Genomic DNA, 57,671 nt, shown 5'->3' with positions numbered 1-57,671 from the left:
GAATACGACTTGGTTATGGATCCTTATCTGAGGAATTGATCGAGGAAGGAATCATCATTTTAGCTGAACTTTTGGAACAGGCGAAACGCTCCTTCCGATGATTTGAAACACAAAAAGCAACTAGACTATTTTGCGAATTGGACGAACATAGTTAGATTAATATTTCGTAAAAACAGGCACATTCAATATTTAATTCCGCATCATAAAGACCGATTAAAAGATTAGTATAGACAATATGTAAAAAACAGTTAAAAGTGTTGGAAAAACGTAATTTTTTGCCATAAATCATTTTTTTCACTTATTAATCGCATAAATTAACCGTAGTTTTACGGCGCAAAAAACACACGAGTCATTCCTAATAGGATAGCTATAATAAGAGAGAGAATAGAGTACATTAATTTATGACTGAGAGAATACCCAGCAGGCCGTATGCAGCAATTACTGGTATTGGCGGATATATTCCACCGAATAAGAGATCAAATACAGATTTGGAGCAGTTTTGCGATACATCCGATGAATGGATTATCAAACGTACAGGTATTAAGGAGCGGAGAATTTTAGAAGAAAATCTTGCCACATCAGACATGGCTGTAAAAGCTATACAAGATTTGGCAACACAATATCATAAAAATCTGAACGATGTAGATGCGCTAATTGTAGCGACTTCTACACCCGATATGCCAATGCCGGCAACAGCAAATATCATTTTAGAAAAATTAGGTCTTACCAATGTTTGGGCTTTTGATGTCAATGCTGCTTGCTCTGGGTTTTTATATGCCTTAGACATGGCTTCAGCTCTCGTTGAGACAGGCCGTTATAAAAATGTACTCGTAGTCGGTGCTGACAACATCAGTACTTATGTCGATTTAAAAGATCGTTCGACCAATATTCTTTTTGGTGATGGCGCTGGTGTGATATGGCTTGAGCCATGTTTGGAAGGTGGAATTATGGATGCCTATCTATGTAGCAATGGCGCGGGAAAAGAATTCTTAAAAATCGAAGCCGGCGGTTCTTTGTATCCAATCGACAGTAATCTTCCTGTCAACGACAACAGATTCCTGAAACAAGATGGCAAAACTGTATTTAGACATGCTGTTCAGTCTATGAGCGACGCCTGTAATACGGTTTTACAACGCAACAACCTACAGATTGAAGATATCAACTGGTTAATTCCACATCAGGCTAATCAGCGCATCATTGATGCCGTTGGGCGTAGTCTGAATATACCAGAAGACAGAGCATTAAGTAATATCGAATACCTAGGAAATACCATTGCTGCCACGATCCCGTTGTGTATCTGGCAGAATATTAAAAAATTAAATACCGGTGATTTAGTCATGTTAACCGCCTTTGGTGCAGGTTTCTCTTGGGGAGCCAGCATATTTAAATGGATGATTTAAGCGATCAAAAACTTTAGTCGTCATAAAATTCACACTAGTATAAAACGCCAGGAATAAACCTTTTCTGGCGTTTTTCTTTCTTTCCATCTACCAAAACCAGATTCGCCATCCCCCAATAAGAATTGATCTATCTTCCTTTTATAGGCAGAGTAGCGGAGAAAGGAATACGCTAGCGGGGAAAGCACTAAGCTAGCGATAACCCGAAGGGCAAAACATGAAAATACATTGTAGACAAGGCTTACATAACAAGTTATTTTTATATTCAATAATAGGGAGTTTATAGGGACCTTATTCGGACCTTATAGGGACCTCATTCGGATGAACGCGGCTAAAGTCCGATTTATCTCCCAATAATCTACCAATAAAATCAGGATTATTTTATAAACAGTACGCCACTTATCCACTCTTTTTATAGCACAAGAAAAAGGAGGCTTTGCGATGCAAAGCCTCCTTTAAAAATCCAATATTAAATCTATTCTTTTAATAATTTAATGACAAGCCCACACCAAAGCCCATATCGCTATCATAATGTGTTCTAAAAGCCATATTTTTGGTGATGACATAATTTAGTCCAGCCATATATTCAAGGTCTGAGTTGACCATAAAATCGCCACGGATCCTTCTAGCGATCGGGATATCCTCACGCATAAGCTGCAATCGCACAATTCCGTCGTGATACACCTCTGCCTGAAAATTGACCAACATAGGTAAAGTATACATAAAACCCAGACTTAAAGCTTTGCGACTATCTTTTTTATTGGCCTGTCCAAAAATATTTTTCTCATGTTCATCCTCCCCCATTCGACGATAACGATAATCAAAACCTACAAATGGCATAAACCATTGCATCTTCCCAAAGTATCTACCCAAGTGGGTTTCCACTTCATAACCGTGCATATCATTATACCCCAAACGCCATTCTGAACCAAGCTGCCAGCGTGCATTCTGAAACATTGCCTGACCGTCATTTCCATTGGTAGCGAAATCATTTTGCGCCATGAAATGAGTCATATTACTTTCCATCTGCAACTCCTTATAGGCTTTAGCTTTATCTGGAAGATAGGGATTTTTATAATCGTCCACAGCAAAAACGCGGTTCATCCCCGCCATCATATGATACAGGATATGGCAATGAAAAAACCAGTCTCCTTCTTCATTCGCTAAGAATTCGATCGTATCCGTCTCCATGGGCATGATATCCACCACATTTTTCAACGGCGCTTTTGATCCTTTTCCATTTAACAATCTAAAGTCAAAGCCATGCAGATGTATTGGATGACGCATCATTGAGTTATTATAGATGGTAATGCGCAATACCTCGCCCTTTTTTACAGGTATCTTATCCGTTTCAGAAAGAATTTTATTGTCCATGCTCCATACATAACGGCTCATATTTCCCGTCAGGGTAAATTTGAGATCTCGTATCGGCGCTTCTTTAGGTAGTTCAGTCGCCTGGGGAGACTCCAGCATCGCATAGTTGAGCGTGACAATATCGCCCAATGCATTGGCATTATAACGATTGGGATCTTCGTCCATGTTCATTTGTCCATGATTCATACCGCTATGTTTACTGTGATCTTCTTTTTTCTTTCCATCACCTGTAATTTCGGGATACATTACCACATTCATATCCATCTGGTTCAGGCTCATCTTCATGCCCATATCATTGAGATCACCATTCATCTTCATCATATCGTTCATCATCTTCATGCCCTCAAAATATTTAAGGCGGGGAAGCGGGGAAATCAATTGTTTAATACCATTTCCGACAAAATAACTGGCAGATTGTGTTCGATCTTCTGTTGTTGCCATGAATTCGTAAGCTGTACCTTCATTTGGTATGGTTACAACGACATCATAAGTCTCCGATACCGCAATCATTAATCGATCGACCTCCACCGGAACCACATCATTCCCATCATTGGCAACAACGGTAATTTTGCCACCTGCATAGCGCAGCCAAAAATAAGACGAAGCACCGCCATTGGAAATTCGTAAACGCACTTTATCTCCTGCTTTCAAAGCTTTACCATTCACCGACTTTAAATCCGTGGAATGAGCCCCGTTCATCAACACCTTATCATAATAGACATCACTGACATCCATCGCCAGCTGACGTTTCCATTCATTCGTGACTTTCGTCTTAAACTTCCCTTCTTTAATTGCTTCGACGTACGATTGTGTAGACCCTTTTTTTATCGCGGCCCAATCGTTGGCCGTGTGTAGCATTCGCTGAATGTTATCGGGGTTATAATTTGTCCATTCACTTAATATGACCGGAATCGTGGGTAAATCATCAATTCCTTTTCGGAAAGTCTTATCATCTGCACGCTTGTTGAGAATAAGGCTACCATACATACCGATCTGTTCCTGGAGGCCCGAATGCGAGTGATACCAATGTGTACCGTGTTGAATTATCGGAAAACGATAGGTATAAGTCGAATTCGGCTTTATAGGTTCCTGCGTCAGGTGTGGCACACCGTCTTCTTTATTCGGCAGAAAAATACCGTGCCAGTGCAGCGAAGTACTTTCCTTTAACTCATTGTGAACAACGATTTCCGCCGTATCTCCTTCAGTAAAAGTCAGGGTCGGCATTGGAATCTGTCCGTTTACAGCGATTGCCCGTTTTGATTTGCCGGCATAATTGACAATGGTATCCCGTACATAAAGGTCATGACGAACCACCTTCTGGGCCAGCACTGTCAGTTGTGTCATCAATAGTAAGACAACCGTTAATATATTACTCTTTTTATACATGTTCATTCATTTAATTCATTAGTATTCCATTTCCCATCGGTCCTACGCCATATTGGTAGACCAGTCTAGCACCGTGATGCCCTGTGATAAATAGTGTCACCGATAAACTGATCAACAAAATCAATATCAAATAGTTTATCCAAGCACCTGTATCTTTTCGCAATCCAACAAAATGCAGGACTGTAGTGCTACTTGCAATCCAAAAGCTGATCCAGGCAAAACGTTGATGGATCTCAAAAAGCGCGAAGGCCTTTTCATCTGCATCGCCTGAAATATGGGTTGCGGTCTGAATTGCAGCAAGAGCTCCAAGTGTTCCCAGTAATAACAATCCGAAAGTCAGCACAGTGAAAGTACGTCGATGTTTTTTTAACAATAAGGCACCTATATGACTAATCAAGGCCATCAGCAAGAGCACAATCGGAAAATGTACCAATAGCGGGTGTAAGCTGGGCAGTCCGTCGAATAAGCTTTTCATTGTATTAATGTATTGTTTCTACGATAGATCCACAGGTGGTCATTGATTGACCTAAATAAGGATTTTCAATTTTCTTTTGTGTACTCAACCAATTGGCTCCTTTTCCATCACGATACATCGGACAATGCTGATAATAGACTGGAGCTTCAGGTTTGACAGATTTCATCAACACATACATATTTTTGGAAAGGGTCACAAAGTGCTCTCGCTGATGTTCATTTTCCGTAATTCCAGCAATATGCTCTGTATCGAAAGCCAATTTCCGTTGGTATTCCTTCCAAAGTTTTCCTTGAACAGCATCTAATTGCTCGTTATTAAGTTTTGCAATGGCAGCCTGTATTCCTTTCGCTGCTGTCTGTGCAGCCGCGCCATTATCCTTAACCAATGCATCTTTCAGCGCGAAATAGGCGCTGTATAAGCCTGCAAAAGGATTGCTAGCTGCTGTTACATCAACTTTCCCCGCCGATGGTTCTATTTTTGCAGCTGTATTATTTACTCTGGCAGCCTCTTTAGTCAAAGCGCTATCGCCTTTGCTTTTGTCGACATTCGTCGTTGCGGTATCCGCAGCAACAGGGACCGTATGATCTGCATGTGTATTTTTCGATGTTGAATTGTTGCATGCAACGAATATCAATGCGATCGCCACAATTAGCATAAACTTTTTCATAATTACGTGAATTTATAGGTTTAGATTTTTAATATAATTTCGATAGTTTGTTTCGTTTTCAAAATAGGAAACTTCCCCTTGATCGCCGGTAATTGCAATGGAAGCCGTCGCCTTATCCACTTCTTTTTTTGAAAAAGGATCGATGGCTACACGTACCGCAGCTTCTTGCGGTATGCGCTTTTTACACATTTCACAGCAACCATAATAATCCTTACCCTCGTATCTGACCAGCAATTGTTTTTTCCCCATAAAAGCATCATTCACCATGCAAACTTGTGCTGTAGGGACGAGATCACCCACTTTATATTGAACTGACTGTACAGGCAAACTGATCGCCGGATCAGTCGAAGCTATTTGATCTTCAGCTTTGGTATTTGTTTGTGAACCGCTACAGGCCGTTAAAGACAATACAACAACCGATAGGATCGCTAGGAAATAATTCATAACACAGGCGATTAGTTTAACGTTTCTACTGTACTTCCACAACTAATCATTTGCGCTCCAAAGAATGGGTTTTTCACGGCATTCTCCTTACTTAGCCAATGCGCTCCCTTGCCTTCACTAAACATAGGGCAATGCTGATAATAAATAGGTCCGTCCACTTTACTCACCTTCAGCAGCTCATACAACGCATTTGAAAGAGATGCAAAAGCCACACGTTGCTTAGCAACATCTTTATTTTTAGTTATACCAGTCGCATCGCTTGCCAGCTTATTCATCACCTTCATCCATACCGTATGTTCATCGTGGCTAAGTTTATTCATATCGACAGCTTTGACTGCTGCTTGAAATGCCTCGGCATGAGCTGCTGCCGCCACCGCATCTGTCTTCACCAATGCATCCTTTAGCGCAAAGTAAGAACTTGCCAAGAGTGCAAATGCGGTCTTTTCATCCGCTGCTTTTGAGTTCACCGAAGGCTGAATTGTTGTTTGTACGCCCTGACGATGGTTCGTATGATCGACCTGCTGTTCAGTATCATTTTTTAATGCTGGTTTTAGGACTCGTTCATATTGTTCAGCTTTTGCCAATTGAACATAAGCATCATCTGGAGCCAGAAATTTTTCATTGTCGAACCCTGCCAATGCAATGCGCTTAAGAACCTCATCCGCGCTTGTTTTTGACGAGTCGTAGGTAACAACCGCCAGTTTGGTTGCCTGATTCCAGTCAACTTTCGCAAATTGTCCGTCCCGACCTTCTTTTTCAATGATCGTTTTAACAGCCGGTGTATTTCCAAAAATCTTTACAGTCGCGGTCTTTGCATTTTTAATTTGTGCATGTGTATGTTGGGTGGATAGTAATACAGGGATTACCAAACCAAGTAATGACATTAATCTCATGATTATCATATGTAGTATATAAAAGAATACCGACGAAAAACCCTTCTACAGCGATTTACTGTATTTGCGTATTGAATCCGATAGATCCAATGGGATTTTCATAAGCTAAAATAAAACGGGGCTTTGGATAGAGAAACCGATCCAAAAAGACATAGCATGGGCTATCAGTCTAACACTAGGCGATCTGAGGAGGTTGCCAAATGGAAAAATAGGCATCAGCGTAATAAGGCTGTTTATAGCGCGCATAAGCGCTTGATGCATCAGCATATAAGGGTAAAATAAGCTGAGCTTCGATCACTGAAACAATAGGATTACATTGCAGAGAGGTACGGCATGATTTTTCGCCACAATGTTTACCACAGTCATCCGCATGATGATCTGATTTTGGTGATTCAGCTCTTTCATCTTTACAACAATCTGCTGTTTCGACGTCCTTTACCTGTTGTCTTTCATCAAGGCAACATGATTTTTCTTCCTGTTTTGGCTTTTCGGACGGTTCGTGGCAGGCAAATAACCTATACGGTGCTAAGAAAAGCCCCAGCATACAGATTATAAATACGATATTACGTTTTGCCCACATAACGGATTAATTTGAAAAGTAGAGATGTGTTACTTTGGAGATAAATTTCGGTAGAATTTTCGAATGTACAATTGTAATATTTTTTATTTTATTTATAATATTTTGATTTGCTGTATTTCCGATTCTCGGCCTGGCCGCATAAAAACTACTTTTCGAGTCCTTTGATCCAGTTCAGTATCAACAGGCAACCAGGCGCATACACTCCCCCATGATCAAACCCCTGTAGCTGATACAACGAGGTTCTGGTATGCCCTACCTGTTTTAAGACCGCTGCCAAATGGGCGTTTTCTTCAAACCGTGCCGCCATTTCCAATTGTTGATCCCCAGTGATCAGGAGAATTGGCGGTGCATCTTTCCGTGCGAACGAAAGCGGTGCAAAATGATCAATCTGGGGGATCACCATGGATTGCCCACGTTCCTTTTTAATCGTATAATGCGTATTTGTTTGCCCACTAATCGGTGCCAGCCCTTTTATATTATTTGCATCAACACCAAATTTTTGCAGGTAATGCTTATCCAAACCAACCATTAAAGCCAAATATCCGCCTGCTGAATGTCCCGACACATAAATTTTTGAGGGATCTCCGCCATAGTTTGCAATATGTGAAAATGTCCATGCAACAGCCTCAGCAGCATCTTCGATATAGCTCGGCGCTTTCGCTCTGGGGCTTAGCCGATAATTGACTGCTATAACCGCTACACCTTTTTCTTTAAGTTCAAGTGGAATAAATTTATTTCCCTCCTCTAGTCCGCCGCCATGAAACCATACGATGGTAGCAAAATTTTTACGATCAGTCGGTATATAAATATCCAATTTACAACGTTCTTTCTTATAAGAATCTGGTTCATCTGGTCTACAATAGGCAACGTCGGTTGTCGTTTTATAGTGCTGCGCAAACATCAAACTCGGTGAAAGCAGAAAAAAGAAGATAACAAGCAATTTGGAAGACATATAAATCGGATTTAAGTATTAAATAGCTTAAAGTTAACAAAACTCCATCAAAACCATTTGGTTGCGTTAAAATAAGTTTCAACTTCACACTTTTTATTATATATTGATAATTATCTGGCAATAGATATAACAAAACACAAATTTTCCTGTTATTAACTTAGAAAACATCATAACATTATATGGAACGGATAAAGATTGAAACCCATATCAACGTACGCGTAGAAACGATCTGGAATGCCTATAACTCGGCCGAGGATATCATGCAATGGAATCATGCTTCAGATGACTGGCACTGTACAAGTTCGATCAATGACTTACGTATTGGCGGAAAGTTCAAAAACCGAATGGAGGCAAAAGATGGATCTATGGGCTTTGATTTTGAAGGCAGCTATACCGCGCTTGAACCCTTTAAAAAAATAGCCTATGTTATGCCTGATGGTCGTCATGTTGAAATCAACTTCAATGCAAAAAAGTCTGCTACGGATATCACGATAATTTTTGATGCAGAAACGGAAAATCCTATTGATATGCAACGTAATGGATGGCAGGCCATACTCGAAAATTTCAGATCTTACGTTGAAAATACCTATGCAACGACACAGCTCGGACAATCGCATTAACGACGGACGAGCTTAGCTTGTCTTTCCTTGCGATCATCTTTTAAATAAAGGATATGCTTAGGATTCTTAAAAGTATAGTTATATTTAGCCACTAATTCGTCTCCCCCTTCTTCATAGAAAGCGGAGAACGATACCAACAAAACGCGATAAAAAGATTACATATGACAATAATTAACAATTATGAAGAGTACAAAGCCTTTGAAGGAAAATCATTAGGCGAATCCCAATGGCATGTTATTGATCAAAAACAAATTAATCAATTTGCGGATGCAACCCTTGACCACCAATGGATTCATTTAGATAGTGAAAAGGCCAAAACTGATAGTCCTTTCAAATCGACTATTGCTCATGGCTATCTGACCTTGTCCCTCATTCCTTATTTATGGAAACAAATTGCTGAAGTAAGAAATGTCAAAATGGAAATCAATTATGGGATTGAAAACCTACGTTTTGCACAACCCGTTTTGGTTGACAATGCTGTACAGCTCCATACACAAGTAAAATCGGTTGTCAATTTGAGAGGGGTTGTCAAAGTTACCATCGAAGCTACATTGAAAATCAAAGATAGTGCAAAACCGGCGTACGTGGGTGATGTGATCTTCTTATATCATTTCAATTAATTCCAACCTTAGACTATAGGCCATTAGCGAATTCTTATACATGCGCAATAGCTTTCAAATAAAACTTGTTACAAATCATAAGGAATATCCTTATGATTTGTTGCTTTTAGCAGACGAAACCATTCATGCAATTGACAAATACCTCTATGAATCGCTAGTTTATGTTGTCTATGAAACGGTAAAACCGATCGCTGTTTTCTGTTTATATCCCGTCAATACGGATACATTAGAGATTAAAAACATTGCCGTATCACCAGCGTATCAAGGCATGGGGCTCGGAAGTCAACTACTTGATTTTATCAAGGAAAACTACCGGCAATACCCGAACCTGATTGTAGGTACTGCAGATTGTGGCCTGGCCCAAATTCGCTTTTATGAACGAAATGGCTTTGTTAAATACGCCATCCGTAAAGATTTTTTCATTGAAAATTATGAGCTGCCTATTTATGAAAATGGCCAGTTGTTGAAAGATATGATTATGCTGCGGTATACGTTAAATCCCTAGAGACAAAAATAGATATAGATGAGTACTGGTATTGATAATCCCAACCACAGCACTACCCCCTGTAGTATTGCTTTAAAACCTACTGCCAACAAGACCTCCCTCGACAAACTTGCTCCAATTAAAAACAACGTTAAGGTAAGCCCCATCTTTGAAATAGAAACGACATAGCCTCCTATATACTGAAAAAAAGGGATATAACTTGTTAAGATAACCGCCAATACAAAGAGACCAATAAAATACGGTATTTTAATTCTTGTCCCTTTGGTTTTGAATGCTACAGCACTTAAACAGGCAATTGGAATGATCCATAACGCTCTGGTCAATTTTACGGTTGTCGCAACCTGTAGTGCTTCATTACCGTACTTACTTGCCGCACCAACGACAGAACTGGTATCCTGTATGGCAACTGCACACCATAAACCAAATTGCGTCTGGCTGAGATCAAGCAAATGACCGACGACAGGAAATACAAATAAAGCAATGGCATTTAGTACAAATATGGCCCCTAACGCCACACTTACTTGCTTTTCATTGGCTTTTATCGTCGGTGAAACCGCAGCAATGGCACTTCCTCCACAAATGGCAGTGCCGACAGAAATCAAATAAGCGGTCACCTTTTCCAACTTGAGTAACCTACCCAATAGATAGCCCAATGATAATGTTCCGAGAATAGAAATAACGGTTAACACAAACCCCTGCTTACCCGTTTGGATAGCTGTATCGATATTCATTCCAAATCCAAGTCCAACCACAGATATCTGTAACAAAATCTGTGTTGCCCTGTGATTGACTGCCAGAAAGGGGTGACCAATCCATTGCGCCACAATAATACCCAAAAGTAAGGCAAGAGGGGCCGATACAAATGGGGTAAGACATAATACAAATAGGAGTATAAAAATGATTTCCCGAACGGAGACCTTATGATTGAGCAGCTGCTTATAACGAATTGCCGTATTTATTTTTTTGTCCATGACAATGATGCTTTGATTTGGCACAAAATTGAATAACTCTCAATTATTTTAAAAGACACAATTACAAATGAGTCATAACAATTGGTTATAACAGACAACTGCATTTTAACCAAAATAATTAAAGGATACGCTATTAAAATGAAAGAATCCTTCCCATTAGAACATTAAAATATTACGATTAATGATTATATTTCAACGAGGTTATTCATAGGAATTAAACTTGACTTAATAATTATATACTGATGACACTGACAGCCATTCATTCCAAACTGCCCATGCGCAACAAAACCATCACAAAAGATTTTTATCTACATAAACTTGGATTTTCATTATGTGGAGCAGTCGATTACGAAGGTTACCTGATGCTAAAAAAAGACCATATTGAAATTCATTTTTTTGAATTCCAAGAACTTCCACCAGAAGAAAATTATGGTATGGTTTATATACGCACAGACGACATTGATTGTCTGTATCAGTCTTTTCAAGAAAATCACGTTGAGATTCACCCCAATGGCAAACTTGAGATTAAGCCCTGGGGTCAGCGGGAGTTTTCGATTTTAGATCCCGACAGCAATCTACTCACCTTTGGCGCCGATGCTTAAATAGCGAAAAGCCCACTAAAGATTGCTAAAAATCAGCAAAGATCCATAGTGGGCTTGGTATTGTTCGTATGGGTTCTTAGCCAAAAAGGTCTGAACTCAAATAGCGGTCACCTCGGTCACAGGCAATAAATACAATAAGGCCTTCGTCGATTTCATTTGCAATTTTAAGTGCTCCTGCAAAAGCTCCGCCGGTGCTCATTCCTGCAAAAACCCCTTCACGCTTAACAAGTTCCCGGGCAAGCGCTGTTGCCTCCTGTTGGGATATATCGATAACGCGATCTACCCTGCTTGGATCAAAAATCTTAGGCAGATAGGCTTCGGGCCAACGCCGTATGCCTGGTATGGAAGATTCAGGAGTGGGCTGACAGCCTACGATCTGAATGGCTGCATTTTTTTCCTTCAAATAGATGGAATTTCCCATAATTGTCCCCGTAGTCCCCATGGCGCTTACAAAATGTGTAATCTTCCCCGCAGTATCACGCCAGATTTCAGGTCCCGTTGTTTTGATATGTGCTTCGTAGTTATCTGGATTTGCAAATTGATTCAATATAAAATAGCCTTCTTTTTCGGCCTTTTCTTCTGCATAATCGCGACATATTTCCATGGATTCCAATAAAGTAACTTTCGCCCCGTAAGCCTCCATCGTAAGCGTTCGCTCCCGCGTTGAAGAAGCTGGCATCACAAGCTCGAGGTTAAGTCCATATATACCGGCGATCATAGCAAGTGCGATCCCCGTATTACCGCTCGTTGCCTCGATCAATTTACTATCTTTTGTAATATCGCGCCGCTCCATCGCCGAACGGATCATATTGAGTGCTGCACGATCTTTCACCGAGCCCGCAGGATTATTACCCTCCATTTTTGCAAAGATCCGCACCTTGGGATTTGTATGAAATTGTGTAATCTCGACTAAGGGTGTATTTCCTATGGTATCTATGATATTTCCCATGGTATCTATATTATTGGTTTTGAATCTATAAATTTTGATGTAGCCTGATGGTATACGGTGGTGTAAGGCTCGACAGAACTTGTCAACCAGACATTCCCGCCAATGACCGAATGATGGCCGATGTGTGTTTCGCCGCCCAGGATTGTGGCTCCAGAGTAGATAATAACATGATCGCCAATTGTCGGGTGGCGTTTTACATTGGAAAACACCTTATCCACACTCAGGGCCCCCAGGGTTACACCCTGATAAAGTTTCACATAATTACCGATGGTGCAGGTTTCACCGATAACCAATCCGGTGCCATGGTCAATATGCAGATGATGGCCTATTGTTGCTCCAGGATGGATATCAATTCCCGTTTTGGAATGCGCATGTTCTGTCAATATGCGCGGTATCAAAGGAACACCCAGGCGATGTAGTTCGTTCGCCATCCGGAAAATACAGATCGCAAAGAAACCGGGATAAGTACGTACAACCTCTCTTTTATTCTGTGCTGCAGGATCGCCATCCATCAATGCATCTGCATCCCAGCACATCAATTCATAAAGTTGTGGAATCCGTTCAAAAAACTGGTGCGCTACTTCCGAGTGATTGCAGCTTTGACAAGCTTTGGATTTGCTCAGGAGCTGCTCAAGCTCCAATTCAAATTGTTCAAAAGCGAGCTTCACATCATCGACCGATTTCATCTCGCTAGAATTTCGTTCGGGGAAGAGCACATCCACAATTCGGATAGCCCAGCCGCAGATCTTCTTGTTAGAAGGCATTTCTAGAACAGCCAATTGCTGTTCATAGATATGTTGATAAAAATCATGCATCTTCACTAGTTTATTAAAACAAATATACTATACAATATTGATAGATTAAGCCTTATTATCAAAACTTAGCCCCATTGCCGATCATTGAGCTCATTTGATGAGCAGAGCATATCTTTTAGCTTAGCGAACCAAGCGTTCAAACAGCTCGTTCAATGTTGCTTCGGGATCCTCACATAATCCGGGGTGTGATGCCGAGCATTGAATCAGGGTACTCCGCTTCGCTGTGAGCCAACGAAACCGTTCAGTGATATCTAACTCGGCAAGTTTACCGGCATCTTTTTCGCCGTGGCAGATTCGCTGGAAGGAAGACAGATGATTTTCGATCAACTCCAACTCGATATTCGGGCAAAGAGCACGCACTTTTTGTTCATTGACCAGATAAACCATCTTCGCAAAACGATACTTACGACAATAAAGAGCTACGCCTACATTGATAAATTCCTCTCGCTCCACTCGTGGTATCAAACGTACCACAGCATACTCATATACGGTCTTTTCTGGCATCTTCTATTTGTTTTACAAAAATGGATGAATTGGCTACACGCTGTTTCAGGAAAGAAACATACACTTCGCGCGCATCGGCTGCGGAGAGCTCACGTTCGGCATCTTCCAGCCATTCATCGGGTACCACCGCCAATATTCCACGAAATACCGCTTCCGTAAAAACGGAACGATATTCCTGATCTATTTTCTCCACCATACTCGCATTTTTGAGCAGTACGTGATCTTTAATCTGAACAAATGGTTTTAGGGATTGTTCTTCCCAGTTATCCCAACTGTGATGAAAATATAAGGAAGCGCCGTGATCTATCAACCAAAGTTCTTTATGCCATATCAGCATATTTGTATTCCGAACCGTACGGTCTACATTCATCAAGAGAGAATCCAACCAGACAATTTTCGAAGCTTCCTCCGCGCCGATGGCATCAACATTCGCATCAAATGTGATGGCTCCACTCAGAAAATGAAGTCCCAGGTTTTTGCCTACACTAAATTTGAGCAGATCCTGAATTTCTTCATCGGGTTCTGTACGGCCAAAGGATTCGTCCAGCTCCGCAAATACAATTTCGGGAACCCTCAATTTTAGCAATCTTGCTAGCTCTCCACCGATCAGTTCTGCGATCAATGCTTTTCGTCCCTGACCTGCCCCTCTAAATTTTATAACATAACTAAAGCCGTCATCGGCATCGACTAATGCGGGCAAAGACCCTCCTTCCCGAAATGGCTGAACATATCGGATGATCTCTACATCTCTAATAACAGGTTGTTTAAAATCCATGAATTATATTTTTACGATCTTCAAAGTTGGCAATACCATGCAAACTGATCAAACTTATCTAAAGTTACCTATATTTAAACGTTTGCAGCTATAGGAAACGAGAAATTCACGTCATGTACTTGCACAATGCCGCTACTCTTTGTCCCTGCGAACTATTAAGTGTGGTAATATCCAAAATTATTGCTTATATTTTAGCAATAAAGCACAAATTGTACATTCATTTGACCGTTGGAAGTATTATTTTCTAATTATATTTGTAGTGTAATCACAACTTGTCTCATCAAGTTTCTTCAATCAACAATATGGATACCATTCAGGAATATAACAATGTTATCAAACATTGTCAGGATTTATTTATTAAAAAAACAAAAGATTATGGAACGGCCTGGCGGATTATGCGCCTATCTTCCATTACAGACCAGATTTACATTAAAGCACAACGTATACGCACGCTAGAAATCAAAAAGGTTTCCAAAGTTGGCGAAGGCATTGTCGACGAATATATCGGTATTATCAATTACTGTGTCATGGCCATGATTCAGATTGATTTGGGTGAAGATGGTGAAGAAAATCTGGATCCAACTTTTGTGAATCAGAAATATACCGAAAAGGTTACCGAGACCAGAGATCTCATGCTTGCCAAAAACCACGATTATGGTGAAGCATGGCGCGATATGCGTGTTTCTTCCATGACAGATCTGATCTTGATGAAAATTCACCGCGTTAAACAAATTGAAGATAATGATGGGCAAACCCTTGTTTCTGAAGGCATCCATGCCAACTATCAAGATATGCTCAACTACGCAGTTTTTGCATTAATTAAATTAGGAATTGCACAACAATAATCGGATTATGACAGCCACACAGCAGCGTACCAAAACAAATTATCTTTTAGGATTTTGCCGGATTTTTACGGGACTTTTGTTCATATTCTCCGGTTTTATTAAAGCAAATGACCCGACAGGGTTTGGCTATAAGCTTCAGGAATACTTTGAGGTCTTTCATCTCACAGCTTTTAATGAATACGCCACTGCCATGGCCGTGGTGATATGTGGTTTTGAAATTTTGTTAGGCGCACTTTTATTACTTGGGGTTTATGCAAATACCGTTGCCTGGGGCCTGCTGCTGCTGATCCTGTTTTTCACCTTTCTAACCTTCTATTCGGCATTTTTTGAGGTCGTGACCTCATGTGGTTGTTTTGGCGATGCCATCCCACTCACACCTTGGCAATCATTTTCTAAAGATCTGGTGCTCTTGGCCTTGATCCTTATTATATTTTTTAACCGAAAACAATTACGATCAATTATCAAAGGATCAGGCAATCAATTCGTTGCTACTTTGATTACAGCGATCATCTCCTTAGGTATTGGTGTTTACACCGTAAACTACCTTCCCTTTATTGATTTCTTACCCTACAAAGTTGGCAACAACTTACCTTCATTAATGGTATTACCTGAAGGCAAACAAGGCGATGTCTTTGAGCAAATCTATACCATGAAAAACAAAAAGACGGGCGAAACCAAAAAGGTCAATGACAAAGTCTATATGGCTGACAAGCTATGGGAAGATGAATCATGGGAAATTATAGGTGAGCCTGAGAGTAGATTAGTAAAAAAAGGATATGACATCCCTATTCCTGATCTCTTAATTACAGACGCTGATGGTGCAGATCATACACAGGAAATCATTGCCAACCCGTATTATAACCTTGTGATCGTTGCAAAAGATCTTTCTTCGACCAATATTGATGCTATCCAAAAGATCAATCAGACAGCCATTCAGTTAACAAAAGATTATAATGGACTGCGCGTTGTTCTATTGACTGCTTCTGCATCCAAAGACGCGCAATATCTGAGTGATAAAATGCAATTAATTGCGGAGATATTCTATGCCGATCTCATTCCTCTGAAAAGCATGGTGAGAGCAAATCCTGGTGTACTGCTCCTAAAAGGAGGCAACGTCGTCGGAAAATGGCACTATAATAATTTTCCGGATGCCAAAACCATTGAAGATAAATTTCTAAGTAAAGACAAATAGTACCTATGCCTAAACCTATATTTTTGATTGGTTATATGGGAAGTGGAAAAACTACCCTGGGTAAGAAACTTGCCACCAAACTCGAGCTCCCTTTCATCGACACTGATGAGGAAATCGTCAAACAAATTGGCATGAGCATTACCGAATATTTTAGTCAGCATGGTGAAGACGCCTTCCGGACATTAGAACGCGAGCAATTGCGTAAATTTGCGGAGAATGCTGCCGTAATATCTACGGGTGGTGGCGCCCCCTGTTTCTTTGATAACATGGAATGGATCAAGGCGAATGGTTATGCCGTCTACTTACAGATGTCGCCCAAAGCACTTTTTGACCGTCTTTCTCAATCTAAATTACACAAACGGCCCATTCTGATCGGAAAATCACCGGAGGAACTACGGCTATTTATTGAAGAAAAGTTGATCGAAAGAGAACCTTATTATACACAGGCACATTTGACGATTGACCAATTAAACACGAGTGTCGAGACACTGGCCGATTTGATTAATCAGTACAATAGATAGACAATGAATATACGTACCCCCCACTACTTCCTTTTATTGATCTGCTTTATCGTAAGCAGTTGCTTTCGTAATGGAGCCAATACGGATGGCTTGCCGGTGGGTAAACGTATACAGCTCCAAAATGTGGAGGAATTATATCAGTTTTTGACCTATGATGATAATCGTTATCCATTGGTCAGTTTGCATCGTGGGGGCCCCGCATCCGGATACCCGGAGAATGCAATCGAAACTTTTTCCTATAATGCGAGCTTGCAGCCAGTCCTTGTTGAATGTGATGTTCGTATCAGTAAAGACTCAGCATTAATATTAATGCATGATAATACGCTAAACCGAACAACCACAGGTAGAGGGACTGTGAACGCCAGCACATTGGCTGAGCTCAAAAGTCTTCGTCTATTGGACAATAACAAAAAGATAACGCCCTATAGGATCCCTACGCTGGAAGAAGCACTTGCTTGGGGAAAAGGAAAGGTAATCTTCACCTTAGACATTAAAAATGATGTCCCTTATGAAGCCGTTATCAACGCTATTCGCAAACAAAGGGCAGAATCCAGCGTAGTCATCATCACGTATAGTGCCAACCAAGCAGCCAAAGTGCACAGTCTGGCGAGCGACATCATGATTTCGGCTTCGGTCAATAACATTGAGGACCTTGCTCGTCTAAATGAAAAAGATATACCCGACAATCGCTTGTTAGCTTTCGTCGGAACACGTGAAGCAGATCCAGTATTAACCAAAATACTACATGACCATGGCATCATGTGCATATTGGGTACACTGGGGAACTTGGACAAACAGGCCGACAAAAAAGGCTTTCAAGTTTATGCTGGGTTTATTGATCGCGGCGCAGACATATTAAGTACAGATCGACCTACGGAAGCAGGGCGAGCGCTGAATTTCTACATTAAGAAAAGAGGAATTACTTCGAAATTTATTCAGTAAGACTGATAACATCATTTCTCCACCTCAAATCACTACAGAAATCATTTCGCCATCAAATATCGCACTTGACACTACATCGCATCATGAGCTTAGGCTGCCTTTCAGCTAATCACTGTTAGTGTAAATTTCAAATCCTAATCTTATATTAAGATTTATCAGATTTTCTTTGAACTGAAATTCTCCGGATCAATTTATAAACCTCAAACCATAACACGGATACTGCAGCCACGGACAGCGCTATTCCCAATTCATATCCACTTAGGGCTGTTACAGCAAAAAATTGGGCAACCGGAGCAACATATAATATCACCGCTAAAAATAGAAGCACAGCGATCGAAATCCCAACGAGCAGCAAGTTTCGGTTTTTAAAACTCTCCAGGATACTATAATGGAAAGATCGATTGGCATAACTCAGTAAAATATTGGCAAAGATTAAAGTAGCAAAAACCATAGCCCTTGTTTTTTCCTCGGTTCCCCCCTGCTGAACAGCAAATTGATAAACAAAAAGAATTCCTATGGTGATTATCAGGCCTTGAACAATGCTGATTCCAAGCTCATTTATACTCAAAAAAGTGTCGCTCATAGCTCTAGGAGGCCGCTTCATGGTATCCTTTTCAATAGGTTCATTTTCATATACGATCGAGCAAGTAGGTCCCATGACCAATTCGAGGAAAATCACATGCACAGGGCTAAAAATCTGTGGAAATACCCAGCCTAAAAACAAAGGGAGTGATACGGTCAAAATAATGGGGATATGAATAGAAATAATGTATTGAACCGCCTTCTTGATGTTTGCGTAAATCCTTCTTCCGGCGGCTATACCGATTATTAACTTTTGTAAATCGTCGTTTGTGATAATCAATGCCGCGGCTGATTTTGCAATTTCAGTACCTTTATTGCCCATTGCCACGCCGATATGGGCTGCTTTTAATGCTGGGCCATCGTTCACCCCATCGCCAAGCATCGCCACGACCTCGCCTTTCTTTTTCAGGGCATTTACAATGGCCAGTTTAGCATCCGGAAACATTCTGGTAAATAGCGTTGTTTGCTCTGCTATCGCCATAATTTCAGCTTCGGACTTGTTTACGATTTCACTGCCATTGACCGGCGCAGACAAAATACGAATTCCGGCCTGAGCTGCTATTGCTTGAGTCGTATCGGCATTGTCGCCGGTAATCACATTGACTTTAATCCCCGCATCATAAATATCTTGAAACACGTCCTGAATACCCTTTTTGGGCGGATCATAAAATACCGTCAACCCTAAAAATTGGAACTCAAATTCCTGTTGATTCGCAGGGAAATTATTGCCTTCGAATGTCGCTTTCCCCACACCTAATAAGCGAAAACCCTGCGCTCCATAGGATTTAACAATAGCCCTAATTTTATTTTTCTCCTTATCGGACAGCTTGGATACGCTAAGTATAGCCTCCGGCGCCCCTTTGGCAGCAATAATCCGATCTTTTCCTGTATTTTCGAAAAGATGGGTCATCATCGGCGGTTTACCCTCTAAAGGATATTCATGAAATAGTGCATATTCCTTTCTGAGGTCCCGCTTTTGCGTTTTTTCATATATTTTATGTAACGTAATTTCCATGGGGTCGAAGGGCACAGGCTCACTGCTCCACATCGCATAATCGATAAGCTCTCTTAAATCGGATTCATCAAACCTTTCCTGATCATAAGATGAATCCGTAGCATAATTATAGAGGTATTTCAATTGCATGGAATTCTCTGTAATAGTCCCGGTCTTATCGGTACAAATCACCGTCGTACTGCCCAAAGTCTCAACAATACTGCTTCTTTTGATGATAATCCCCTCACGCATGAGCTTCCATGCGCCAAGCGCCATAAAAGTCGTAAATGCAACAGGAATCTCTTCTGGCAACACAGACATCGCCAACGTAAGTCCATTGAGCAAGCTCGCCACCAAATTACCACTATCAATAAAACTGTATATACATACGAATAAAAAAATGAGTATACCGACAATGGCCATTGCTTTTACAAACTTTTGGATTTGCACCTGCAATGGCGAAATTTCTTCTTTGATATTCTTTATCGATTCACCGATTTTCCCAACACGTGTCTCTTTACCGATTTCAGTAACTTCAAACACGGCCAGGCCCGAGACCGTAACTGTCCCACTGTAGACCAGATTATCCTCGGACTTACTGTCCTTAAAGACCGAAAAACTTTCCCCTGTCAGCGAAGATTCATTGACAGAAAAATCGTTACTATGTAAAATACGACCATCAGCGTTTATAATTCGACCTTCCTCTGTAATACAGAGATCGCCCACAACAATCTCATGTGTTGGAATTTCACTAACCTTCCCATTTCGAATCACAGTGCTTAATGGTTCATTCAGCTTTTCAAGTTCCTCCAGGGCTTTTTTGCTACGATTGTCCTGATAAAAGGAAATTGCCGTAACGGCAACAATAGCGACAAACATAAATACGGCCTCTCCGTAATTCCCCACAAAAACATAAATCATCGAGATGATAATCAATAGAATCAGCATAGGCTCCTTCAAAATATCCACAAGCAGTTCAAACCATGTATTCTTGTGGCTATCGCTCAATTGATTCCAACCATATTTAGCTCGGGAGGCATGCACCTCAGTTGCGGAAAGACCTTTCAGATTCTCGGGAATATTATATGACATATCGAATGAACTAGGTTGATTAAATATAATGAATAATTCTGGTATACAGGGATTAAAACATCTGTCAGCTATCGTCTCCCTTATCCGTAACATCATGTTACAATCTTTAATTTTCAGCCTTTACTTTTTGTAAAAAAGGAAGGATACAAAACTCATCAACAACAGATTAGCATAAAATTCACCTTCTACTGCTTTTCTTTTATTGAATATTTCTATTACAATCCTATATTTGCGCAGAAATTCACTTGGGGACATTGAATTTCATATTAGCCGAAAGCAATTTTGCGATCATTTTCCAATAATACCAGGACAGCTTCTTGCTATTGAAGTCCTTCTTTGCTACCTATGTTTTCAGACCATGTAAAACACAAACAGAAGCTGAAAACTAAACATATATTGTAAAATATTCTGTACCTATCGTCAGGATATGGAATAGGATCTAAACTTGTTATGGCCTCCATAGTAGTATATTAATAATAAAAATAAGATGGTCATCTTAATTGCAGAAGATAATGAGTTGATATTACGGACAGTTCAATACAAACTGATCAAGGCAGGTCATGAGGTTATCACTACCACCAATGGAAAAGATGCAATTGAAAAGCTCAATACAATGGATCTCGATTTGATCATTACCGACATTATGATGCCGTTTGCTTCAGGAATAGAAGTACTTTCTTCCATAAAAAAGCTCGAGAAAAAAATCCCCGTCATTGTACTGTCCAACATGGGACAAGAAGAAGTCGTCATTGAAGCTTTTGATCTTGGCGCTTCAGATTTTATGGTGAAGCCGTTTAGCCCGGAAGAACTCCTATTGCGGGTCAATCGAGTGACAAGCTACAATCGCAACTAAATCCTTCCCGGATAGCTGGCTCTAACGGGCAGGGTAGCTGTCTTTATTGAAACACCGTTTCAAGTGACTAAATCCATTTCTTCAATAATTTAAAAACCTTGTTCTTTTTAGCATAGGGTGGATAAATCAACGTAGAAACTGAAAATTTAAACTGAAACATGACAGCTCTTTCATGTGAAAATGCCTTAAAGCCAAACTGCCCATGACAGCTGCCCAAGCCACTGCCATTGACACCACCAAAAGGCAAATGAGGGTTGGAAACATGAATCAAAACGTCATTCACACAAGCACCTCCAGAGGACACCTGTTGGAGGATATATTGAATATTGGACTTGTTATTGCTAAATATATACAAAGCCAAAGGCTTTTCAGCACGATTAATCAGTGCTAGAGCCTCTTCTTGGTCTTCATAGGTTATTATGGGAAGTATGGGGCCAAATATTTCTTCCTGCATAATGCTGTTGTCGGCCCTCACATCGATCAACAATGCAGGGCTTAATGTCAGATCATCGGCTAATTGTCCGCCTTCGCGCAGTTTTGCCCCACATGCTATTGCATTGGTGATTAATGAAACAAGACGACTAGCGTGCCTTTGATTAATGATCTTCGCGTAAACTGTTCGATCCAGCTGCCCATCACCGGTGAAAAACATACTTTTAACCGCCTTTAGATAATAGTTTACAAACTCATCCTGCTTATCTTTAGGCAAAAGAACATAATCTGGCGCAATGCAGGTCTGCCCCGCATTGATCAATTTCCCCCAAGCAACTTTGTGGGCAGTCATTTCCAAATCTGCAGTCTCATCTAGTATAACGGGAGATTTTCCACCAAGTTCCAGGGTCACGGAACTGAGATTGCGGGAGGCAGCCTGCATAACCAGTTTGCCTACCGCCGGACTCCCGGTGAAGAAAATATGATCAAAAGGAAGCGCTAATAGTGCTTCGGAAACATGCTGTTCACCTTCAATACAGGCCAATTCCCGTTGGTCAAATCCTTTGGTCAAGATCTCCCCAATAACTGCCGATGTGAATGGGCTATGTTCTGAGGGCTTTAAAATCACACAATTACCCGCTGCAATAGCTGAAATCAAGGGGCTCATGGTGAGCTGAAATGGGTAGTTCCAAGGCGATATAATAAGCGCTGTACCCTTAGGCTGGTAGGTAATTGTGCTTTTAGCAAGAAAATTGGTCATTGAGCGACCAACCTTTCTAGGCTTCATCCATTTTCGTAAATGTCGTATTGCAAATGCTATTTCACCGTAAATAAACAATACTTCGCTTATGGCGGCTTCACTTCGTGACTTCCGTAAATCTTTTTCGAGCGCCGCATAGATTAAATCCTCATGACTTTCAATAAGCGCCCTTAGCTTGTAGAGTTTCTTTATCCGTTCCTCTGCACTGCTAGACCGTAATTCATATTTAAAAAGCTGCTGCTGTTCAAATATTAAACCGATCTGATCGGTTGATGTCTCTTTGTTCATACCAATTGAAGATCAATATTATTATTTTTTTGACGGCATATTATCGATCCATTGACGAATCAGATCCACACCTTCTTGATGTATTATACTTCTGGCCAACTCCGGCATAGCTGTACCCGGTTCCACACTATTCATCCGATAAAGCAGGATAGAATGCTTGGCATCTCCTGGAACCACATCAAAATCCAAGCCACCTGCTCCACCTCCAGCTGAAACAGGAGCTTTACCAATACCAAGGTGTGAAGGAATTTTCACATCATAATCCAGGAAAAGCCCTGTATTATAAGCGTCTCCCCCTTTGGTGTGGCAATGCGCACAGTTCACATCTAAATAGGCTCTTGCCCGTTGTTCCAAACTGAATTTGTTTTCATCAGTCCATATGGGCAATTGCGGTACACTCTTTAGATTGGGCATATTGACCATCCGACCAAGAGAAACCCATTTGGCGAGTTGATTGATCGAATCGCCTAATCGCACAAAATTGAGGTTTCGGGCTTTTGGACCTATGGGCATCAGCTTGGAACTATTGTTATGGCAGCGTTTGCAATCGTTGGTATTGGGTACCATGTAGTTTGTCGTATGCTTGTTGCCAGCATGATCGATCAATGTAATCGGTAGTTTAGCACCACGAATGTGTTTCATCGCATCAGTCTGCGCATCATTCCACAGATAATTCATCACTTTCCAGGCATGATCAGCTGGATCCTTCACCAGTAAGCGCGTCTCTATCAATACTTTTTGCTTTTGTTCATTGATGTAGGAGAAATTCTTTATAATAATTGTTGAGTCGGGAAAATCTAACGGACCATGTTCTGTATAGCCCATTTTCCCCCCTTTTGGCAATACAATAAAGCGGTCTTTAACGGCATAATCAGAAAATAGAGGTGTACTCAGATCGTAGCCCAAGATATCGGCTCTTGCGATTAATTGATTTAGTTTTCCAGTAAAAAAGCCGTATTCGGACAGTCGTTCTTTAAATTCAAAAGAAACAACCCCATGGTCTGATGATTTCTTTTGTCCCTGCCGACAGCTCTGTTGCAGCACTAGCAGGATCACGCTCAATATTCCGGTACAGACGAGGGCAAATTTTGTTGGTTTCACGGTTAATTGCATTGAAAAGGTTGTACATTACTTGAGGGTTTCCACTTCGCTGGTTGACCTGCGTGACTAAAATCTGCGGCTACAAACATATTCTCACCCGGCTGATTGATACAGATGGAATCTGGGTTTTGAGTGCGACCATTCGTGATCACATTACTGGTGATACCATCATACAATATGGCTGGAATTCGCTTATTTTTTCGATCCGGCTCAACGCTATTTAACTGGGCTTCGGTAGCAATAATCAATTGACCGATACGATGCTCATATGCTGCTTGCGGGAATTTATCCCCCATCTTAATGGTGTTTCTATAAATTTTAACATGTGTGGGTATTGGAGAGTAATTTGCATTGATTCGTTCTCCAGCTTTTTCATCGACTGCAAAGCCTGAAGCGATCGTAATCGCAGAGGTATTGTTTTGTTCGATAACGTTATCGTAAATTTCGATATTTGATGTCGAGAGAATAATGATACCACTTCCCGGTGATGCATTCCCTACCCCCCAGAAAGTTCCGAAGCTCCCACCTTTGGCAAAATTTTTAAAATTATTAGCATAGATTTTATTGTGATACGCCTTTACTCTTCCACCCCGCTGTGAAAGTTCAGGCAGATCAAAAATCAGAAATCCGGCTGTATTTCCATAGAATTCATTATCATAAACTTCAGCATCTGTTGTATTTTCAATTTCACATCCAGCCACATTTTTCGTTGCCTTGCATTTACGCACAATAACACCTTTTGTCTGTCCCACATAAATACCGGCATCTGAAGCCCCTTCGGCATAACAATTCTCGACAAGCACATTCTTACAGAGCACAGGATAAATCCCATATCCACCACTCGTAGAATCGGCCGAGCTCCATATACTATGAAGGTTTGAAATGACAACGTCTTGACTATTGTTTATCTTCAACAGATCTCCTTTTGAATCACGAATGGTCATATTCCCAATCGTTAAACCTTTCACATCGGTAACCCGTATTCCCTCTCCCCCCTGTGTTTGACTGGAAAAATCAATAATTGTCTTATCATAGCCCTCACCTTCAATTTTAATATGATTTACTTGTGCGATACTCAAATTATCGAAGGAGTATTTCCCGGCTTTTAGCACGATGTTGGTGCTATCTTTAATGGAGAGGAAAGCTTCCTCAATAGCCTCTTCCTGTCCAGGAGTAAACGTTAGGACTTTGTAACTGTCTTTCGATTGGTCGGCACAACTGTACATCAAGAGAGCTGTGACCGCAATACCGATCAATTGTTTTAAATATCTTTTCATGGTCTGATTTATTTAATTTTGATTAGAAAATATTATAAGCATAAGTGACATAATATACTGCACCTATACGTGGATTAGCAATACCTGTAGAATAGTATTTGTTTGTAATATTGGTTCCGCCAATGCGAATTCCGGAACGAGCCTTAACAAACTTATAGCTCACTTGTGCATCGATCACCGCCGAGCTTGGCACTTGGCCTGCGGCAAGCCCCCCAGACACGACATAATAGTAGCCCGGTTTATAACGTAAGGAAGTACTAAACGACCAAACTTGTTTTTTTCCAAAGCCACTATTCGCGAATTCAAAATTAAAGTGATAGTGTGGTGTATTGAAGTTGTTAATTTGACTATTGTTTTTATTTTTTAGGTAGTCAGAATAATAATTGGCCTTGGTTACAAAATTCCGACCTAGATCCAAACTAAGACTAGCGGCGTATCCATAGGTATTTACGGTCTCTCCGCCATTAAAGGCGATATTATACTGCACATAGGTTGCATGATCTTTAAACGCATTGTAATCATTGCTTCCAGGAGTATTAGCAACATTGGCATAGCCAATAAAATTCTTCCAAGTTGAAAAATAGCCTAACACATCGATCATCACCCGCTTACCCAACATAGCTGCATAACCCAGTTCGAAAGCATTAACCGACTGCGGTTTAATATCATCAAATTTAAATTTCTGAAGTACGGTTGGATCGTTCGATTGCTGAAACTTCTGCACGCTTTCCAAGGTATAAGGAGGATAGCGGTCAAACTGATAATTATCGATCAACAGCAGCGATGAACCACCGGAGGAATAGCTATTATAACCATTTAAGGTATTTTGTAAAGCTTGTATATTGGAGGGGAAACTATACGCATTCTGATAAGAAAGGCGTAAATAATTCTGATGAAACAGATCAAACACCAGTGATGCCCGTGAAGTTAATTTTGGTTGAGCAAACAACGTATTCTTATCGTAACGGAATGAGGTAGCAATATTCAAGCGATCGTCCAATACTTTTTTGGCGAGTTGCAGGTATGCACTGTACTCTTTTACATGAATTGGCTTATCCTTATCTGGGAATAATGTATTTTTTGAATTTAGATTGTACAAACGCCAATTGACACCTGCAATCACCTGCATAAATTTCACGAGATCGGAGAAATTATATTGTGCTTCGGCATTGTATAATTTGCTGCGGTCCAAGAACAGCGTTCCGCCCTGCGATATTGGTGTATTGCTGATACTGTCTTTCAGTCTATTGAACAGTGGTGTTCCGAGTTCTGCACGTCCTTGGTCGGCTAGCGTGCGCGCTGCTAAATGAGCGTCTGTGAGTGAAGTACCCGAAGCAAGTGCATTTAAGAGACCAGCAGTATATTCAGGATACCAGCCACCTGTTCCTCCATCGTAACTTGTTTTCCACGATTCATTAATATATTGTGCTGTCGGCCCTGCAACCAGTGTTCTCCCTGAATTTTCCTGGGTTGTGTACGTTCTGAAAAACCATTTATCTCCACGAAGTTCCAATCGATATTGCCCTACCTTAAATCCTTTCAGCTGATAACGCGTATCGTTGGTATACACAATATTGCCTGTACCAAAAGTGGCTGAAGCTATGGCTTCAATATTTGTGGAAACCTTGTAACGGAATTCACCATTGATTTTAAAGAGCTTGGCTCTATTATCGAGATAGCCATATTCAGGATATCCAGTCCGGGCAACATAATTCGGATTTTTCAGTAAGGGTTCGATTAAGGGGGCCAATTCCGGATTTCCCTGCAGTGCACCTTCCAAAAAGGGATTGATATCGGTCGAAGTCGCTCCGCCATACAGGTTAACTCCATTATAGTTTGGATCTGTCAGCGCTGTCCCCGGACCATTTTTGTTGGTTTCATCGTTGGCTACCCAATCTTTTGCCTGTGTATACTGGCCATTGAGCTTGAAAGCAATTTTATTCCCCATTTGTTTTGCGTAGCGGATAGCCCAATCATAGTAAGGTGACGTAGGCACCGGATCATTGTTTTTTTTAGGATTAATATGGTTTACACCTTGAGTTACCAGTACACTTAATCCTTGATATTTAAACGGATTTTTGCCTGTGGCCACCATCGTACCATTCAATCCTCTTGAACCATACAGGGCCGAAGATGCTCCAGACAGCACCTCTATATTATCGACATCAAGCTGGGTTAGCCCGATGACTGACCCGAGCGGAAAATTCAGACCGGGCGCCTGATTATCCATCCCGTCTACGATCTGCGTAAAGTTGGTATTCCCACTGGTATTAAATCCCCGCGTTGTAACACTGGTAAAACCAATACTGGATACGGTAACATCGACTCCCCTCAAACCTTGAAGCATATCCATGTAATTTAATTGTGCAGCATTACGAATGTCTTTGCTGCTCATTTGCTCAATTGTTACTGGAGCGGATAGTTTACTCTGTACGGTTCTACTTGCAGAAACAACAACCTCCTGCCCCAAAATGGGGGACAAATTCAACGAAATACGCAAAGGCGATGACAGGTTATTCACCAAAACTTCTTTCGATTCATATCCAATAGCGGAAATATAGAGCGTAATGGGTAGTGGTTTGTTTGTTTTCAGCTGAAAACGCCCTCGATCATCTGTAAAAGTACCTTCCTTTCCGTCTTTTACGTGGATCGAAACGGCATAGGCCGGCTCGGATGTCGAGCTATTACTGACCTGCCCATTGATGATCTGTTGTGCAGACAAGCTAAATGGCACACAGATACAGAGAATCTGGATTAATAAGGCAATTTTTTTCATGTTTATATTGGTTAGCGTATTATTATCGCTTCAATGCTTCACCTTACCCACCATGATTCTCCTAAATGGACAATCGAGAATTAGATTCTAAGTCCCCTAAAAATTAGGCCGACTAGAAATTTGGTATCCCGAAGACTTTGTGCATAGTCAATTTCGACCTGCCGCTTCAGTATTGCCTGTTGTTCTGTACTATGTTTTAATGCATTAGCAAAATTTATAAGTACAGAAGCTATATTTTCAGGATCTGTTAGATCCAATTTTTCATGTGCAATGGCTTGCGTAAGAAGCTTCGTAAGAAAAGCTTTCTCTTGCACCATCATGGCATCATATAGTTCAAAAAAACGAGGTAAAATCTTATCAAGTGATTCGACAGACACCCTGTTCATATTGAGCACATTGGTATAATAGTTCAATCTCGATTCTAAATAAAAAGAAATCTGATTCTCCACGCCCTTCTTTTTCAATGTACTTTTTTGTAATGTATCGATAAAAGATTGTCCCTCTCGTATGGCTACTTCAATAAAAATATCCTCTTTGTTCTTGTAATAATAATAAAGAGACGTTTTGTTCAATCCCACAGTTTTAGCAATGTCTTCCAAGGTTGTTTTTTCCAATCCATAACGCTCGAAACATTCCATGGCCGCCTGTCCAATTCTTTCTTTGACCTGTTCCTTTTTGTTCATCTAAAATAAAGTTAGTAATATATTTTTCAATTTTCANNTGAAAATTGAAAAATATATTATGATGCAAAACCAACACTGTTAAAAGTCAGCCACATACAGACTTAACATGTTACTCCAAACATAGATAAATTGATTTTTAAATAAAAGAAGTATGCGATCTTATTCAGATAATTCGCTATAAAACTGTCTTTACTGTCAATTTTTAAAGGTTCAGTTTTCTTTTCATCAACATATCTCTCGTTTTTAGGTTTCGAGAGCATAAGATGGTAATCAAATTAACCCAACTGTTAATTCAGCTAATGTACGCTGTAAGAGTCCGATTAGACTGAGAAATTATCCTATTATATTCAACTAACCGACTCTTTCCAATGTATATTGGAAGATTCTGCTATAAATACAAAATATTACCACACATCACGATTTGATGCCTTAAGGCTTTCCCGAGCGTAATTCGCTACTTCATCATTTTCGTCTCCGGTTTTTAAACGTACCTGCAGATTTTCTAGCCAGTCGGCTAATGCATCTAAAGCCGTTTCACCGTTTCCGAAAATGCCTTGATGCGGATCGGGCCCCAGTAAACACCAATACGATGTTTCTTCTTTAAAAACAACAGGACGTAGCTCACGAATTTCAAAAGGTAATTCTTCTGAATCAAAATCCAGTGGCACAATTTTATCTTCAGGTATTTTCATCTGTTCCATAACCCATTTCTATTTTTTTTAAATCTTCCTCTGGCCAGGTAAGCAGCTCCTTCAACAAATATATTTTTGGTCCTCCATCTGCTGTATCATCAGCAAACTGTTGTAGAAATCCCTGTAGATCACCTTCAACTTTAATTAATTTTCCATCCTGAAGAACATCATATCCCGCTGCAATCCATTCTTCAATCTTTTCGGTATTGATTTGTAGTTTCTCCATTTTCCGTATTTTGTAGCATCTTACATGCTGTCTTATAACATCTAATAATAGTTCATCGATAAAAAATAGTCCAGCGCACTAATTATACCTTAAAAAAACAGACTTTCTGTGATTAGAACACACGCTAGCAAAAACGGTTGGCTTTATTTTTAGATTATGCACAAAAAAAGACATTAAAAAAGAAGCAGTTACAGATCATTTATTGTTTATCAAAATATTAAAAAAATCTTTGGCAAACTATTTGTTTGAACAGCGAAAGTTTTCTAATCGAAAACGCACAACTAATATTTTTTTAAATTATCATGAAAAAAGTAATTCTACCTTTTCTAACACTTTTTACGCTACTATTTGCTGCTCATCAGCAAGCAAACGCACAAACTCCCTATCGGACAGCCATTGGTCTTGGAATAGACGTCGGCGATGGTCAAACGCTATTCGGTCCACAGATAAAACACAATTTTGGTGGAAATGACGCCGGAAATGCACAAGTATTATTTGGAGACAATATTACTGTTATCGGTGTGGATTATTCATACAATAAACGTATTCCTGGATCTCGAGGTCTTTCATGGTACATTGGTGTTGGTCCACAAGTTTCATTTATTGATTATGGTAAATGGCACGACGACTGGTATGACGACTACCATTGGAAAGATGGAAAAACACATACTGACTTTGCGATCCGTCCAGCCTTGGGTCTAGAGTTCAAAATACCTTCGGCACCATTAGCCATGCATTTCGACTGGAAACCTTGGTGGAATCTTTCTCATGGTTCTAATTTCGAACCGTCGCGTTTTTCTTTAGGATTTAAATTCGTTTTGAAATAGTATAACGCGGATACAAATAACAAAAATCCTGCTCATCGTTCGTATGGCAGGATTTTTTGTTTCACAACTGCAATTTCACCATTTCATGAATGATTAGATTAGCCTAGAAATCAGTATAACACTATCCCTCAACCTGATATTCGATCGGTTGTCCGGTAGCGATCTCCCGTTCCAATATTTGTTCCGGAGAAAGATGTTCCAAAAACATAATCAGTGCCCTAAGGCTATTGCCATGCGCAACAACAAGTACATTTTTGCCTTCTTTCAGTTTAGGTGCTATAAAATGTTCATAATATGGAATAACACGTTCGTATGTATCTTTAAGACTTTCCCCTCCTGGTGGCGGAACATCAAAAGACCTACGCCAGATATGCACTTGTTCGGCACCATATTTTTTGGCCGTTTCAGCCTTATTCAAGCCCTCAAGTTGTCCGTAACCACGTTCATTCAAAGCAGCATTTATAACAATGGGGACGGAAGGATTGCCCATTTCATGTAAAATAATCTTTAATGTATGCTGTGCTCTCATAAGCGCTGAAGTATAAGCTATATCAATTCGTTCATTTGCCAAAGCCTTTCCCGCCTGCCGAGCTTCCTGTTGTCCCAATTCGGTAATATCAATATCTTGCCAACCCGTAAAGCGATTTTCCAAATTCCATTGCGATTGTCCATGCCGTACTAAAAAAAGTTTTGCCATTATTTATCCTAAGTTTTTTTAAAACTGTCGCCCACCACAGGGCCAACGCCATATATAATAACGATACATTCCATTTTGTTTTATTTATACTTTGAATGCTTTTCTAACCGTCTAAACTAAGTATCAAACTACTGCTATAGGCTACCACAGATTCCTTAGCTGAAAAAATACAAGCACATATTCGCCCTCATATTTGTATATACTTACCGTTTGTATATGCGAATTGACAACTAATTGTACGGCAAAATCATCCTCACCCTTAAAACAAATAATTTAAACAACTATAAATCAACAAAATAAATTAATATAAATTATTTAACACTTTTTAATTCTACACAATGTAGAATATATTCTATATTTGTAGTATGAATAAATTATCAGCTACGGAAGAACAATTGATGGGCTACATTTGGGACATGAAAAAAGCTTTTATGAAAGATCTTATGGAAGCGTATTCTGAACCTAAACCGGCGCCAACAACTGTTGCTACATTATTGAAGAGAATGACTGAAAAGGGGGCGATATCTTATGTGCTTTATGGAAATTCGAGGGAGTATTATCCACTAATCGATAAAGACAACTATTACTTAGCACATGTAAATGATATTGTAGAAACCTACTTCGACAATTCAGCATTAAAATTTGCTTCTTTTTTCACTAAACAATCTCAGCTGAGCAAAGAGCAATTGGAGGAACTGAAAAATATAATTGATTCCGAAATTAAAAATAAAGAGACATGATGCTATATATTGGAAAACTGATAGCCTGTTCGGGTTTACTGTATCTCATTTATTGGTCAGTACTACGCAACCAGAAGTCGTTGCTATTCAACCGCTGTTATTTACTTGGGATTATCCCTTTATCTGTCATCATTCCAATGATCCAAATCGCTGTCCCATATGATGTTTTCAGCTTATTGAATGACAGAGACAGCGATGCAATCCCGGTCGGACCGATTATTACACAGCCCGCAACGGATTCAGCACTCTTCAATAATGATTATGTCGATTGGTACAACCTCGCTCTGCTAGTTTATGTAATTGTCGCCATTGCATTACTCTTGAAACAGATTTGGTTGTACCGCAAATTCCTGTATTATATCCGAAGTGCCACACCGACTCATGAACAGTCTATTTATTGCATACGTGGTTTAAAAACACCTTTTTCTTTTTTTCAAAAAATTTATGTTCCCAAAGAGGCCTATCAACAGGGCGATATTGATCAGTCAATTCTAACGCACGAACGGGCCCATGCCAATCAACGCCATTCAATGGATGTACTTTTTATACAGCTCTTGGCTATATTTTTTTGGTTCAATCCCTTTATTTATCTCATTCAAAAATCGATCCGACAAACACATGAATACCTTGCAGATGATGCAGTAGTCAAGATTCATGAAAAGTTAAGATACCAACATTTAATTATCGAGTGGAGCATGTCCACCCCTGATATAAACACATTACCGGCCAGTAATTTTAATTTCTTAACAACAAAAAAACGATTAATTATGTTACAAAAAAGAACAACCCGAAGTAAACTCTTGTTAATGCCTGGGCTTACTTTATTACTGACAGTAGCGATATCCACGTTGTTTTCAACACATGTGGAGGCACAGAAAACAACGCCGACTACGCCAAAAAAAGCCGCGACAGCCAACACTGCAATAACACCGCCTGCATCACGGCAATCGGAGGCTCCTAAAACTAGTGGAAGAATTCCTAAATCACCAACAAAAGAGATGGCTCCACCAATAAAATCCCAGCAGAGGTCTTCTTCTCAACAGGAAGGTAATGTACGTTTCCCGGAACCTCGGAAAAAACCTGCCCCACCTCAAAATTCCCCAAAAATAATCGATGAGGTACATGTGGAGCGAATCAAATTTGCGGAGCCTCGAAAAGAGTCTACACCATCAAAAAGAGTTTCACCGATAGCCGAAGAAGTGCAAGTAGCCCCTAAAATTGAGGAAGTATGGGTCGAAGATATTCAACCGCGTCAACCAAAGCGGATCAATCTTTCTGCCAATGCCAATGTCAGTTCAAATCAAGATCAAAAAGACATTCAAGTTAAGGAGGAAAAGCCTATACGGATTTCCCTAAAAGTGAAACCCGAAGTGGAAGTAAATACAGTGAATAAAAAATAGCGAACGGAATTTTTCGAAATGCAATAAGAGGAATACAATTCCTCTTATTGTGATATATCCACTTCTCTCGACTACACACCTATAAACCAACATGTTGTTTAGATTATTCAGAATCTAATCCAGCAACTCTTCTTATGGATAGTGATATCCATCTAAAATCAAGTTAAAAACAAAAATCACCATTTTCCAAAATGTATATGGATTGGATCTTAGTAAAAAAAACGACAAATTCCACCATGATTTATTTTTAAAGCAATCGTTTGCGTAAAAAAATTGTATAAAAACCAAATAACAAATCGGTAACATTGTAGAAGAGTACCAACAGTATACTTGTAGTATTCATCTGCTATCATTAAGATAAGACTACTGCTATACGGTACGATATCCAATTATTAAATTCCGATCAGGAGGAATTTGGTTATAAATACAAGTTTAAATTATGGAGGCATGTAAAAATGATGAGTTGGCGTTACTGCACGCTCTTAAGTCAAGCAATCATAAGGCATTTGAGGTGCTCTACTACCGCTATAGCCCTAGACTTTACCGTCATATACTGAACTTAGTCAAAGTACCTACCTGTGCAGAAGAAATTCTTCAGGATGTATTTCAGAAATTATGGGAGAGGCGCGGTGGCATAGACCCTGAAAAGTCCTTTCAGTCTTATCTATTCACTATTGCTAAACACCTCGTGTATGATTTCTTTCACAAGGAGATCAAAAATCGAAATCTAAAAGAATTGATTATTTCCATTTCAACATCAGACTATTCCCACATTGAAGAGGAATATGCATACAAAGAATCTAAAAAAATTGTCAATCAAGCTATTGAAAACTTATCTCCAAAACGCAAACTCATTTATACCTTATGCAAAATTGAAGGGAAAAGCTATGAGGAGGTCAGTAGCTCCTTAGGTATCTCCACTTCTACGATCAGTGATCATATCGTGAAGGCCACAAAACAGATTCAGAGTTTCTGTTTGAGCAAGGAAATTACACCGTCCCTGTTAATTGCTCTTATCAGTGCCGTGTTAAATCAAAAATAAAACACTCCCTGTTTTTATAGACAAACAGATCACCTCCATCAGTATTCAAACAGCCCATTTTAAAGCCTTTTAATTTTTTTACTTTTTTTTTAAAATCAGAGCAGAGGACAGGCTCCTATTTTCCGTATTATCTATAAATAGCCAATCAGTGAAAGATTCAAAACATATAAAATTATTATTTGAAAGATATCTCAATAACCGCGCTTCAAGAGAAGAGACGGCGGAGCTATTTCAATATTTTCAGGATACGAATAACAAGCAGGCGCTTGAACAGATGATCGAGAACCAACTTGAATTTCAAGATAAAGAAGAACTTATAGACAAGATGATTTTAGACCGTGTTTTTAGTAAAATTGATCTTGACGTCGAACCACAAAAAATCAAAAGTCCTACATGGTATAAGATTACAGGTGCTGCAGCTGCTATAATACTGGTTATCTCTATCTCTTATTTATTTCTTAACCGCAGCACATACAATGATCATACAGCTACTATCATCGAACCTGGTCGCGATAAAGCAACACTTGTGCTTTCTTCCGGTAAAACGATCGTACTAGAGGATGTTGCTAATGGAAAATTAACTGAAGAGCTCGGCACAACAATTGAAAAAACAGAAAATGGCGGAATTAATTATACGGTTGAGGGAAATACCGATGTACGCGTCGCCATGAATCTTTTGAATGTACCAAAGGGCGGACAATTTCAGATAACCCTTTCTGATGGCACAAAAGTCTGGTTAAACTCAAATTCCAGCCTCAAATATCCAAGCGCATTTTCAGCCTCTGAACGCCGGGTAGAACTAACGGGTGAAGCCTACTTTGAAGTCTCAAAAAATAAACAAAAACCATTTATTGTCGAAACTTCACTTCAAAAGGTCGAAGTTTTAGGGACTAAATTCAATATCAATGCCTACGATGACGAATCTTCCACACAGACATCCCTTGCAGAAGGATCCGTAAGAGTGAGTTGCAAAAACAATACAACCTTACTAAAACCAGGCCAACAATCTACTTTAACAGATCAAAATATCGCAGTAAGATCAGTAAACCTGGATCAAGTATTAGATTGGAAAAATGGTGATTTCAATTTTTCGAATAATAACTTAAAGGAAATCATGCGTAAAATTTCGCGCTGGTATAACATTGAAGTAATTTTTGAAGGTCCTATTTCACAGGAAACCTACTTCGCTCAAATTTCTAGAAAAAAACGATTAAACGATGTACTAAGAGCACTTCAGCTTTCCGGTTCCATCAAGTATAGTATACGAAACAATAAACTGTACATATCGCAATAAACTATAACACACATTAATAACCACAGATTATGAAAGAAACCAGCCCAGCCTAAACATTTCTTCCAAAAAAAATAGCCGAAAATGCCTGCCAGCACTCTCGACTAATTTTTTACTTGGAAAACAAGAATTCATTTCAACATCAAACCAGTTAACCAATTTATAAATATATGCATTATTATTTATGTAGTAAGTATTGTATTGTCTTTTTTATTAAAGCTATGCGATACATCGGATCATTATGCAACACATCTACAAAAGTTGTGATCCTCTTAACAGCATTTATCTTTTTCACACATGTGTCCTCTGCTCAAAATGTTACCCTTAAACACAAGCAGATTACATTGTCCGAAGCATTTCAAGAGATCAGAAAACAGACAAACGTCGATTTTATCATTAAGACCAGCCAACTCGACAAAGTAAGGCCTATTCAAAATATAGATATCCAGAATAAGCCACTGAAACAGGCCCTTGAAAAGTTATTGGAACATCAGCCTTTGGTCTTTACAATTGACAATGGCATTATTGTGATTTCGGACCGAGAAAAAAAAACGCCCCTCGCCCCCGTCGTTCAAAAAAACGGTAAGGTTGAGATCGTGGGCACGGTGAAAAATGACGGAAACAATCTTTATGGTGTTAGTGTCAAAGTTAAAGATAGCCCGTCAATCGGGACAACAACAGATGGCAACGGAAGATACATTCTTGTGGTTCCCACAAATTCAACACTAATATTCTCCTATGTCGGTTATGCCAATCAGGAAATTGCCATTGCCGACAAACGTCGTATTGATGTGCAGCTAACTCCCGATCAGAGCTTAAGTGAAGTTGTTGTTGTCGGTTACGGAACACAGAAAAAAACCAGTGTTGTGGGCGCATTGGAATCTGTAAAACCGGAAACCTTACGCATACCCACTGCCAACCTTTCCAATGCATTGGGCGGCAGACTTTCGGGTGTAATCGCGGTACAACGTTCGGGCGAACCTGGTGCAGATGGGGCTAGCTTTTTCATTCGCGGTGTATCGACATTTAGCGGAGCTACCAATCCCCTGATCTTATTGGATGGTGTAGCAATCTCTAAAGGCGACTTGGACGCATTGGCACCAGAAGTTATCGAAAGCTTCTCCGTCCTTAAAGATGCTACTGCCACCGCTGTGTTTGGTACTAGGGGAGCAAACGGCGTGCTAATTATCACCACCAAAACAGGTAAAGACCTCAATAAACCTCGTATTTCAGCGCGTGCACAATCACAAATCTCAAGACCTACTTCCATCCCAAAATTTGTTGATGGTGTAAGTTATATGGAGATGTTCAATGAGGCAGTTACAGGTCGCGGTACAGGTGAAATTTTATATTCCCAAGATAAAATAAACGGCACAAGATTAGGCTTGGATCCCTATGTATATCCTAACGTTGACTGGTATAATGAAATGTTTAAGTCCCATACCATCAACAACGAGCTCAATCTAAATGTGCAAGGTGGTGGCAGCAAAATAGGTTATTTTCTCAGTGCAACCGGCAATATTAGCAACGGTTTATTGCGCAAATTTGACCTCAACTCTTTTGACAATAATGTCTCTGTCAAACGTTATAGCTTTCAGAACAATATCAATGTCAACCTTACTTCAACTACCAAAATAGCGTTAAAGCTCAATGCACAACTTCGTGATTACTATGGGGCTGGTGTGGATGCTCCAAGCGTGTTTGGCGACATTATGAATGCTAATCCCGTGGACTTCCCTATTATGTTTCCATTTACCGGTATTGACAGAAGAGACGTTCAATACGGAGGAAAAGCTGGTGGTACAGTCAACAATGGATTTGTCAATCCCTTTGCCCGCATGGTCAATGGCTATCAAAATGGTTTCCAGAGTACCCTATTGACTACCATTGACGGTGCTCAAAAACTTGATTTCATTACAAAAGGGCTAGAATTTAAAGCCTTGGTTTCCTTTAAAAACTGGAGCAACACGACAACAAAAAGAACCAGTGGTTACAATCAATACATGATTAACAGTTATGCTCCCGATCCTGCAGGTGGATATAACTATGATCTAGTCATGGTGGGGCAGCCACAAAATCTTTCCCTGGGAACCGAAACGGGTACTAGCGGTGATCGCGAAATCTATTTTCAGCCTTCCATCGAATACAACAGAACATTCGGCAATCACACCGTATCGGGATTATTTCTTTACAATACTACCGATTTTAATGTCAATAATCCAGCTGATCTAATCAGCTCGCTACCACGTAGACGCCAGGGTATTACTGGACGTGCAACTTATGGCTTCGCCAATAAATATCTTGCCGAAGTCAACTTTGGCTACAATGGTTCCGAAAACTTTGCCACTGGGAGTCGCTTTGGTTTCTTCCCTTCCGTTGGTTTGGGCTATGTACTCAGTAATGAAAAGTTTTTTACCGATTTATTTCCTGCTGTCAGTAATTTAAAAATTAGAGGTAGCTGGGGTAAAGTTGGTAATGATCAGATTGGCGGCGGACGTTTCCCTTATCTTTCAGACCTCAAATTGGATGGAGCATCGTTTACAACCGGTATCGATCAGAATACAACTTATACAGGCCCTACATACCTACAATTTGCAAACCCATTGATTTCATGGGAAGTTGCAGAGAAGAAAAATATTGGTGTGGACCTGGGTATTCTTAACAATAAGTTTAATATTGTGTTCGACCTATACCAGGAAGATAGAACCAATATCTTCGTTGACCGTTCGGCAACAATCCCTAACGTATTTGGTACTGCAGGAACGAAAGTGTATGGCAATGTTGGTGAGGTAAGAAATAGGGGATTTGATTTCTCCCTAGAATGGAACAAAAGCGAAAAAGATTGGGGAATATCGATGCGTGGAACCTTTACTTATGCACATAATACCGTTCTGAAAAATAATGAACCGGCCTTTACCAAATACCGCAACCTATCTCAAATCGGGTATTCCATTGGCACAAACCTAGGCTATCTTGCCGAACGGTTATTTATTGATCAGGCCGAAATAGACAACAGTCCATTACAACAGCTAGGCGGTTTTGTAGCTCCTGGAGACATCAAATATAAAGATCTAACCAATGATATCGATGGTCTAAATCTGATCAATAGCGATGATAGAGTTCGCATGGGTTATCCAACAACACCTGAAATCGTCTATGGTTTGAGCACTTCTATCAATTACAAAAAGTTTGATTTTTCCTTTTTATTACAGGGAGTTGATAGAACTTCTTTTATGATCAGTGGTTTTCATCCATTTGGAAATCAAGGTGTGCGCAATGTATTGCAGTTTATTGCCGAGGACCGCTGGAGTCCTGAAAACCCTAACATATTTGCTGCTTACCCACGGCTGAGCAAATTGGACAATCTCAACAATACCGAAGCTTCTTCTTATTGGCTGAGAAATGGGGCATTCCTAAAACTCAGAAGTGCTGAGATTGGATATTCACACAAATTTGCACGCATTTTTCTAAGTGGTTATAATCTATTGACCTTCTCCAAGTTCAAACTTTGGGATCCTGAACAAGGTGGAGGCAATGGTTTGGGATATCCGACACAGCAAGTATTCAATCTCGGAGTCCAACTTCGTTTCAATTAGAACAACTTCGAGATTAAAACTATCAGTAGAATTTTAAAATGATTTATCAGATGAAAAGAAAATATATAGGCTACTTTGCATTATTTGCATGCGCGACTTTTTTGACCACCACTTCCTGCAGCAAATTCTTGGATATCGTCCCAGATGAGCGTCCTTCCGAAGCAGATGCCTTTCGTGATCCAAATTCAGCCAAAGGTTATTTGTACTCCTGCTATGCGTGGATTCCGAATTCACGGGTAGGGACCTCTTCCATTGATTTGATGACTTCTGACGAGGTAACGACTGCTTTTGAACATGAAACCTTCGCCCGATTTCCCCGTGGGCAATATACGGCCTCAAGTCCTGTCATTTCCTACTGGGATAACCTTTACAAAGGAATAAGACAATGCTATATCTTAATTCGCAATGTAGATAAAGTCCCTGGGATAGATCCACAGGAGGCGGCACAATATAAAGCTGAAGCCAATTTCCTGATCGGCTTTTATCATTTCTTACTGGTCCGGATGTACGGTCCAGTCGTTATTGCAGACCAAGAGTTTGACGTCAATGCCCCTTCTTCAGCGTATCCCAAACGTTCGACTTATGATGCCTGCGTTGATTTTATTATCAAAAAGCTGGATGAGACTGCTGGACAGTTACCTGCTCTTCGTGCTGCGGATGAGTGGGGTCGTGCTTCCTCGGTTATTGCCAAAGCGCTAAAGGCTAGGGTATTGCTTTATGCAGCATCACCGCTCTTTAATGGCGGTGGAGGTGATAAACAGAGCTTCTATGCCAATTTCAAAAATTTGGATGGCACAGCATTGATCAGTACTACCTTCGACAAAGAAAAATGGCGCCGTGCAGCCCTAGCGGCTAAAGAAGCCATTGATGCAGCTGAACAAAATGGAGCTTCACTGTATAAAAACAGCACCTACAATACCGTACTACCAGCTAATCCTATTGAAAAGGACTTACGCCTTACTTTTATTGACAAAGCCAATACCAAAGAAGTGATTTGGGCGGAAACACGTCGGGAAGGTCTCTACGATTTTCAAAATAAATCTACTCCCTTTCTTAGCGGCGCACAAGGTGAGTCGTATAACGGTGTATCCCCGACCCTCGCTCTGATCGAATCGTTTTATAGTAAAAATGGTTTACCGATTGACAAAGACCCCAATTATGACTACAATGGACGATACGGTATAACAAGTACGCCGAATGGCAATACATTATCGTTAAATCTAAATAGAGAACCACGCTTTAATGCATGGATTGCATATCACAACAGCTACTATGAAGTGGTTAGAGGGAGTGCCAATCAAATCCTTGTTCAGTTTAGGAAAAATGACAATTGCGGCATCCAAGGACGGTCTAATAACTACTCACCAACAGGATATCTCAACAAAAAAGGTATTGCACCTGAATTGAACCAAAGCAGATTGCAGGTCTCCGTCAATTATCCATGGCCTGTGATACGTCTAGCAGAATTGTACCTGAACTACGCGGAGGCGCTGATCGAATACGGTCAGGATCTGAATACGGCCAAACAATATATTGACCGCGTTCGGGTCCGTGCGGGCATCCCAACAATTGATGTCGCATGGGCTCCAATTGGCGGGGCAACGAATCAGGCAACACTACGTTCCATCGTCAGACAAGAACGTACTATTGAACTTTACTTGGAAGGCCATCGCTTCTGGGATTTAAGACGTTGGATGATCGCCGATCAATACCTCAACCAACAGGCGAAAGGAATGAATATACAAGGAGCTACCGATACAGAATTTTTCAAAATAACAACGGTCGTTTTTCCACGTAGTTTTAGTCAGCGTAATTATTTAATGCCTATACCACAGGAAGAGATCAATAAAAACGAGGAATTGGTACAAAATCCCGGTTATTAATTAATTTAATGAATTGCACAAGATGAAATACAATATCGGAATATTCGCTCTACTCTTTTTAGCTGTAGCGTGTAAAAAAGACGAAATAAAAATGACCAAGCCACCACAACTGGTTTCGATTGAAGCTGAACCACGTATTGGCGGAACTCTCCTGAAATGGAAACTTCCTTCAGATAACAATTATCTTTATGGACAGATCACATATAAAAAAGTGGGATCAAAAGATCCCGATAAAATCTATAAAATCAATATAAGTTCTTTTGCCGACACCATGCGGATCGATGGATTGATCAACAAATATGAATATGTCTTCAACGTCCAATTGTTCAATCAAGACAAGAAAACAAGCATTGGGGGAGATATCATAAGCAGCAATAGTGTTCGGCCAATTGTCAGGCCTTCGGAAGTGACCTATTTCCCGAACGAGTTAACTAAAATACAGGTGACCGATAATATGGTAGAAACCTACACGCAGGAAAACAGCGAGGGACCCAAAAAGAATTTATTTGACGGCGATAAGAATACATATTGGCATACAGCATGGTCTGCAAATACAGCCCCTCTTCCGCACTGGATCCAATTAAATTTTCCCCAAGAAGAAGAGATTGGCGCCATAAAGTACTTCTTCAGACAAAACAATAGCGACGAAGCTGGACGTCCGAAACAATGGGGAATAGAAATAAGTTCAGACGGCCAGCAGTGGACAAGAGTGTTTACATCAAAGGATAATCTTTCCACATCAAATGTAGCTGAAGAGCAAAGTTTGGCTTTTGATAAAAACTATAAGGCCAAATTTTTCCGGTTAATGATCCTTAAAAACGGCGGGAAAAGTTATACCCATCTGGGTGAAATGAATGTCTACCGGATGCGCTCTTCTATCATCGACAAAGAAAAGGAAGCTGAAGATAATTATTGACCATCATCACAAAGATTTTTTTTCTAATCATCAATGGTGCTCAAAAGAGCACAACGACGGAGGTAGAAATACCTCCGTTTTACTTTTCGCTCTAGTATATCATCAACATTCAAACAAGCTCCAAAATGCTCTGAGGTCAAATTTCCGCTATAGCATCAGCCTATGTGAAGAAGCGATCCCCAGCAAAAAAATAAAAAACTTTTTTATTACCTTAGATAAATAAATCGAACAAGAAAACAACTTGTTTTTTCATTAACTATAGTTTACATATATGAAATTATATGCCTTTGTATTGGGAGTAGGTTTACTTCCAGCCGTAGGATTATGTCAAAAGACCGTCACCCCTGGGAGCAGCGATATCAATACCAACTATATAAAACCAGAAAAATCACTGTATACGGTCTATTATGTTAAAGATAACAATTGGGACAAACAAGGATCACTGACCTACGATATTGTAGCGGCCAACAATCAGCTGACCTTAACCAATACCTATGTTCCGAAAGACAATGCCTGGACTTCGATACGCACGACGACTGCCGACGCAAAAACACTTCGGTCTATCAGCTATTCTAGCGATGGCAAGGAAACAAAAGTAAACCTCAACTTTGGAGAAACAATTACAGGTAATTATTATTCGAAGAAAACGAAAAAGGAAAAAAAGATCAACTTACAGCCAACTAGACCTTTTGTGGATTTTAACTGGACAGATCACCTGATTTCAACTCTCCCTTTAGACCTAGGGTATAAAGCGCGCATCCCGCAATTTTATTATAATAGTGATTCGGACATTTTCGTCGAAGACTATACCATCAAGGAAGTAAAAAGCTACAGTTATGGCTCCCCAAAAACAGGTAAACACGACAGTTGGCTGGTTACACTTTTAGAAGAAAGTACCGGAGCCATCTATAATTATGTCATCGATAAGAAAGATCGCCGATTATGGCAAAGGGAAATGTCCATGGGAAACGGCAAATGGGAAATTACCGTAAACGAAGAACTGGACTATCAACCTATTAAAAATAGATTTAACAAAGAACAGGCTGCCCAACAGATTTCCCAGGGTAACAGTGTTATTATCGGAACGGCTTACGCTCGATCTAGCTCCGGAAAAAAACTTGGCGGACTCGTGAATACCGCCAAAAAGCAATATGCCCCAAAAGGTACAGAAATTACGCTCTTCGCCAACTCCGCCTATTACGAAGAATGGCTGGAAGTCAATAAAAAGATCCGAAAACAGAAAAAGGTGCAGGAAGTTCCATTGGATCCCGATTTTGGCTATGCTATTAAAAAAGCAAAGGTGTATGATGATGAGGGGCATTTCGAATTTGCAGATCTCATGCCAGGTGCATACGTGATTATGGCGAGCTTCGATTTTACCAATTCTTACAACTATTCCTATGTATCAGGCTACACCAATTATTATAACTATTGGGGTTATACAGGTTCCACGACAAATTATGGTACGGCAAGATCATCCTATGTCGACAAAGCCAATGTTGAAAAGCACGTCACCATTGACAAAGACGGTGAAAAGAAAGAGGTAAATTTAAAGGAAATGTAATCAAAAAAATGCCGTTAAGCTCCTTTGTTTGACGGCATTTTTTATGCGTTTTAAAACGTATTTCTAAGACGATCAAATCTTCGACCCTTCAGTTACCCATCCATTTACTTTTTTCGAAGTTCAAATATACCGGTCTATGCTAATGGGAAAGTTATCGGCAGTCCGCAGTAGAAAACAGGCAGCCGCTCCTACCCAGACCGAATAATCGAACGTCGATTTAATTCCTAACGAGAGGGTCATCACCACCCCAAAGCAGATCAGTAGAATCCCGGCAACGAATGCAGTAAAACGCAGTTTATAGCCGATCAGCAATAGGATTGCTAAGACAACCTCTAATAATGTTGCGCCGATAGCAAGTATATTACCGAAAGTTTCAGGCACAAAAAAATTAAGGGTATTTGAATAGGCTACAAAATTGGCCCAATTTCCCCAGGAAACATGTGATGCCCCCGGTACCCCCCACAGCCCCAAACGATCTGCGACAGCAGACAGAAACGCTGTAGATACAGCTAAACGTACAAAAAGTTGACTATACATGGTATGAATTATATAAATAGGGTATAAACGATATAAACCAAATTTAAAAGAACAAAAACAGTCCAAACTTAAACCAGTTTAAGAAATTTGTTTCAACCATTCAATACCGACTAAGACACTCCTTATTGTCGTACCGGTGTTGTCCCTTCACATCCACGTCTATCGTTCGGCGATCACCTGTCTAAACCCATTGCACAGTTAAATCAATAAGGCTGCCAGCACTCATGTGCTGTACAGCCTTATACATCAATTAATACGAATAAGAATTTAATATCATGTGTCTACCCCAGTAAATGATACCACACTGTTATAATGACGACCAAGATGCTCAATAGTCCCAATGGAAATAAAAATTATAAACAAAAAAATAATATCGTCATAAGATGATCGATCTATCACAACTGCCATGTTTTACTGCTAATTGCTCACAATAGCTATATCGCATGTCAACAAACCAAAGTACAATGCTATATTTCACTAAGTCCATAGAAAATTTACTACAGCTGCAGGGTTAATTCCTGCTGCTGTTGGTTTCTAAAAATGAACACCTTCGGCTGGTCAGCGTGTACATGCTTTTTTATCGCTTGTTGCAGGTCTATTAATTGATCTATTTTCTCGCCCTGATAATTCAATACAACATCGCCGACACGCAAACCGCTTTTGTAAAGATTGCCTTTTTCATCCAACTCGAGCAGCAGCACGCCGTTTATCGCGGGTAGGCCTGCGGCCGACTGCTCCCCCAAAGTCTCCACTGATTTAAATACCCCCGACTTCCAGGACCATCTGCTCCCCTGCTCCTTTGCTTCGGATTGGATCAACTGAGGTATTTCAGGACTAGCGGCAAGAGTTTTAAGTTTTTTACTGGTAACGCCAAAATGCAGCATGTCAAAATTTTTAAAATCCTGATCCTTCCAGTTTTTCAACCGGAAATCACCATGTGCGGGATTCGTAAAGTTCAATTGAATAACCCGACCATGTTTTTCTATGCCTTTCGCTCGATCTTTGTCGAGGTCATCCTGCCGTCCGTAAATATTATGGTCTACCTCTTCCCCCCAATACTTGACCTGTATATCCTGATGGGACTCCATCACGATATTATTACGGAATACATCGTGACTATGCTGAAACCATACATGAGGATGAAAACCATTGTTGATCATCACGTTGTTGTACACTTTGCGATAAAACCCTTCTCTTAGTTTTAGTCCTCCACTTAAACAAAGGTTATTGTAAATTTCATAATTGGAAGATCCGTCATCCAAATCAATATCCCAACCGTGATCACAGCGAAATCTATTATCATGAATTTTGGTTGTTTTGACTGCGTCCAGCAATATTAAATTGGGATGTTTCCCGGTCAGTTCATCCATCTCCTTTCGATTGGGATGCCAAAAACGGTCGCGCCCCCATGAGTTGAAGGCTCCATGATCACTGGTTTCCAGGACTGTATTAAAAACATCATTGTAAGCGATCTCATGACCGCCCCAAGTCCCATCACCTACATTAATACCTGCTCTAGGAACATTGTAAATGGTATTATGCAAAATTCGTAGCGATTCAGCCATGGAGACCTGTACACCTGCCACTTGTTTTTCGATCAAGCCAATGTCATGGATCAGATTGTCACTTGCCTCACAGTCCATGGGGTAATTATTGGTTTTTGGCCCTTTGATGGTATCCATTTGGTCAAATGGGACAAATTTTTCATATCGAAATTCCGGTGAGCGTACTGCCGCTGGATCTCCTACAAAATTGATCGCTCCGGCACCGATCTGTTCAATCCGGTTGCCTTCGATTTTGACCCCGCGATTGTAATTATTAACAAATATTGCATTGCCGCCCAAAGCGATAAAATCATTCGCGCGGAAGATACAGTTTTCCGCACCTTCAATCTTTACTGCTCCCTGTCGATAGATCGTCCAATCACTACGTAAGAGTGGTTCGCTTGTTTTCATAAAGGTAGGAGCAGTATACATGAAGCGAAGGCCACTAACCTCAATATCATGCACTGGACTGAAAGATGAACCTGAAAGATAGATTAGATTTTCCAATTGTGGCGCTACAAACTTCAGCTGGTTGGGATTAATTCCTTTAGCAGGCATATAATATAAGCGTGCCTTCTCCACATCCAAATACCACTCCTGAAAGGTATCGAGTTCTTCAAAGATATTTTCTACAAAGCGATAGGTCTCGTGCATTTTGCTGGGACGATTATTTTGCTGTCCACCTTCAAGTGTAACAGTTGATAATCCGTCTTTTCCTGTAATCTGATAATGGAACCCTCCCCAGCGACCAGCATGCAAAGCATGTACAATTCCCCCCTTAGGGTTCTTCCAGGTTGCTACACGTTCGGGACTTAATGCATCTGCAGCGTAGCCTTGAAATGGCAAGACTGTAGGATCGTAGTTTGGATAACGTGCCCGGACAAGATGCTTATCATTTGCATATAGACTTTGGAAGTTTACTCCACTTGGGACCTTAGCCTCCCAAATACCATGATCGCCCTGTTTCCATTTGAGGTTAAGCGATTTGGCACCACTCAGCGTAACTTGTGCTCCTTCCTCAGCTTTGATCCGCAAGGGTTGTCTTCTTGTGCCCGATACCCCGGCAGACAATTCAATCGGTTTATCCAGCTGGTAGGTGCCCGCCATAAAGATGATTTCGATGTCTGGTGTATTTTTTCCTTGTTTCTGTTTTTCTACCGATCGCAGTGCGGCTTCAGCTGTGGCATAGGGACTGCCCATGGTTCCTTGGTTTCTATCACTTCCTTTTGTACTGATGTAAATACGTTTTACCGAGCCAGACTGTTGCCCATGCACGCTAAGTGAAGCGACACCGGTAAGGCCAATAAATAATAATTTTGGAAATAACATACAAGATATCTTCATAATTTTAATCGTTCATATAATTTTAGCTGGATTATATCAACTATAAACCAGCTATATAGTAAGGTCTATAAGTCAATAAACAGCAAATTCGCTCAGATTAGTTCTTTTTTCGCTCTGCTGTTGCTTTCAACAAAATTTCTTTACTGGCAGCCGGCACATTTCCGTTAGCATCAGGTCCAATATTGAGCAGCAAATTCCCGCCTTTTTCATTTATCTCGCGCAGCTTAGTATTTACTTCTGTAGGAGATTTCCAATTATTATCTGATTTTTTATATCCCCAAGAATTATTCAAGGTATAACAGGCTTCCCAATCGTAATCCAGTAACGTTCCAGGATGTTCTTGTTCAGGCGTTCCAAAATCACGCTTAAATTGATCCCGCTTTGCTACGCGGTTATTAATGATTAGAGTGGGTTTTAATTTGCGTAGATATTGATAAAGATCTTCTCCCGCGGCCATATCCCACCAATTCACCCAGTCCCCATCAAACCACAGGATGTCAGTATCATACTTAACAACCAATTCTTTCAATTGATTTTTCATGTATTGAATATAAGCGGCTTTCTGTTCCGGCTTAATGAGAATCTGGCCCCAGTCGCCTTTACCATTGGGATCAACATATTGCGAATCGTGATGCCAGTCGATAATACTGTAGTAGGTACCAAATCTAATCCCAGCTTTCTTACAAGCTATGGACAACTCCCGCACGAGATCTCTTCCTTTCATTGGCGTCGAAGCGATATCATAATCTGTATAGGGGGAATCCCACAGACAAAACCCCTCATGATGTTTGGTCGTCAGGACGATATATTTCATTCCAGCATCCTTAGCCAATTGAACAATACGATCCGCATTGAAGTCCTTAGGATTCCAGGTGTTGATCAGTTCCGAATATGCTGCCTTCGGAATATTCATTTCCGATTGTATCCATTCGGCATATCCTTTGGTTGAATCCCCATTATACATCCCTCCAAGTTGACTATAAAGCCCAAAATGAATAAACATTCCGTACTTTGCTTCCCTAAACCAATGCATCCGTTCATCAAAATCCTTTTTGGATTCCTGCAAATAATTAACTTGGGCGTTTCCCATGTTCATAAACAACATGGCTAGTAGAGAAAGAATACAATGCGTTGCTTTTATCATATTTATTTTAATTGGTTAATCCAACAAGCTCAAGCAGCTGTCAAATCTTCTGTTGGTGCCACACACACATTCTGCAAAATGCTAAACCATTCTGCTATTGCAAAATAAATATAAAAAATATGAAGAATACTTTTTATTTATTTCAAATAAGTTACGCTTAATGGACAGGCCTGTACCAGTCACAATTTTATAAGAAATAAATACTTTCAAAGCGGCTTATCAAACAAGCTATCTACTATAAAATTTAATGTAAATTCATTCCAAAAAGGATTTATATTTAGTAAATATTTCATTTAACACCATACTATAGATTAAAATTATGAGTTTAAAAACCTTAATCACAAAAAGTGCTGAATATAACAACTGGGTCGTCAATAAATACATCAATTGGTTGGCTGATAAATCAGATGACCAACTTAACCAAGAGGTACCTTCAAGTTTCCCGACCATTTTGAAGACCTTAAATCACATCTTGCAGACACAGGAATATTGGTGGAGCCACATTGCGGAAAGCAATGATTTTGATTTTGAGAAAAAGCGAGCCACAAAAGAAGAAATATTTGAAGCACTACAAAGAAGTTCAGCTCAACTCGTGGATTACATACACAAACTAACCGAGCTGGATCTTGAAAAAAATATCAAAGTGGAATCACCATGGTTTCAATGTGACTTCACGAAGTATGAATACATACAACAGCTTATCCTCCACGGAACATATCATAGGGGACAGATCGTTACAATGGGCAGAGCTATTGGAATAACGGATGCTCCAATGACAGACTTTAATTATTGGAATATTTATAAAGATCAACAATAGGGATTTGAGCACTGCCATGGACAAAATTACCAGTAAAGTACAGATCCGAGAAATTGTCGCAGCGGCGAAACAGCAAGGACAGCAATCCGGTATAGAATCCTTTATGTTAAGCTTACAAGCGTGTTTACTGAAAAAGAAAGTTCGTTTTCCCCTTCTGGAGTTTGCGGCCAGGGAAATTATGCTATTCGTACCTGAAACCGAGCAGTTACACTTGACAGATCGTCTCATTGCCACAACAGAAATGGGAAGTTATGTTTTAACGGGAATAATTCTCCAGCAACGTCTCCCCGAACACTTCGAACAATCCATCCATAAAGCCTGTACCTATATAACCATAGGTAATCAATGGTACGTCTGTGATATCATCGGCGAACGCGTAATTGGTCATGCGCTGTTGACTTCGCCTAAAAAAGCAATACCTCTATTAGAAGAATTAGCTCATCATTCTGACAAATGGATTGTCCGAACAATTGGTGTAGCTACACATTATGCCGTAAAAAAAGGCCTATCAGCCACATACGTAAACATTTTATTGAAGCTACTGATTTCATTGTCAAACACAACAGATTTTCATGTAAAAAAGGGAATTGGCTGGGGAGCCAAAACAATAGCAAAATTCCATCCCGATCTTGTTGCTTGCTACAGTAAAGCAATTGAATCGCCAGAAACCAAACAATGGTTTCGGACAAAAATTACGATTGGTCTCAATCGCCACAACTTGAGGACTAAACAGAATCGGCAGGAGGATACGACGATTCATCTTAATCAATGAAATGAATGCGTGATTTTCTTTGCGATAATTATACATCAAGAAAGAACTATACAGCAGGAAAGGCGAAGTCTACAATTAAACCTCGCCTTTCTATAAACCTTTAGTCCATATGTAACCACGCCCTCGGTTATTGGTCTTTTTTCATTGTTCCTTTTTCACGAAGGTTGATATGCCAGCTAAAAGCCTCTTCTAACAAATGTGGTGTATGCCCCCCTCTCTCACAAGCGCGGTTATAATAATCTAATAGCTGCTCTTTGTAATCGGGATGTACACAGTTCGCTATAATTACTTTCGCTCGCTCGCGAGGCGCTAAACCACGTAAATCTGCCAAGCCATAATCTGTTACCAAAATATCGACATCATGTTCGGTATGATCCACATGGGAAACCATAGGAACAATATGAGAAATTGCATCTCCTTTAGAGGCCGACTGTGTGACAAAGATGCTCAAATAAGCATTGCGTGCAAAGTCACCCGACCCGCCGATACCATTCATGATATTTGTTCCTGAAGTATGGGTAGAATTTACGTTTCCATAAATATCAAACTCTATGGCTGTATTAATTGCTATAATCCCCAAACGTTTGATCAGTCCAGGTGTATTGGAAATATTCTGTGGGCGCAATACAATTTTATCACGGTATCGATCCAAATGATCGAACACTCTTGAATAACACTCTTCGGAAACAGTAATTGAAGAAGCAGAAGCAAAATCCAGTTTTCCGGCATCGATAAGGTCAAAGGTGCTATCTTGCAACACTTCAGAAAACATCGTTAGATTACGGAACTTACTATGTATAAATCCCGTCAGAACAGCGTTAGCTACTTTTCCAATACCCGCTTGAAGTGGCATCAAGCTTTCTGACAAATGGCCTAGCGCTACCTCATTTTCGAAAAACTGCAAAATATGCTTCGCTATCGCTGTTGTTTTGGTATCCGGTTCAGCAATATCGGCAGGGCTATCAAGCTCATTCGTAAACACAATTCCCACCACCTTGCTCGCGTCCAAAGGAATAGTTTTACGTCCAATTTTATTTTCTGGAGCTACGATTGGAATAACATTACGCCGAGGGTAATCTTCGGCTTGGTAAATATCATGTATTCCTTTAATAGTCACCGGTATCGCAGTATTGACTTCCAAAATAACCTGCTTAGCCAATGCAGCAAAAGTTGCCGAATTTCCCACAGAAGTCGTTGGAACAATACTTCCATCCGATTCTATTGCTGCTACTTCCAAAACAGCAATATCCACCTGAGGCAAATTCTTATTGTGCAGCAATTCGGCCGTTTCGCTTAGATGCTGATCAATAAACAACACATCTCCAGCATTAATTTTATGACGTAAAATACGATCCACCTGAAAGGGCATCCGCTTGGATAATGCTCCCGCTTCCGCCAATTTACCGTCTGTTCCGTGTCCCAACGAAGCCCCAGTAATCAAGGTTATTTTCAATGGATCCACTTTTGCACGTTCAGCCAAGGCAGGTAACACCACCTTACTGTCTCCAGCCTTGGTAAAACCACTCGACCCAACGACCATTCCGTTTTGAAATAGTTTAGCAGCTTCTTCTGCTGTAATCACTTTATCATGTAAGCTTTGAACTTTTATTCTTTCGTAAGCCATATTTTTATAGTTTGATTTTATTCCATTATTGTAAACTTAAGAAATTGAAATCTATATATTTCCCTTCGTTGAAAAGTTCTTTGCTATAATTTGCAACCTCTTAACCAAACAATTTTAGCACTTTTTTCAACTGCATATTTATTATCATTTGACACAAAATTATCCAAAGGTGACTAAAAATACGCAACGCACTACAAATCAAAAATATACAACAAATCATAATAAAAAAATAGTTTATATCACACGCATGTATAATATATATCACACTGAAAACAAACAACTTACAACAATAAAAATAAAACCAAAGTAAGTAAAGACTAACTCGCTAGTCGATTAATTGCCATTTTAACGTAAGCATACACTCACTTTCAAGAAGTAAAGGTGGGGTCTAGTAAAAAAGTCTTACCTTTGTGACATCGTATTATAGGTTAAAATGAATACACAAGATATAAGTACAGATGCCAAATATGTCAACCGTTATTATATGACGGAAGTAGACTCATTTGAAGATAGCATTTACTGTCATCACGCTATTATAGCAGAGAACCATATTTCCGAACATTGCCATGATAAGGATCAATTTCTATATACAGAAGGCGGTGTCGTATTTGTTAAAACAGAGGAAAAATCGTATTTTCTACCTGCCCGTCATTATTTGTGGATTCCTGCTGGCATAAAACATAGTATTCATCCAAGTACCCCTGAGGTCGTTATGCGTAATTTATATTTTCCCAAAGCCGCTAATGACGCCCCCTTCTACAGTAAAATGGGGATTTATCCAGTAAATGATCTTTTGATAGAGCTGATTATGTTTACCAACCGCTGGAATGGCAATATCTTTCCGGTCGAAGAACCTAAATATAGTATCGCTACAGCATTCAAGCTTATCCTGCCGGAACTATCGCTGCATGAGCTTCCATTAGCCTTGCCTTATCCTAGTCATCAGAAATTAAAGGATATTGTCACTTACCTCGAAGAAAATATAGAGGAAAATGTCAGCTTTAAAAAACTTGCCGGATTATTTAACATTAGTGAACGCACATTGGCTAGACTATTTCAAAAGGAATTAAATATGTCTTTTATCCAATACTACACGATCCTCAGAATGCTGACCGCACTTAAGCTCCTTTTGGACGAAAAACTAAGCGTAAATGAAGTTGCGCTCAAAGTTGGATACAATAGCCTTCCCACATTTAGTAACACATTCAATAAGGTCGTCGGCATCCGTCCAAGCGAATATGTCAAACAAAAAGAATTGCTTATTTAAAAATGTTTACCTAATTTAGGTCAATAAACCTAATTCAGGATGAAATTCAAACATATCATTTACAGTGCTGGAATCCTATTGCTTAGCACTTCTTTATTTGCCAAATCTCAAGATAAGAAACCCAAACCCATTCAGTTATTTAATGGGAAAGATTTGAAGAACTGGACTCCAAAAATCAGAAACCACAAAGTTGGCGATAATTATAAAAATACATTTCGTGTAGAAGACGGTTTACTCAAGGTAAGATATGATGGTTATGATAATTTCAATTTTCAGTATGGCCATCTGTTCTACAATAAAGAGTTCTCAGCGTATTTGTTGCGCGTCACTTACAGATTTGTCGGTGAACAGGTAAATGGTGGAGAAGGTTGGGCTTGGCGTAATAGCGGAGCCATGCTACATGGACAGGATCCTAATACCATGGGTGTGGATCAAGACTTTCCAATATCTATCGAAGGGCAACTGCTGGGTGGAAATGGCAAGGACGAACGGACCACAAGTAATCTTTGTACACCAGGCACAAACGTTGTGATCGACAATAAGCTATTCACACCACATTGCATCAGCTCAACATCAAAAACCTATGCTGGAGATCAATGGGTAACTGCTGATTTCTTGGTGTTGGGAGACTCTCTTGTGCAACATATCCTTGAAAACAAGGTCGTATTACAGTATACTAAACCCCAAATTGGTGGCGGCAATGTAAGTGGTTTCGATCCCAAAGTGAAGAAAGATGGACAGCTTTTACACAAGGGTACTATTTCACTTCAGAGTGAGAGCCATCCCATTGATTTCAAAAAAGTGGAACTTTACGATTTAGAACCTTACATGAAAGATCCCAACAAATTGAAAAAGATCATCGCAGAGCTACTTCCAAATTTACAGCAATAAATACACTGCAAATTTCAGTTTTAAAATAAAAAAGCATCGGTATTCGATGCTTTTTTATTTACTATTCGCTTGGAAAGAGAAATCCAAAGTATATAACATAAAGAAAAGGGATACAGCGAGCTGTACCCCTCTATATCTATACGAAAAGCTTACGCTAAACCGTTAACAAATTTTGTTAACTTCGATTTGTTGTTAGAAGCTTTTTTCTTGTGGATCACATTTTTCTTTGCCAAACGATCAAGCATAGAAATTACGCGTGGTAACAATGTTTTTGCTTCTTCTGCAGAAGTAGTATGACGTAATTTTTTGATTGCGTTACGTGTAGTTTTTGCTTGGTAACGGTTTCTTAAACGTTTAGTAGCGTTTGCTCTAATTCTTTTGATCGCTGATTTATGATTTGCCATTTTTTTTAGCTAATTTTTATTCAATTTTTTCTTGTAATTCGGACTGCAAAAATAACACCTTATTTTCAATATTCAAAATCTATTTTATTTTTTAGGTTTAGTATATTTGCGACATGCAAAAATTATCGATGGATGAACTTCAACGTACAGACGTTGAATCGTTTAAAAAACAAGAAAAAACTCCTATCACAATCGTTATGGACAATGTACGGAGCATGCATAATGTGGGCTCGGCCTTCCGTACTGCAGACGGATTTGCTATTGAAAAAATATACCTGTGTGGCATTACCGGCACACCTCCTCATCGTGAAATCGAAAAGACGGCCCTCGGGGCAACCCAATCGGTCGCTTGGGAATACCACAGAGATACCTCAGCTGTTGTAGATCAGCTTCGGACAGAAGGCTATGTCATTATTGCCATCGAGCAAGCAGATGATAGTGTTATGTTACATCAGTTTGAACCAGAAAATGACAAAAAGTATGCGCTGATTTTTGGAAATGAGGTTAATGGAGTAGATGAGGATGTCATGGAAAAAATTGATACCTGCATCGAAATCCCCCAATACGGGACCAAACATTCCTTAAATGTATCTGTCGCAATTGGCATTATTCTTTGGGATTTTATCCAAAAACGCAATTTCAATTAAAAATTTATCAATAAAGGTCACATTCCTATTCACATTGCTTCCATTTTAGAAAGCAAAATAGTAGATTTGTGTGCAAAATTTAAAGAAGAAATGAGTGTATTAGTTAATAAAGATTCAAAAGTAATCGTTCAAGGTTTCACTGGAAACGAAGGTACTTACCATGCTACTCAAATGATTGAGTACGGAACAAATGTAGTTGGTGGTGTTACTCCTGGTAAAGGTGGTCAACAACACTTAGACCGTCCTGTATTCAATACTGTGCAAGATGCAGTAGACGCTACAGGAGCTAATGTTTCTATTATTTTTGTACCTCCAGCATTTGCTGCAGATGCGATCATGGAAGCTGCCGCTGCTGGTATCGAAGTGATTGTTTGTATTACAGAAGGTATACCAACAAAAGATATGATCCAAGTAAAATCTTACTTGAGCGACAAAAACTCTCGTTTGATCGGTCCTAACTGCCCAGGTATTATCACTGCAGGAGAAGCTAAAATCGGTATCATGCCAGGATTTATCTTCAAAAAAGGTAATGTGGGTGTTGTTTCTAAATCAGGAACTTTAACTTACGAAGCCGTAGATCAAACTGTAAAAGCAGGATTAGGTATCACAACAGCAATCGGAATTGGTGGTGACCCTATCATTGGTACGACAACGAAAGAAGCTGTTGAATTATTAATGAACGACCCTGAAACTGAAGCGATCATCATGATTGGTGAAATCGGCGGTGGAATGGAAGCTGAAGCTGCTCGTTGGATCAAAGAACACGGTACTAAGCCTGTTGTTGGATTTATCGCAGGTCAAACAGCGCCTCCAGGACGTCGTATGGGACACGCTGGTGCAATTGTAGGTGGTGCAGATGACACTGCTGCAGCAAAAATGAAAATTATGCGTGAGTGTGGTATTCGTGTTGTTGAGTCTCCGGCTGAAATTGGAAAAGCAATCGCAGAAGAATTGGCTAAATAATTAGACCATCGAACATATAAAAAAAGGGAATCAAATTTGATTCCCTTTTTTTATACCTATATAATTACATTACAACATCAACTAGGCATTGCTTCGTCTGCCGATGGTCCATATAAGCCCGGTACAGCAATATCCAATAATCGCAAATAAACCGTCAACTGGCCACGATGATGAACAATATGATTATTGACAATAAAACGTATTGCTCCGGCTCGTGGCAAACGGGCGATCTCGTGATCTCCAGCTTTAAGTACCCAGTCATTAAACCAATCCGATTCAGCAATATTCTCTAGTGTTGCCTTGTTCTCTTCCAGTCCAACAGTGAGGATTGTCTTTAATTCTTCTACCGAGGATACTTTGAGAGGCTTATAATCTACTTTAAAATCAAATACGTCCTTTGGTATTGCCTTGTGTACCCAGTTATGTAACTCTACAACATGTGCGGCCAATTCGCCCAAACTCATCGATTTTTCGTGTGGACGCCAATCCAGTTTATCGTCCGGTATCCGTTCTAAAATACGTCTGGTATTTTTTGTTTCATGATCCAATTCGATCAAATAGCTCTTTTTGATACTCATATAAATATTAATTCATTAATTGAAAATCTTTTAATACGGTAACAGCATAGGGGAATTCCACAGCTTTATGTGCTGCCGATCGCGCAATTTCCCCTTCTACATAGGTTACCTTGAGCGGTAAAAATGTATTATTCAGCACATTTTCATGGAATAACGCCTCGTACCAGGTACAAGCAGCAACGAAACGTCCGTAGTTCAGGTCTAGATGATAACCATCACGCGTAAAATGATCCCCCACAAAACTCGAACGCGCATTTTGAACAGCTGTACCCGAAGGAATCAATAGATCGAAATTACCCCAGTTAAACACTTCCTGCGAAGTAGCGGCAATAGCCCTATACATGCTATCTTGGCTACGGTTATAACGAACAAAGCCTTCATGCGATGACCCATTCTGATATGCCCAAGTTTGATGCAATATATACTTCGTTTCAGGAAATAGAATATGTTTTGTTACATAATCATATAAGGGCGGTAGATCCTTCGCATACGAATCATAATCTCCTGATAGCGGACTTGCTTGCTGAAAGCTAATATAATCCCAAGCCTCATCTATAAGCGCTTCAGATAAGCGCTCATTTGCTTTCTCCGACATCTGCCCGTCAAGATTGATTTTACGGTAGCGATAAGCCGGCTTATCCTCTTTTGCGTTGCTAACATGTAAACTTAAAGGAGCCCCCCCAATATAGAGATTGCCGATTACTATCTTTTTTTTCCCAGCTTTCGCCAATTCATATAAATTCTGTTCAATAGCATCTTCCGAGAAACTATTACCGATGGCCAATATTCGTAGCACACCATCATCTAAAGATTTATTTTGTGCATTTAATCGATTATTCTTCAAAAAAAACACGATTAAAAAACCGAACACCAATACCTGTTTTACTTTTATCATAATATAATGCAATAACAACTAAATTAGATAATATCTCGTAGAAATGCGAATGATATCCCCAGAAAGAGAGATTTTATCCCATTTGCAAGCTATCAGGATAACAGTTCGGACAAGGTAGGCTAATGGTCATTACAAGTAGCTTTTGTGCGACCGTTGTCCACTTGGCTTACAATACCCCGTGACTATGACGCTACAGCATACCAAATGTGGCCAATAATACTTCTAGCAATATAAAAAAAACTCAGATACGAAAGTTTTGGAACAGACGCTACACAGTACCGCTAGACCACAGTGACGACTGCATACCCCTGCTGGCTACGTCGATTTACCATACGATAGACCACGGTGACGGTTGCATGCCCCTGACTCCGAGGATGCTCCATACCATTACAGCACAGTTGTAAACTGAACTACAGTCATCGATGGTCATGCTACTGCACCATCCGCTGTTTTAACAGTAAAGGCTAGAGGGCAGGGCTGGTCGGGGAAGTACAGGCAGGTAG

54 protein-coding genes (1 of these 54 running past the window's edge) are annotated in these 57,671 nt (G+C 40.0%); 26 read left to right on the top strand and 28 right to left on the bottom strand.

All coding sequences use genetic code 11. From position 1 onward, the window contains the following. Nucleotides 1-101, top strand: partial view of a PLP-dependent aminotransferase family protein gene (locus B3600_RS06200; protein WP_286752407.1) — the final stretch only. Its footprint begins 1,336 nt before the window's first position; only the last 101 of its 1,437 coding nucleotides appear in the window; the start codon falls outside the window, past its left edge; it ends in the stop codon at nt 99-101. Nucleotides 102-401: 300 nt separating this feature from the next. Beyond that, the gene (locus B3600_RS06195) at nt 402-1,400 is read left to right on the top strand and encodes a beta-ketoacyl-ACP synthase III (protein ID WP_286752406.1); all 999 of its coding nucleotides are present in this window, start codon (nt 402-404) and stop codon (nt 1,398-1,400) included. A 480-nt stretch (nt 1,401-1,880) separates the two neighbouring features. On the opposite strand, the gene B3600_RS06190 is transcribed toward B3600_RS06195, so the two are convergent. From B3600_RS06190 to B3600_RS06160, 7 genes are all read right to left on the bottom strand, one after another. Further along, nucleotides 1,881-4,115 (bottom strand): multicopper oxidase family protein, encoded by a 2,235-nt coding sequence (locus B3600_RS06190; protein WP_313418319.1) that lies wholly within the window; start codon nt 4,113-4,115, stop codon nt 1,881-1,883. Nucleotides 4,116-4,167: 52 nt separating this feature from the next. Further along, complete coding sequence (locus B3600_RS06185) at nt 4,168-4,632, bottom strand: DUF2231 domain-containing protein (protein WP_286752405.1); 465 nt, start codon at nt 4,630-4,632, stop codon at nt 4,168-4,170. Between the two features lie 4 nt (nt 4,633-4,636). Beyond that, nucleotides 4,637-5,299, bottom strand: a complete 663-nt coding sequence (locus B3600_RS06180) for a DUF3347 domain-containing protein (protein WP_286752404.1) — start codon at nt 5,297-5,299, stop codon at nt 4,637-4,639. A 12-nt stretch (nt 5,300-5,311) separates the two neighbouring features. Then, complete coding sequence (locus tag B3600_RS06175; protein ID WP_286752403.1) at nt 5,312-5,743, bottom strand: hypothetical protein; 432 nt, start codon at nt 5,741-5,743, stop codon at nt 5,312-5,314. Between the two features lie 11 nt (nt 5,744-5,754). Beyond that, nucleotides 5,755-6,636, bottom strand: a complete 882-nt coding sequence (locus tag B3600_RS06170; protein ID WP_046673914.1) for a DUF3347 domain-containing protein — start codon at nt 6,634-6,636, stop codon at nt 5,755-5,757. 175 nt (nt 6,637-6,811) lie between these two features. Beyond that, a complete protein-coding gene (locus tag B3600_RS06165) occupies nt 6,812-7,216 on the bottom strand; it encodes a hypothetical protein (RefSeq protein WP_286752402.1) in 405 nt (134 codons plus the stop codon). A gap of 145 nt (nt 7,217-7,361) precedes the next feature. Beyond that, the gene (locus tag B3600_RS06160) at nt 7,362-8,168 is read right to left on the bottom strand and encodes an alpha/beta hydrolase (RefSeq protein ID WP_046673912.1); all 807 of its coding nucleotides are present in this window, start codon (nt 8,166-8,168) and stop codon (nt 7,362-7,364) included. A 179-nt stretch (nt 8,169-8,347) separates the two neighbouring features. Between B3600_RS06160 and B3600_RS06155 the strand changes: the two genes are divergently transcribed. The 3 genes from B3600_RS06155 (at nt 8,348) to B3600_RS06145 (ending at nt 9,913) form a co-directional block, all read left to right on the top strand. Then, a complete protein-coding gene (locus B3600_RS06155) occupies nt 8,348-8,788 on the top strand; it encodes an SRPBCC domain-containing protein (protein ID WP_046673911.1) in 441 nt (146 codons plus the stop codon). Between the two features lie 161 nt (nt 8,789-8,949). Continuing rightward, a complete protein-coding gene (locus tag B3600_RS06150; protein ID WP_046673910.1) occupies nt 8,950-9,408 on the top strand; it encodes a MaoC family dehydratase in 459 nt (152 codons plus the stop codon). A 40-nt stretch (nt 9,409-9,448) separates the two neighbouring features. Next, nucleotides 9,449-9,913, top strand: coding sequence for a GNAT family N-acetyltransferase (locus tag B3600_RS06145; RefSeq protein ID WP_046673909.1), 465 nt, complete (start codon nt 9,449-9,451; stop codon nt 9,911-9,913). Here the strand turns inward: B3600_RS06145 and B3600_RS06140 are convergent. Next, on the bottom strand, nt 9,910-10,884 hold the full coding sequence (locus tag B3600_RS06140) for a YeiH family protein (RefSeq protein ID WP_286752401.1): 975 nt from the start codon (nt 10,882-10,884) through the stop codon (nt 9,910-9,912). The two genes, B3600_RS06145 and B3600_RS06140, sit on opposite strands and share 4 nt — an antisense overlap. Before the next feature lie 242 nt (nt 10,885-11,126). On the opposite strand from B3600_RS06140, the gene B3600_RS06135 reads away from it, so the two are divergent. Continuing rightward, nucleotides 11,127-11,486: a bleomycin resistance protein gene (locus B3600_RS06135; protein ID WP_286752400.1), complete on the top strand. Its 360-nt coding sequence runs from the start codon at nt 11,127-11,129 to the stop codon at nt 11,484-11,486. 76 nt (nt 11,487-11,562) lie between these two features. Here the strand turns inward: B3600_RS06135 and cysM are convergent, their stop codons facing one another. From cysM to B3600_RS06115, 4 genes are all read right to left on the bottom strand, one after another. Continuing rightward, nucleotides 11,563-12,435, bottom strand: a complete 873-nt coding sequence (gene cysM / locus B3600_RS06130; RefSeq protein ID WP_286752399.1) for a cysteine synthase CysM — start codon at nt 12,433-12,435, stop codon at nt 11,563-11,565. A 5-nt stretch (nt 12,436-12,440) separates the two neighbouring features. After that, a complete protein-coding gene (locus B3600_RS06125; RefSeq protein WP_046673905.1) occupies nt 12,441-13,250 on the bottom strand; it encodes a serine O-acetyltransferase in 810 nt (269 codons plus the stop codon). Nucleotides 13,251-13,370: 120 nt separating this feature from the next. Next, a complete protein-coding gene (locus tag B3600_RS06120) occupies nt 13,371-13,754 on the bottom strand; it encodes a DUF3037 domain-containing protein (protein WP_046673904.1) in 384 nt (127 codons plus the stop codon). Continuing rightward, entirely contained in the window at nt 13,732-14,529 is a 798-nt protein-coding gene (locus B3600_RS06115) for a HipA family kinase (protein WP_046673903.1), read from the bottom strand. The genes B3600_RS06120 and B3600_RS06115 overlap by 23 nt, the downstream gene beginning before the upstream one ends. A gap of 302 nt (nt 14,530-14,831) precedes the next feature. Between B3600_RS06115 and B3600_RS06110 the strand changes: the two genes are divergently transcribed. From B3600_RS06110 to B3600_RS06095, 4 genes are read left to right on the top strand one after another with little or no spacing between them, the layout of a single operon-like run. Further along, nucleotides 14,832-15,374: a DUF1599 domain-containing protein gene (locus tag B3600_RS06110; protein WP_046673902.1), complete on the top strand. Its 543-nt coding sequence runs from the start codon at nt 14,832-14,834 to the stop codon at nt 15,372-15,374. Nucleotides 15,375-15,381: 7 nt separating this feature from the next. Next, nucleotides 15,382-16,566, top strand: coding sequence for a BT_3928 family protein (locus B3600_RS06105; protein WP_046673901.1), 1,185 nt, complete (start codon nt 15,382-15,384; stop codon nt 16,564-16,566). Between the two features lie 5 nt (nt 16,567-16,571). Continuing rightward, on the top strand, nt 16,572-17,087 hold the full coding sequence (locus B3600_RS06100; protein WP_046673900.1) for a shikimate kinase: 516 nt from the start codon (nt 16,572-16,574) through the stop codon (nt 17,085-17,087). 3 nt (nt 17,088-17,090) lie between these two features. Further along, nucleotides 17,091-18,029, top strand: coding sequence for a glycerophosphodiester phosphodiesterase family protein (locus B3600_RS06095; RefSeq protein WP_286752398.1), 939 nt, complete (start codon nt 17,091-17,093; stop codon nt 18,027-18,029). A 145-nt stretch (nt 18,030-18,174) separates the two neighbouring features. Here the strand turns inward: B3600_RS06095 and B3600_RS06090 are convergent, their stop codons facing one another. Beyond that, nucleotides 18,175-20,697 (bottom strand): cation-translocating P-type ATPase, encoded by a 2,523-nt coding sequence (locus tag B3600_RS06090; protein WP_070564720.1) that lies wholly within the window; start codon nt 20,695-20,697, stop codon nt 18,175-18,177. Nucleotides 20,698-21,184: 487 nt separating this feature from the next. Here B3600_RS06090 and B3600_RS06085 point away from each other — a divergent pair, with 487 nt between their 5' ends. Next, nucleotides 21,185-21,550 carry a response regulator transcription factor gene (locus tag B3600_RS06085; RefSeq protein WP_286752397.1) on the top strand — a complete coding sequence of 122 codons (366 nt, stop codon included), beginning with the start codon at nt 21,185-21,187 and terminating at the stop codon, nt 21,548-21,550. Nucleotides 21,551-21,617: 67 nt separating this feature from the next. On the opposite strand, the gene B3600_RS06080 is transcribed toward B3600_RS06085, so the two are convergent. The 7 genes from B3600_RS06080 to B3600_RS06050 all read right to left on the bottom strand — a co-directional run bounded on the left by B3600_RS06080 (nt 21,618) and on the right by B3600_RS06050 (nt 29,785). Next, complete coding sequence (locus B3600_RS06080) at nt 21,618-23,030, bottom strand: aldehyde dehydrogenase family protein (RefSeq protein WP_286752396.1); 1,413 nt, start codon at nt 23,028-23,030, stop codon at nt 21,618-21,620. Nucleotides 23,031-23,051: 21 nt separating this feature from the next. Further along, on the bottom strand, nt 23,052-24,131 hold the full coding sequence (locus B3600_RS06075) for an SO2930 family diheme c-type cytochrome (RefSeq protein WP_286752395.1): 1,080 nt from the start codon (nt 24,129-24,131) through the stop codon (nt 23,052-23,054). A gap of 2 nt (nt 24,132-24,133) precedes the next feature. Next, on the bottom strand, nt 24,134-25,408 hold the full coding sequence (locus tag B3600_RS06070; RefSeq protein ID WP_286752394.1) for a parallel beta-helix domain-containing protein: 1,275 nt from the start codon (nt 25,406-25,408) through the stop codon (nt 24,134-24,136). Nucleotides 25,409-25,430: 22 nt separating this feature from the next. Next, a complete protein-coding gene (locus tag B3600_RS06065; protein WP_286752393.1) occupies nt 25,431-28,184 on the bottom strand; it encodes a TonB-dependent receptor in 2,754 nt (917 codons plus the stop codon). 80 nt (nt 28,185-28,264) lie between these two features. Then, entirely contained in the window at nt 28,265-28,867 is a 603-nt protein-coding gene (locus B3600_RS06060) for a TetR/AcrR family transcriptional regulator (RefSeq protein ID WP_046673894.1), read from the bottom strand. 404 nt (nt 28,868-29,271) lie between these two features. Further along, nucleotides 29,272-29,568: a hypothetical protein gene (locus B3600_RS06055; RefSeq protein WP_112373707.1), complete on the bottom strand. Its 297-nt coding sequence runs from the start codon at nt 29,566-29,568 to the stop codon at nt 29,272-29,274. Continuing rightward, nucleotides 29,546-29,785, bottom strand: a complete 240-nt coding sequence (locus B3600_RS06050; protein WP_286752392.1) for a hypothetical protein — start codon at nt 29,783-29,785, stop codon at nt 29,546-29,548. Before B3600_RS06050 ends, B3600_RS06055 begins: the two co-directional genes overlap by 23 nt. Nucleotides 29,786-30,087: 302 nt before the next feature. On the opposite strand from B3600_RS06050, the gene B3600_RS06045 reads away from it, so the two are divergent. After that, nucleotides 30,088-30,612 carry a hypothetical protein gene (locus B3600_RS06045; protein WP_046671657.1) on the top strand — a complete coding sequence of 175 codons (525 nt, stop codon included), beginning with the start codon at nt 30,088-30,090 and terminating at the stop codon, nt 30,610-30,612. A 121-nt stretch (nt 30,613-30,733) separates the two neighbouring features. On the opposite strand, the gene B3600_RS06040 is transcribed toward B3600_RS06045, so the two are convergent. Then, complete coding sequence (locus tag B3600_RS06040) at nt 30,734-31,309, bottom strand: 2,3-bisphosphoglycerate-dependent phosphoglycerate mutase (protein ID WP_112373709.1); 576 nt, start codon at nt 31,307-31,309, stop codon at nt 30,734-30,736. Nucleotides 31,310-31,674: 365 nt separating this feature from the next. Here B3600_RS06040 and B3600_RS06035 point away from each other — a divergent pair, with 365 nt between their 5' ends. From B3600_RS06035 to B3600_RS06000, 8 genes are all read left to right on the top strand, one after another. Next, nucleotides 31,675-32,049 (top strand): BlaI/MecI/CopY family transcriptional regulator, encoded by a 375-nt coding sequence (locus B3600_RS06035; RefSeq protein ID WP_112373710.1) that lies wholly within the window; start codon nt 31,675-31,677, stop codon nt 32,047-32,049. After that, nucleotides 32,046-33,449, top strand: coding sequence for a M56 family metallopeptidase (locus tag B3600_RS06030; protein WP_112373711.1), 1,404 nt, complete (start codon nt 32,046-32,048; stop codon nt 33,447-33,449). Before B3600_RS06035 ends, B3600_RS06030 begins: the two co-directional genes overlap by 4 nt. Nucleotides 33,450-33,888: 439 nt before the next feature. Further along, the gene (locus B3600_RS06025; protein ID WP_201639698.1) at nt 33,889-34,491 is read left to right on the top strand and encodes an RNA polymerase sigma factor; all 603 of its coding nucleotides are present in this window, start codon (nt 33,889-33,891) and stop codon (nt 34,489-34,491) included. A gap of 148 nt (nt 34,492-34,639) precedes the next feature. After that, complete coding sequence (locus tag B3600_RS06020) at nt 34,640-35,785, top strand: FecR family protein (protein WP_286752391.1); 1,146 nt, start codon at nt 34,640-34,642, stop codon at nt 35,783-35,785. Between the two features lie 218 nt (nt 35,786-36,003). Next, nucleotides 36,004-39,378: a TonB-dependent receptor gene (locus B3600_RS06015; RefSeq protein ID WP_286752390.1), complete on the top strand. Its 3,375-nt coding sequence runs from the start codon at nt 36,004-36,006 to the stop codon at nt 39,376-39,378. A gap of 50 nt (nt 39,379-39,428) precedes the next feature. Further along, nucleotides 39,429-41,261 carry a RagB/SusD family nutrient uptake outer membrane protein gene (locus B3600_RS06010; protein WP_286752389.1) on the top strand — a complete coding sequence of 611 codons (1,833 nt, stop codon included), beginning with the start codon at nt 39,429-39,431 and terminating at the stop codon, nt 41,259-41,261. Nucleotides 41,262-41,283: 22 nt separating this feature from the next. Further along, a complete protein-coding gene (locus tag B3600_RS06005; RefSeq protein ID WP_286752388.1) occupies nt 41,284-42,177 on the top strand; it encodes a discoidin domain-containing protein in 894 nt (297 codons plus the stop codon). Between the two features lie 271 nt (nt 42,178-42,448). Continuing rightward, entirely contained in the window at nt 42,449-43,741 is a 1,293-nt protein-coding gene (locus B3600_RS06000) for a hypothetical protein (RefSeq protein WP_112373716.1), read from the top strand. A gap of 120 nt (nt 43,742-43,861) precedes the next feature. On the opposite strand, the gene B3600_RS05995 is transcribed toward B3600_RS06000, so the two are convergent. The 3 genes from B3600_RS05995 to B3600_RS05985 form a co-directional block, all read right to left on the bottom strand. Then, on the bottom strand, nt 43,862-44,278 hold the full coding sequence (locus B3600_RS05995; RefSeq protein WP_286752387.1) for a DoxX family protein: 417 nt from the start codon (nt 44,276-44,278) through the stop codon (nt 43,862-43,864). 497 nt (nt 44,279-44,775) lie between these two features. Then, entirely contained in the window at nt 44,776-47,166 is a 2,391-nt protein-coding gene (locus B3600_RS05990; RefSeq protein ID WP_286752386.1) for a PDZ domain-containing protein, read from the bottom strand. A gap of 97 nt (nt 47,167-47,263) precedes the next feature. Continuing rightward, nucleotides 47,264-48,310 (bottom strand): alpha-L-fucosidase, encoded by a 1,047-nt coding sequence (locus tag B3600_RS05985; RefSeq protein ID WP_286752385.1) that lies wholly within the window; start codon nt 48,308-48,310, stop codon nt 47,264-47,266. A 319-nt stretch (nt 48,311-48,629) separates the two neighbouring features. Here B3600_RS05985 and B3600_RS05980 point away from each other — a divergent pair, with 319 nt between their 5' ends. Continuing rightward, nucleotides 48,630-49,127, top strand: a complete 498-nt coding sequence (locus tag B3600_RS05980; RefSeq protein WP_046671651.1) for a DinB family protein — start codon at nt 48,630-48,632, stop codon at nt 49,125-49,127. 16 nt (nt 49,128-49,143) lie between these two features. Continuing rightward, on the top strand, nt 49,144-49,899 hold the full coding sequence (locus B3600_RS05975; RefSeq protein WP_286752384.1) for a DNA alkylation repair protein: 756 nt from the start codon (nt 49,144-49,146) through the stop codon (nt 49,897-49,899). Between the two features lie 127 nt (nt 49,900-50,026). Here B3600_RS05975 and B3600_RS05970 read toward each other — a convergent pair whose 3' ends face one another. Then, entirely contained in the window at nt 50,027-51,523 is a 1,497-nt protein-coding gene (locus tag B3600_RS05970) for a succinate CoA transferase (protein WP_286752383.1), read from the bottom strand. Nucleotides 51,524-51,956: 433 nt separating this feature from the next. Between B3600_RS05970 and B3600_RS05965 the strand changes: the two genes are divergently transcribed. Beyond that, nucleotides 51,957-52,790, top strand: coding sequence for an AraC family transcriptional regulator (locus tag B3600_RS05965; protein ID WP_112373721.1), 834 nt, complete (start codon nt 51,957-51,959; stop codon nt 52,788-52,790). A gap of 39 nt (nt 52,791-52,829) precedes the next feature. Next, nucleotides 52,830-53,681 (top strand): 3-keto-disaccharide hydrolase, encoded by an 852-nt coding sequence (locus B3600_RS05960; RefSeq protein ID WP_112373722.1) that lies wholly within the window; start codon nt 52,830-52,832, stop codon nt 53,679-53,681. A gap of 149 nt (nt 53,682-53,830) precedes the next feature. Here B3600_RS05960 and rpsT read toward each other — a convergent pair whose 3' ends face one another. After that, the gene (rpsT, locus tag B3600_RS05955) at nt 53,831-54,085 is read right to left on the bottom strand and encodes a 30S ribosomal protein S20 (protein WP_046671646.1); all 255 of its coding nucleotides are present in this window, start codon (nt 54,083-54,085) and stop codon (nt 53,831-53,833) included. Nucleotides 54,086-54,198: 113 nt separating this feature from the next. On the opposite strand from rpsT, the gene B3600_RS05950 reads away from it, so the two are divergent. Then, the gene (locus B3600_RS05950) at nt 54,199-54,732 is read left to right on the top strand and encodes an RNA methyltransferase (protein ID WP_046671645.1); all 534 of its coding nucleotides are present in this window, start codon (nt 54,199-54,201) and stop codon (nt 54,730-54,732) included. A 90-nt stretch (nt 54,733-54,822) separates the two neighbouring features. After that, a complete protein-coding gene (gene sucD / locus B3600_RS05945; RefSeq protein ID WP_046671644.1) occupies nt 54,823-55,695 on the top strand; it encodes a succinate--CoA ligase subunit alpha in 873 nt (290 codons plus the stop codon). Nucleotides 55,696-55,772: 77 nt separating this feature from the next. On the opposite strand, the gene B3600_RS05940 is transcribed toward sucD, so the two are convergent. Together B3600_RS05940 and B3600_RS05935 are read right to left on the bottom strand one after the other, a co-directional pair. Next, nucleotides 55,773-56,273, bottom strand: a complete 501-nt coding sequence (locus B3600_RS05940; RefSeq protein ID WP_286752382.1) for a DinB family protein — start codon at nt 56,271-56,273, stop codon at nt 55,773-55,775. A 7-nt stretch (nt 56,274-56,280) separates the two neighbouring features. Beyond that, complete coding sequence (locus B3600_RS05935; protein WP_286752381.1) at nt 56,281-57,168, bottom strand: DUF4886 domain-containing protein; 888 nt, start codon at nt 57,166-57,168, stop codon at nt 56,281-56,283. Nucleotides 57,169-57,671 lie beyond the last annotated feature (503 nt).

This window comes from Sphingobacterium sp. UBA2480 (assembly GCF_002341965.1).
In the GTDB taxonomy this organism is placed as follows: Bacteria; Bacteroidota; Bacteroidia; order Sphingobacteriales; family Sphingobacteriaceae; genus Sphingobacterium; species Sphingobacterium multivorum.
This window is presented reverse-complemented; position numbering and strand designations above follow the sequence as displayed.

Coding starts and splice junctions, on each gene's coding strand:
- B3600_RS06195 (WP_286752406.1), top strand. CDS start 402: ATGACTGAGAGAATACCCAGCAGGCCGTATGCAGCAATTACTGGTATT.
- B3600_RS06190 (WP_313418319.1), bottom strand. CDS start 4,115: ATGACACAACTGACAGTGCTGGCCCAGAAGGTGGTTCGTCATGACCTT.
- B3600_RS06185 (WP_286752405.1), bottom strand. CDS start 4,632: ATGAAAAGCTTATTCGACGGACTGCCCAGCTTACACCCGCTATTGGTA.
- B3600_RS06180 (WP_286752404.1), bottom strand. CDS start 5,299: ATGAAAAAGTTTATGCTAATTGTGGCGATCGCATTGATATTCGTTGCA.
- B3600_RS06175 (WP_286752403.1), bottom strand. CDS start 5,743: ATGAATTATTTCCTAGCGATCCTATCGGTTGTTGTATTGTCTTTAACG.
- B3600_RS06170 (WP_046673914.1), bottom strand. CDS start 6,636: ATGAGATTAATGTCATTACTTGGTTTGGTAATCCCTGTATTACTATCC.
- B3600_RS06165 (WP_286752402.1), bottom strand. CDS start 7,216: ATGTGGGCAAAACGTAATATCGTATTTATAATCTGTATGCTGGGGCTT.
- B3600_RS06160 (WP_046673912.1), bottom strand. CDS start 8,168: ATGTCTTCCAAATTGCTTGTTATCTTCTTTTTTCTGCTTTCACCGAGT.
- B3600_RS06155 (WP_046673911.1), top strand. CDS start 8,348: ATGGAACGGATAAAGATTGAAACCCATATCAACGTACGCGTAGAAACG.
- B3600_RS06150 (WP_046673910.1), top strand. CDS start 8,950: ATGACAATAATTAACAATTATGAAGAGTACAAAGCCTTTGAAGGAAAA.
- B3600_RS06145 (WP_046673909.1), top strand. CDS start 9,449: ATGCGCAATAGCTTTCAAATAAAACTTGTTACAAATCATAAGGAATAT.
- B3600_RS06140 (WP_286752401.1), bottom strand. CDS start 10,884: ATGGACAAAAAAATAAATACGGCAATTCGTTATAAGCAGCTGCTCAAT.
- B3600_RS06135 (WP_286752400.1), top strand. CDS start 11,127: ATGACACTGACAGCCATTCATTCCAAACTGCCCATGCGCAACAAAACC.
- cysM (WP_286752399.1), bottom strand. CDS start 12,435: ATGGGAAATATCATAGATACCATAGGAAATACACCCTTAGTCGAGATT.
- B3600_RS06125 (WP_046673905.1), bottom strand. CDS start 13,250: ATGCATGATTTTTATCAACATATCTATGAACAGCAATTGGCTGTTCTA.
- B3600_RS06120 (WP_046673904.1), bottom strand. CDS start 13,754: ATGCCAGAAAAGACCGTATATGAGTATGCTGTGGTACGTTTGATACCA.
- B3600_RS06115 (WP_046673903.1), bottom strand. CDS start 14,529: ATGGATTTTAAACAACCTGTTATTAGAGATGTAGAGATCATCCGATAT.
- B3600_RS06110 (WP_046673902.1), top strand. CDS start 14,832: ATGGATACCATTCAGGAATATAACAATGTTATCAAACATTGTCAGGAT.
- B3600_RS06105 (WP_046673901.1), top strand. CDS start 15,382: ATGACAGCCACACAGCAGCGTACCAAAACAAATTATCTTTTAGGATTT.
- B3600_RS06100 (WP_046673900.1), top strand. CDS start 16,572: ATGCCTAAACCTATATTTTTGATTGGTTATATGGGAAGTGGAAAAACT.
- B3600_RS06095 (WP_286752398.1), top strand. CDS start 17,091: ATGAATATACGTACCCCCCACTACTTCCTTTTATTGATCTGCTTTATC.
- B3600_RS06090 (WP_070564720.1), bottom strand. CDS start 20,697: ATGTCATATAATATTCCCGAGAATCTGAAAGGTCTTTCCGCAACTGAG.
- B3600_RS06085 (WP_286752397.1), top strand. CDS start 21,185: ATGGTCATCTTAATTGCAGAAGATAATGAGTTGATATTACGGACAGTT.
- B3600_RS06080 (WP_286752396.1), bottom strand. CDS start 23,030: ATGAACAAAGAGACATCAACCGATCAGATCGGTTTAATATTTGAACAG.
- B3600_RS06070 (WP_286752394.1), bottom strand. CDS start 25,408: ATGAAAAGATATTTAAAACAATTGATCGGTATTGCGGTCACAGCTCTC.
- B3600_RS06065 (WP_286752393.1), bottom strand. CDS start 28,184: ATGAAAAAAATTGCCTTATTAATCCAGATTCTCTGTATCTGTGTGCCA.
- B3600_RS06060 (WP_046673894.1), bottom strand. CDS start 28,867: ATGAACAAAAAGGAACAGGTCAAAGAAAGAATTGGACAGGCGGCCATG.
- B3600_RS06055 (WP_112373707.1), bottom strand. CDS start 29,568: ATGGAACAGATGAAAATACCTGAAGATAAAATTGTGCCACTGGATTTT.
- B3600_RS06050 (WP_286752392.1), bottom strand. CDS start 29,785: ATGGAGAAACTACAAATCAATACCGAAAAGATTGAAGAATGGATTGCA.
- B3600_RS06045 (WP_046671657.1), top strand. CDS start 30,088: ATGAAAAAAGTAATTCTACCTTTTCTAACACTTTTTACGCTACTATTT.
- B3600_RS06040 (WP_112373709.1), bottom strand. CDS start 31,309: ATGGCAAAACTTTTTTTAGTACGGCATGGACAATCGCAATGGAATTTG.
- B3600_RS06035 (WP_112373710.1), top strand. CDS start 31,675: ATGAATAAATTATCAGCTACGGAAGAACAATTGATGGGCTACATTTGG.
- B3600_RS06030 (WP_112373711.1), top strand. CDS start 32,046: ATGATGCTATATATTGGAAAACTGATAGCCTGTTCGGGTTTACTGTAT.
- B3600_RS06025 (WP_201639698.1), top strand. CDS start 33,889: ATGGAGGCATGTAAAAATGATGAGTTGGCGTTACTGCACGCTCTTAAG.
- B3600_RS06015 (WP_286752390.1), top strand. CDS start 36,004: ATGCGATACATCGGATCATTATGCAACACATCTACAAAAGTTGTGATC.
- B3600_RS06010 (WP_286752389.1), top strand. CDS start 39,429: ATGAAAAGAAAATATATAGGCTACTTTGCATTATTTGCATGCGCGACT.
- B3600_RS06005 (WP_286752388.1), top strand. CDS start 41,284: ATGAAATACAATATCGGAATATTCGCTCTACTCTTTTTAGCTGTAGCG.
- B3600_RS06000 (WP_112373716.1), top strand. CDS start 42,449: ATGAAATTATATGCCTTTGTATTGGGAGTAGGTTTACTTCCAGCCGTA.
- B3600_RS05995 (WP_286752387.1), bottom strand. CDS start 44,278: ATGTATAGTCAACTTTTTGTACGTTTAGCTGTATCTACAGCGTTTCTG.
- B3600_RS05990 (WP_286752386.1), bottom strand. CDS start 47,166: ATGAAGATATCTTGTATGTTATTTCCAAAATTATTATTTATTGGCCTT.
- B3600_RS05985 (WP_286752385.1), bottom strand. CDS start 48,310: ATGATAAAAGCAACGCATTGTATTCTTTCTCTACTAGCCATGTTGTTT.
- B3600_RS05980 (WP_046671651.1), top strand. CDS start 48,630: ATGAGTTTAAAAACCTTAATCACAAAAAGTGCTGAATATAACAACTGG.
- B3600_RS05975 (WP_286752384.1), top strand. CDS start 49,144: ATGGACAAAATTACCAGTAAAGTACAGATCCGAGAAATTGTCGCAGCG.
- B3600_RS05970 (WP_286752383.1), bottom strand. CDS start 51,523: ATGGCTTACGAAAGAATAAAAGTTCAAAGCTTACATGATAAAGTGATT.
- B3600_RS05965 (WP_112373721.1), top strand. CDS start 51,957: ATGAATACACAAGATATAAGTACAGATGCCAAATATGTCAACCGTTAT.
- B3600_RS05960 (WP_112373722.1), top strand. CDS start 52,830: ATGAAATTCAAACATATCATTTACAGTGCTGGAATCCTATTGCTTAGC.
- rpsT (WP_046671646.1), bottom strand. CDS start 54,085: ATGGCAAATCATAAATCAGCGATCAAAAGAATTAGAGCAAACGCTACT.
- B3600_RS05950 (WP_046671645.1), top strand. CDS start 54,199: ATGCAAAAATTATCGATGGATGAACTTCAACGTACAGACGTTGAATCG.
- sucD (WP_046671644.1), top strand. CDS start 54,823: ATGAGTGTATTAGTTAATAAAGATTCAAAAGTAATCGTTCAAGGTTTC.
- B3600_RS05940 (WP_286752382.1), bottom strand. CDS start 56,273: ATGAGTATCAAAAAGAGCTATTTGATCGAATTGGATCATGAAACAAAA.
- B3600_RS05935 (WP_286752381.1), bottom strand. CDS start 57,168: ATGATAAAAGTAAAACAGGTATTGGTGTTCGGTTTTTTAATCGTGTTT.